A 55,615-nucleotide genomic window follows, 5' to 3' on the forward strand; every position below is an offset into this window, starting at 1 on the left:
CCTCAACCTCCGCCTGGCGCCGCAGCAGTTGCACGATGGCCTTGCCGGTCGTCGTCTTGCCGCAGCCGGATTCGCCGACGAGGGCCAGCGTGCGGCCGGGCGCGATCGAGAACGAGACGCCGCGCACCGCGTGGAACCAGGCCGCGCCACCACGATGGTGCTGCAGCGGGAAGCGCACATGCAGGTCGCGCACGTCCAGCAACGGCTGCAGTGCATCGGGTCGCGCGAGAGGCGCTGGCGCTTCCCTCACATCGACAACGTCAGCCGGCAGCGCCTCGCGCGGATCGCTGTACAGCAGGCAACGCACCGGATGCCCCGGCGCGACCTCCTCCAGCTCGGGCAGCGTCCCGGCGCAATGCACCATCGCCCGATCGCAACGCGGCGCGAAGCGGCAGCCCACAAACTCGGTCCACAGCGGCGGCACGGTGCCGGCGATTGCCGCCAGCGGCTGGCCACGTCGCGCGGTGTCCGGCAGCGCCTGCAGCAGCAGCCGCGCATAGGGATGCCTGGGCGCCGCGAAGAAATCCGCCGCGGGCGCCACCTCGACGATCTGCCCCGCGTACATCAGCGCCACCTGCTGGGCCATGCCGCTGACCACGGCCAGGTCGTGCGTGATCAGCAGCAACCCTAGCCGGCGCTCGCGCTGCAGTTCGCGCAGCAGGTCGAGGATCTGGGCCTGGATGGTCACGTCCAGCGCCGTCGTTGGCTCGTCGGCGATCAGGTAGTCGGGCTCAGCGGCCAGGGTCATCGCGATCATCACGCGCTGCTTCTGGCCGCCGCTCATGCGGAACGGATAGTCGTCGATGCGGCGCTCCGGCTCGGGAATGCCGACACGACGCAGCCATTCGATGGCCTTGGCCCGGGCGGCGCGCCCACGCAGCGGCGTGTGCGCCTCGATCGCCTCGACGATCTGCGCGCCCACCTTCATCACCGGGTTCAGGCTGGTGGAGGGCTCCTGGAAGATCATGCCGATGCGGCCGCCGCGCACGTCGCGCATCCGCGCCTCGGGCAGCGCCAGCAGGTCCGTCTCGTCGAGCCGCACGCTGCCGGACTCAATGCGGGTGCCGTCCGGCAGCAGGCGCATCAGGGCCAGCGCCGTCATGCTCTTGCCGCAGCCCGACTCGCCGACCAGCGCGAAGGTCTCGCCGCGCGAGATCGTGAGCCGCATGCCGTCGATCGCGCGCACCAGCCCCGCGTCGGCATCGATGGCCAGCCTCAGGTCTTCGATGCTCAGCATCAGGCACGCACCTTCTTCACCAAGCGAAGATGTGGCCGCTGGCTGCGCGAGCGCGGGTCGAAGGCATCGCGCACGCCGTCGGCGAACAGATTGGCCGCCAGCACCAGGGCCACCATGCTGCCGAAGGCGGCGGCGAAGCTCCACCACACGACCGGGTCGCGCGACATCTCCGCCCGCGCCAGGTTGATCATGCCGCCGAAGCTCATCAGCGTCGGGTCGACGCCCACGCCCACATAGGTCAGCACCGCCTCGTACAGGATCAGGTCCGAGAAGCTCAGCACCGCCGTGATCAGCACCAGGTGCATCACGTTGGGCACGATGTGGCGCGCCATGATGCGCGCGTCGCTCACGCCGAAGGCCGTGGCCGCCTGCACGTAGTCCAGCTCGCGCAGCTTCATCGTCTCGGCGCGCACCAGGCGGCATAGGCCCGCCCAGCCGGTCAGGCCGAGGATCAGGCACAGCAGGAACATCTTCAGGTCCGAGCGCTCGGCCGCGGTCTCGAAGGCCTCAGGATTCTTGTCGAGGAAGACCTGCACCATCAGCACGCAGGCCGCGATCAGCAGCACGTTGGGCACCGAGCTCAGCAGGGTGTAGAGGTACTGGATCGCTTCGTCCACCCAGCCCTTGAAGTAGCCGGCCAGCACGCCCAGCACCAGCGCCAGCGGCAGGGTTGCCAGCGTCGACAGCGCCCCGATGACGAAGGCGGTGCGCACGCTCTTCAGCGCCTGGTAGAGCACGTCGTTGCCGGTGCGGTCGGTGCCCAGCATGTGGTAGTGCGGCATCAGCATCAGCACCGGGCCGACCACGAGCGCCATCGCCGCCAAGGTCAGCCAGGCCGCCCGCAGCGGGTAGTGCGTGCGATCAACCAGCAGGTCGCGCGCGCCACCGCGCCAACCACCATGCGCGCGGGCCAGCCGAGCCGCAAACAGTGCGAACAGCAGCACCGCGGCAACGAGACCCAGCGCCAGCCCCTGCCCCGCCCGCCCGAGCACGTCGCCGGCCCAGTCACGCGCCGGGTCCTGCAGCTGAGCACCGCCGAACTGCAGCTTCGGATAGTCGCGCGCGCCGTCGGCCGTCGGCGCCTTGTTGTAGCCCCGCCAAGCCAGCGGCGCGGAATAGCTGCTCTCGCGCGCCGCGATCTGGCGGCTCATCGCCACGTCGAGCAGCGACTCGGTGCGGGTGTCGTAGACACCGCCGGGCAGCGCCTGGCGGAAGTGGATGCTGTCCACCATCGTCACCAGCAGGAAGGCCGCCATCACCACGCCGGCACTCACCGCCACCGGATCGCGCAGCACGCGCTCCCAGGTGGCGCGCAGGTTCGGCTGGCTGCGGATGCGCAGCACATAGGCGACAAGCGCGGCGAACATCGCCCACAGCGCGATGTCGGTCCACAAGAAGACGAGCTTCATGACAGCCTCACCCGCGGATCCGCCCAGGTGTAGGCCACGTCCATCAGCGCGTTCGACGCGATGTACAGCACCGCGCCGAGGAAGACCATCGTCCGCACGATCGCGAAATCCTGGCCCGCGATCGCATCGATGATGAAGGCTCCCAGGCCCGGGATGCCGAAGAAGCTCTCGAACACCAGCGAGCCGAGGAAGACGTAAGGCAGGTAGCTGCCGGCGCTGGTGATGATCGGAATCAGCGCGTTGCGCAGCACATGGCGGAACAGCACCACCTGCTCGCTGAGGCCCTTGGCCCGTGCGGTGCGCACGTAGTCCTTGCCGATCTCCTCCAGGAACATCGCCCGGTACAGCCGCGCCTCGGTGCCCAGCCGCGAGAGCAGCGAGAGCAGCACCGGGAGCACCAGGAACTTCGCCGCATCCAGCCCCGGCTCATAGCCGTTGATCGGCACCAGCCGCAGCACGCGCGAGAAGAAGAACTGGCCGACGATGATGTAGAACAGGCTGGAGATCGACAGCATCAGCACGCACAGCACCACGCCCCAGAAGTCGATCGCCGAGTTGCGGAAGAACACCAGCAGCAGCGAGAAGCTCACGCTGACCAGCAGCTGCAGCACGAACACCGGCACGGCCAGCTGCAGGCTCACGCCCATGCGCACCTTCACCTCATGACCGATGTTGACGGCCTGGCGTGCATCGGAACGGCCGAAGTCGCCCACCATCAGCGAGGCCGAGCGCTCCCAGAGGATCGTGTGGGTCAGCTTGCGCGCGCCGTCGGCCGAGGCGTCCCAGTAGAGCGGCTTGTCGTAGCCGCGCTCGGTCTTCCAGCGCTCGATCTGTTCCTGCGTCACCCGCTTGCCGCCGATGTTCAGGCGCGCCATGTCGTCCGGCGTGTTCACCGAGAAGAACAGGAAAAAGGTGAACAGGTTGACGCCGACCAGCACCAGCAGGCCATAGCCGAAACGGCGCAGCAGATGGCGGATCATGATGCCGAGTACCCCGGCGCGGTGGCGCGCTCGCGGGCCATGAAGCTGCGCCGCGTCTGCCATGCGATGAAGGCCGCGCCGCCCACCAGCACCAGCAGCGGCCACCAGACGGGATCGTTCCAGGCGTGCACCTTGCGCGTGCGCTCGGCCGGGTCAATCCGGTAGTAGCGCAGCACGTCGCGCACCACCACGCCCGGCTTGCCGTTGTGCAGCCAGCTCTGGAAGGCCAGGCCCGAGTAGGACCAATAGCCGAAAGCCCAGGGCGCGTCCTGCTGCACGATCTTCACCATCTGGTCGATCACCCGCTGCTTCTCCGGCCCTTCTTCCAGCGTCTGCATCTGCCGGTAGAGTCGGTCGTACTCGGGGTTCTCGTAGTTCGCCACGTTCTCGCCCTCATGCAGTGACTTGGCATTCGGGCCGTAGAGCAGGAACAGGAAGTTCTCGGCATCCGGATAGTCGGCGAACCAGCCCCACCAGAAGACCTGGTGCTTGCCCTTCAGCACCTTGTCCTGGAATTGGTTGAAGTCCGTCGCGCGGATCTCCAGCTGGACGCCCAGCTTGGCGAACTGCTTGACCATCCAGTCGTTCTCGGCCTTGAACTCGGGCGTGACGACGCGGTTGAAGTCGTAGCTGAGCACCAGCGGCTTGCCGGTCTGCGCGTCACGGCCATCGGGGTAGCCGGCCTCGACCATCAACCGCTTCGCATCCTCGATCGACCGGCGCACGATGTGGCCGTCGACCACGTGATGCGTGACCGCGTCAATGCCTTCGACCGTGCCCTCGCGCGAGCCGAACACGCCCGGCGGTACCGGCCCGTGCGCCGCATCGCCACCCTTGTTGCGGAAGATGCGGCCATAGCCTTCCTCCCAATCGATCGCGATGGAGAGCGCCTGGCGCAGCTTGCGGTTGCGCTCCTGCTGCGCCGGCGTGTCGCCGCGGCCCACCACCGGGTCCAGCCAGTTGAAGCCGAGGTACCAGTTGGTGATGTCCACCCGCATCGGGAACTGGTAGCCGCGCTCGTCGAAGCGCTTGTGCACCTCGTCGGAATCGTTCTTGTCGACGAGGAACTCGACGCCCCAGTCGGCACGATCCACCTCGGGCAGGTCGATCCAGCCCTGCTTGAACAGCTCCTTGATCGGCTCGCGCTCCTTGACGTTGTCCATCACCACCTTGTCGATGAAGGGCAGCGGCTTGCCGCAGTCCGCCAGCCGCCCGGCCGGACCGTCCTCGGGCTCGCCTTCGCAGGGGTAAAGGTCGTCCTTGCGGTAGTTCGGGTTGCGCACCATCACGTGCTGCCGGTCCTGCAAATAGACCTTCATCATGAAGGGCCCGGTGCCGACCGGCCACTGGTTCAGCGACAGGCTGTTGTCGCTCATGCCGGGCTGGGCATAGAAGGCATCGGCCTCCCACGGCAGCGGCGCGAGGAAGGTCATGGCCATCCAGTACGACCACTGCGGATATTTGCCTTTGATCCTGATGCGGAGGCGATGCGCGTCCAGCGCCTGCGCGCCTTCGAGCGGCCATTGGCGCAGATCCAGGAAGGGCTTGTCCGCCAGGGTCTCGGGCAGGCCGGCCAGCTGCTTCGCGCTCTCCTGGCGCAGCAGCTCGCCATAGGCCTGCAGGCCGATCACGTGTTCGGCGAACAGGCCGTAGATCGGCGCCTCGACGCGCGGCGAGGCGTGCCGCTTCAGCGCGTAGACGTAGTCCTCCGCGACCAGCTCGCGCGTGCCCTGCACCGGGAAGTCGAAGGGCGAGCGCTTGTCGCCCAGCTCGGCACGGCTCAGGTGGTGATAAAGGTAGTGCCCCTGCGCATCCTTCGCGAAGGCCGGGTGCGGCGCATACATCACGCCCTGGCGGATCGGGATGTCGTAGACGCTCTGGGCGATCTGCTCCACCGGCGCGTCCTCGGGCAGGCGCTTGCCGGCAGCATCGAGGTAGTAGGGCTTCACGACCTCGCTCGCGCCGCGCGGCACCAGCGTGTAGGGCCGCTTCAGGTAGTGGTAGCCGTACAGCGGCTCGTAGATCTCGTAGGTGAAGCTGCTCTCCGGCGCCGAGTAGGACGAGGTCGGATCCAGGTAGCGCGGCGAGCGCTCGGTGAAGGCCATGAACAGCGTGTTCTCCTTCTCCGAGCCGAGTGGATGCGGGCTGTTGTTGCAGGCGGCGAGCGCCAGCAACAGCAGCAGCGAGAGCAGCTGGCGCACGGTCGGTCAGTGACCGTGGTGATGATCGTGATCGTGGTGGCCGTGATGGTGACCCAGGTCCCAGCCGATGAAGGCATCGCGGCCGCTCACCAGCAGCTCCACCTTGGCGCCCACCGGCATCGTCACCATCGTGCGCACATGGCCGAAGGGCAGGCCGGTCAGGATCGGCGTCTTCGTCACCGCGCGCACGGCCTCGATCGCCTGCTTCAGGCCATAGCCGCGATCCAGCGGCGACTTCTTCCAGGCGCTGAACTCACCCAGCACCACGGCCTTCTGCGCATCGAGGATGCCGGCCTGCGCGAGCTGCAGCAGGTTGCGTTCGACCCGGTAGGGATGCTCGTTGACGTCTTCCAGGAACAGGATGCCGCCCTTGACCTTGGGCAGGTGCTTGGTGCCCAGCAGCGAGTTGACGACGCACAGGTTGCCGCCCCACAGCATGCCCTTGGCGCCCAGGCCATCGAAGCCGGCCTCGGTGCGGAAGCCCACCGCCTCCAGCGCGCCGCTCATCGCCTCGGTGAAGCAGTCCTGCGTCACGTCGTCGACACCGCCCTCCTCCTCGCTGCGGCCGAAGTCGGCCGCGGCCATCGGGCCGGCCCAGGTCACCGCGCCCTTGGCCTGGGCCAGCAGGCCCAGCTGCAGCGAGGTCAGGTCGCTGTGGCCGACCCAGCGCGTGCCGTGCTCGATGCTGTGCGCGATCAGCTTCCAGTCGAGCCGGTCCAGCAGGCGCGTCAGGCCGTAGCCGCCGCGCGTGGCCAGTGCGATGTCCGGCGCGGCCTTGGCAACGCGGTGGATCGCGGCTAGCCGGGCCTCGTCGTCGCCGGCGAAGCGCTGGTGCTTGGCCAGCGCGCCCTCGTCGACCGCGACCTCAAAGCCGAGCTTGCCGAGGCGCTTGGCCGCACGCTTCAGCGGCTGGGCCTGGGCGAGCACGCCGGCGGGGGTGTAGAGGGTCAGGGTCGTCGTCATGGCTTCGGATCTTCGTCGAGGTGGATGGCTTCGCCGGCCGGGATGGGGTCAAAGTTAGCCTGGGGGTCAGGACTTGCCGCACGGCGCGCGTCGCGCCGCTGCCGCGCCAGCTCGCGCCGCTCGGCGAAGAACTCGCGCAGCAAGGTCGCCGAGGCCTCGGCCATCAGCCCGCCCTCGACGCAGGTGTGGTGGTTCAGCGCCTTCTGCGCGAACAGGTCGATCACCGAGCCGGCCACGCCGGTCTTCGGATCGGGTGCCGCGAACACGACGCGCTTGAGCCGCGCATGCATCATCGCCATCGCGCACATCGCGCAGGGCTCCAAGGTTACGTAGAGCTCGCACTCGGGCAGCCGGTAGTTGCCCAGCAGGGTCGCTCCGTGGCGCAGCGCAACGATCTCGGCATGCGCGGTCGGGTCGTGCGTCGTGATCGGCCGGTTGTAGCCGGTGGCGATCACCTGACCGGCGCGCATCAGCACCGCGCCCACCGGCACCTCGCCGACGAGCCGGGCGTTCTGCGCCTGGTCCAGCGCGAGTCGCATCGCGTATTCGTCGGCGGGGGAAGGATCTTCTGTCATGGAGAAAATGAGCGGCTCGCCAGTGTATCTTTAGGCATGCAGGACACCTTGTTTCCCGAGGGCACGCCGCCACTGCTAACGCGCAAACCGCGCGGCATGGGCGTCCAGCCCCATCCTCCCGACGAAGAGCAGATCCGCCTCGCTGCCGCACTGCCGCCGCAGGTCCACCTGGGCGGCTCGACCTGGAGCTATCCCGGCTGGGCCGGCCACGTGTGGGACCGGCCCTACTCCGAGCAGATGCTGTCCAAGCGCGGCCTATCGGCCTACTCGCAGCAGCCGCTGCTGCGCGCCGTCAGCATCGACCGCAGCTTCTACCGGCCGCTCACCGCCGCGCAGTACCAGAACTACGCAGCCCAGGTGCCGGCGGACTTCCGCTTCACCGTGAAGGCGCCCAGCCTGGTCAGCGACGCGCTGGTGCGCGACGAGGACGGCCGCAGCCGGCGCGCCAACGAGGCCTTCCTGAACCCCGAGCTGGCGGTGCAGGAGTTCATCGCGCCTGCGCTGGAAGGCTTGGGCGCGAAGATCGGCGCGCTGGTGTTCCAGCTGAGCCCGCTGCCCGACGCGCTGCGTGATCGCATGCCCGAGGTGCTGGGCCGCCTGGAGGCCATGTTGCAGGCCCTGCCCTCGCTGCGCGACCGGGCGCCGGACGGGATCGTCGCCGTCGAGGTGCGCGACCCGGAGTTCCTGACACCCGACTTCGCCGCGCTGCTGCGCGCCGCCGGCGCCACCTACTGCCTGGGCCTGCACCCGAAGCTGCCCCCGCTGGAGGCCCAGCTGCCGATGCTGCGCGCGCTGTGGCCGGGCCCGCTGGTGTGCCGCTGGAATCTGCACCGCATGCACGGCCCCTACGGCTACGAGGACGCGGAGAAGCGCTACGGCGAGTTCGACCGTATCGTCGACCCCGATCCCGACACCCACCGGCAGCTCGCTCGCGTGATCCGCGGCACGGCCGCCGCCGGTCACAAGTGCTTCGTCACGATCAGCAACCACGCCGAGGGCTGCGCGCCGCTGACGATCCGCACGCTGGCGCGGACCCTGGTCGATCAGGGCTGAGCGTCCGACGCGCGGGAGGCGCCCTGCATCACGGCATCGTTGACCTGCTGGCCGATCGCCTGAGGGTTCGGCAGGCCGCCGGCACCCGCTTGACCCGCCTGCGATGCGGCCGACGCCGCGGGCCGGCTGGCGGCGATCTGCTGCGCCTGGTGCTTCATGTTGAACATGACGATGGCCAGCACAATGACCAGGCCCAGGATGCTCAAGGCTGCGCGCACAATGCTCTCGCTCCGCTGAAGTGATTCGTTAGCGTCAGTCTAGCGGTGCTTCTTCAGCCAGAGATACAGCCCGCTACCCAGCACAATGATCGTGATCAGGTCCAGCAGCGCCCAGGTCACCTTCATCGGCAGGCCGCCGTAGTCGCCGAAGTGCAGCGGCTGCGAGACCAGTAGCGCGCTGAGGTACCAGGGCAGCGCGGGCGCGGCGGTGAACTCTCCCGTGGCGGCATCCACCAGCACTGGCTGCAGCAGTTTGGCCGTCAGCGGCTGGTCGCCGCGCAGGAAGAAGGTGTTGTGGTGCGGGCTGGAGAAACTGGTGCCGGGGAAGGCGATGAAGGCCACGCGTCGGCCGGGCTCCCGGGCCAGCGCCACGTCCAGCGTCTTCTGCACCGGGCCGCGCGCGCTCTCGGGCACCAGCGGCGCCCCCTTGTACTGCGACAGCAAGGTGGTGAGCTGCTCGTTCTGCCAATACTGGACCATCAGCTCGGCCCAGGTGTTGATCATCCCGGTGGCGCCGACGACGAAGGCCCAGACCAGGGTCGTGATGCCCAGCAGGTTGTGCAGGTCCAGCCACTTGGTGCGCGTGGAGCGGTCGCGCCGCACCGCGCCGAAGTCCAGCTTGCGCATGAAGGGCGCGTACAGCACCACGCCGCTGACGATCGCGACCAGCAGCAGCAAGCCCATCAACCCGAGGAACAGCTTGCCCGGAAGCCCGACGAACAGATCGACATGCAGGCGCAGCATCAGGTCCATGAAACCTTCGCCGACGCGGAACTCGCCCAGCACCTGCGCCGTGCGCGCATCGACGGCGATCGACTTGAAGTCGTTCGTCGGCTCGGGTGTGGGCGTCAGCGTGATCGACCAGAGGTTCGGGTCATCCTCGGGTTGCGAGGCGAACTGGACGATGCGATCCGGGTAGCGGGCACGCGCGGCCTTCATCACCTCGTCGAGCGGGGCGTGCTGCGTCACGCCGGGCATCGCCGGAGCCTCGATCTCCTCGCCGAGCGCGTGGTCGATCTCGTGATGGAAGATCAGCGGCAGGCCGGTCAGGCACAGCAGCAGCATGAAGACGGTGCAGACCAGGCTGCTCCACTTGTGCAGCCAGGACCAGGTCTTCAGAGCTCCTTGGGACAGCACGTCAGAAGTCGGCGCTGAGGCTCAGCTTGATCGTGCGCGGCGCGCCGATCACCAGGTAGCCCTGCTCCGGGTAGCCGCCGGCGGACGCCCAGTACTTGCGGTCGGCCGCGTTCTCGATGCGCAGGCGCGCCGTCATCAGCGTGCGCTGCACTTCGAAGTTGTAGCGGGCACCGAGGTCGAAGCGCGTCCACGAGGGCACGGCCAGCGTGTTCGCGCTGTCCGCATAGACGCCGCCGGTGTAGACGACGCGGCCATCGAGCGCCAGGCCGTCGACGGAAGGCACGCTCCACTCCAGGCCCAGGTTCGCCAGCGTCTTCGCGGCACCCAAGGTGCGCTTGCCTTCGGTCAGCGCGGAGCCGGTGTCGTGTTGCGTCGTGTCCAGCAGGGTCAGGCCGCCGAGGATCTTCAGGTCGCGGGTCGCTTCGCCGAACACGTTCAGCTCCAGGCCGGTGTGGCGGTCGTAGCCCTGGGCGACGGTCGTGCTCTGCACCGGGCGCGGCTTGTTGGTCGTGAACAGCGCGGCGTCGAAGCCGATGCGGCCGGCGTCGTACTTGACACCGATCTCCTTCTGGCGCGAAACGTAGGGCGCGAGCTGGAAGGCGGCGCCGCCATTGATCGCCGGAGCCTCGATCTCCTCGCCGAGCGCGTGGTCGATCTCGTGATGGAAGATCAGCGGCAGGCCGGTCAGGCACAGCAGCAGCATGAAGACGGTGCAGACCAGGCTGCTCCACTTGTGCAGCCAGGACCAGGTCTTCAGAGCTCCTTGGGACAGCACGTCAGAAGTCGGCGCTGAGGCTCAGCTTGATCGTGCGCGGCGCGCCGATCACCAGGTAGCCCTGCTCCGGGTAGCCGCCGGCGGACGCCCAGTACTTGCGGTCGGCCGCGTTCTCGATGCGCAGGCGCGCCGTCATCAGCGTGCGCTGCACTTCGAAGTTGTAGCGGGCACCGAGGTCGAAGCGCGTCCACGAGGGCACGGCCAGCGTGTTCGCGCTGTCCGCATAGACGCCGCCGGTGTAGACGACGCGGCCATCGAGCGCCAGGCCGTCGACGGAAGGCACGCTCCACTCCAGGCCCAGGTTCGCCAGCGTCTTCGCGGCACCCAAGGTGCGCTTGCCTTCGGTCAGCGCGGAGCCGGTGTCGTGTTGCGTCGTGTCCAGCAGGGTCAGGCCGCCGAGGATCTTCAGGTCGCGGGTCGCTTCGCCGAACACGTTCAGCTCCAGGCCGGTGTGGCGGTCGTAGCCCTGGGCGACGGTCGTGCTCTGCACCGGGCGCGGCTTGTTGGTCGTGAACAGCGCGGCGTCGAAGCCGATGCGGCCGGCGTCGTACTTGACACCGATCTCCTTCTGGCGCGAAACGTAGGGCGCGAGCTGGAAGGCGGCGCCGCCATTGGTCGGTTGCACCGTGTCGCCCTGGCTCAGGCCCTCGATGTAGTTGCCGTAGAAGGACAGCTGCTTGCCGGCCTTGAAGACGGCGCCGACCACCGGGCTCGTGCGGCTTTCATCGTAGGGCGCGGCCAGTTGGTAGCCGAAGCCTTCGACATGCAGCCTCTGGTGCCGCGCGCCGAGGGTGACGAGCAGGCTGTCCTGCAGCATCGACAGCGTGTCGCCGATCGCGTAGCTGGTGAGGCGGGTCACGCCGGTCAGCGCAGGGTTGGCGAGGTCGCCGCCGTAGAAGGCGCCGGTCGGGTTCGTGGTGAAGTCATACGGCGCGCGGAACGCCGGCTGCTGGTCCAGGTAGGTCGGTGAGTACAGATTGGTCGACTGCGTGTTGTAGTAGTCCCAGACGTAGGCCGTCTTCTTGCGCAGCTGGAACGAGGAGGCGGTCGCCACCCATTCATGGCCGATGCTGCCGGTCTTGAACTTGCCGCGCAGGCCCAGCTCGCCGGTGTCCACCGCATCCTCGCGGGTGTTGTCGAAGCGCGAGGTATTGCCGTCGCCGTTCGCGGACGTCACCGTCAGGTTGGCCAGCGAGTTCGCCTCGGAGCTACGGCGCGCGCCATAGGCGACCCAGGCGGTCACCGCGTCGTTGATGTCGTATTCGCCGCGCAGGGTGCCGAAAGTGTCGCGCTCGTTCGAGTACGACCAGGGCTGGGCGAAGTTGGCGTCGCTGTCGGGCAGCTTGGGAATCGCGGTCAGGCCCTGCAGCGCCACGTTCGTGCGGGTGCGCTTGAGCTGGTTGTCCTGGTAGCCGAGGTCGGCGGATAGGCGCACGTCGCGGCTGTGCCAATCCAGCGCCACGTCGAGCAGGCCCAGCTTCGCATGCTCGTCGTGCACCGCCGTGCCGCCGTCGCTGTAGGCCGCGTTGATGCGGATGCCGGTGGACTTGTCGGGGCCGAAGCGGCGCGAGACGTCGGCGGAAACGCCGGTCTGGCCGCCGCTGGCCGTGCTGACGGTGACACGACTCAGGTCCTGGCTCGCGGCACGCTTGGGCACCAGGTTCACCGAGCCGCCGATGCCGTCGCTGCCCGGGCTCGAGCCCAGCAGGAAGGACGAGGCGCCGCGCAGCACTTCCACGCGCTCGAACAGCTCGGTCGCGATGTACTGGCGCGGCAGCAGGCTGAACAGGCCGTTGTAGGCCACGTCGTCCGAGCTCAGCAGGAAGCCGCGGATGAAGTAGGACTCCTGGAAGTTGCCGTAGCCGCGGGCCACGCGCACGCCGGCGTCGTTCTGCAGCACGTCGGCGACGCTCTTGGCCTGGCGGTCCTGGATCAGCTCGTTCGTGTACGCAGTGATCGAGAACGGCGTGTCGAGGTTGTCCTTGGTGCCGAGGATGCCGGCGCGGCCGCCGCGGGCCACCTGGCCGCCGGCGTAGGGCTTGATCAGGCCGTCCTTGGAGGCATCGGCGCTGGCGTTGACGACGACGGTCTCCAGCTTGGACGGCTCGGCCTTCGTGTCGGAGGCCTGCTGCGCGCGGGCGGCGGACAGGCTGAGGCAGCTCAGCGCGGCGGCCAGCGCCACCGGAGTGATCGACTTCTTCATGGGGTCTTATCGGGAATGAGAGGAGGAGGAACGCGTCCGCAGGCCGAACCAGGCCGTCACCGCCACGGGCAGGCCCAGCGCGAGCCACGACCAGGCATCGCCCCAGCCATCCGACACCAGGGCGCTGATGAGCCCGCTGGCGGTGAGCAGGGCAAGCGCCACGGGCCAGACCCAGAGCTTGATCAGGTTTGCGTTCGACATCCGCTCATTGTAAATAACAATTATTCTCAAATGAGCGAGCGGACCGAACCCGCCGGAAGGGAGCTGCCGCTCAGGAGAAGTCGCGCGCCTCGTCCGCCTGCGTCCAGGCGATCACGTCCTCGTCGCGCAGGCGCGCGGCGTCCTGCAGCCCGATCGCATCGGCCACGCCCTGCGGGAAGGACTCGAACAGCGCCGTGCCCTCGATGTCCAGCTCATGCGCGCGGGCGCTCCAGCGGGCCAGGTACAGCAGGCTGGACAGAGTCTTGTCCGACTCGCCATCCTGCGGGTTGCATTGATGGCGCACCGCCTCGACGATGGCCGCCGGAAACCGCCAACGCGCCGCAAAAGCCGCGCCGACGTCCGGCCAGGCGTAGCCCAGGTCGGCCATCTGCGCCGCATGGCGGCCGTCGTCGGTCGTGAAGGCCGGCTGCAGGCTGGGGCGATCGGGCATGGCCATGTTCATGATCAGGTCACCCACGCCGTGCAGAAGCCCCGCGGTGAAGGCCGTCCCCTTGTCCAGCCGCACCTCTTCGGCCAGCGACTGCGCGATCTTGGCGACGTCCAGGCTGTAGCGCCAGAAATCGACCATGTCCACGCCGGGAACCTGCCGGAAGGCGCCACCGACGGCAGCCGCCTGCACCAGCTGCCGCACGGCCGACACGCCGAGCATGGCCGTGGCCGTCTCGATCGAGCCGATGCGCTCCCCGCCGGCGCTGTAGCGCGCCGAGTTCACCAGGCGCAGGACGCGCACCGCCAGGCCCACTTCGCCGGCCACAAGCGGGACGATGCGGCGCGGATCGGGCTCGTCCTTCTGCAACTCACCCAGGATGCGGCTGACCGCCTCCGGTAGCGAGGGAATCAGCGCGTCGGTGGCAAGAAGATCCTGGAATTTCATGGGGCCTCCCGGATGGAAGGGCAATGGTAGCGCCGGCCCGATGCCGAGGTCGCGCGATTGCTCATCGTCAATATTTCCATTATTCTCGAAATATGGAAGAACCTGACGTCATTCGCGCCCTGGGCGCCCTCGCCCAACCCTTGCGGCTGCAGATCTTCCGGGCGCTGGTCGTCGTCGGCGATCCGGGCCTGACACCCGGCGCGATCCAGGAAGCACTGGCCGTTCCCGCGGCGACGCTCTCGTTCCACCTGAAGGAGCTGCTCGCCTCCGGCCTCGTGAACCAGGAGCGCGCCAGCCGCAACCTCATCTACCGCGCCAACTACGAGCGCATGAACGGCCTGCTGGGCTACCTCACCGAGAACTGCTGCCAGGGTGCTCCTTGCGCCGTGGACGGCAAGGCCGCGTCCTGCGGCTGCTGAAACTCCCCGTCATGACCATCAACGTGCTCATCCTCTGCACCCACAACTCCGCCCGCAGCGTCCTTGGCGAAGCCATGCTCAATCACTGGGCGAAGCGGCTCGGCAAGAACGTCCGCGCCTTCAGCGCGGGCAGCGCACCCAGCGGTCGCATCAACCCGCTGGCTCTTGAAGCGCTGCACGGCGCCGGCGTGGACACCACCGGCTATCGCAGCAAGAGCTGGGACGAGTTCACGGCGCCCACCGCGCCACTGCTGGACATCGTCATCACCGTCTGCGACAGCGCCGCGGCGGAGTCATGCCCCGTCTTCCTCGGCGGCGCGGGCCAACCGGTGAAGGCTCACTGGGGCTACCCCGACCCGTCCGATGCCGAAGGCGGCGATGACGGCAGGCGCCGCGCCTTCGAGCTGACGCGCCAGGCGATCGGCTACCGCATGCTGCAGTTGCTCCAACTGCCGCTCGCCTTGATGGATAGAGCGGACCTGCAGCGAGCCCTGGGCGAGATCGCCCGCAGCTGACGCGATGGACCTGCCCCGCAAGCTCTTCGCCGAAGCGCTCGGCACGGCGCTGCTGCTGGCCGTCGTCATCGGCTCCGGCATCATGGCCGAGCGCCTGTCTGGTGGCAACGCGGGTCTCGCGCTGCTGGCCAGCACGCTCGCCACGGTCGGCGGGCTGTACGTCCTCATCGAGGTCTTCGGCCCCGTCAGCGGCGCCCACTTCAATCCGGCGGTCAGCACCGTCATGGCCTGGCGCGGCGAGCTGGCCACGGCGGCACTGCTGCCCTATGTCGTGGCCCAGCTGTCCGGCGCCGTGCTCGGCGCCTGGCTCGCACACGCGATGTTCGACATGAGCCTGCTGCAGTTCTCGACCCAGGTGCGCAGTGGCACGGGCCAATGGATCGCAGAAGGCGTCGCCACCTTCGGCCTGCTGCTGGTCATCCTGCGCGCGCCCGCTGCGCGCGTGTCCGCGATGGTGGCGGCCTACATCGGCGCGGCCTACTGGTTCACGGCCTCCACGTCCTTCGCCAACCCGGCCGCCGTGGTCGGCCGCATGTTCAGCGACAGCTTCGCCGGCATCGCTCCCGCCAGCGCGCCGGGCTTCGTCATCGCGGAGTTCGTCGGCGCGGCTCTCGCGGTCGGCGTGCATCGGCTCCTGTCGCCCGCCCCGCCATCGTCATCGACTCCCGCACACCATGTCTGAACGACTCTTCCCCGACGCCACATTCCCGGCCCTCGACACGGAGCTGCTGGATGTCCCCAGCCAGGAGCAGCTGACCGCGCCCGCCGCCTCCGAGCACCCGCCACGCATCCTGCTGCTCTACGGCTCGCTGCGCGAGCGTTCGTACAGCCGTCTGCTGAGCTTCGAGGCCGCGCGACTGCTGGAGGCCATGGGCGCGGAGGTGCGGATCTTCAACCCGTCCGGCCTGCCGCTGCCGGACGATGCGCCTGACACCCATCCCAAGGTCCAGGAACTGCGCGAGCTGGCCACCTGGTCGGAAGGCATGGTGTGGTGCTCGCCGGAACGGCACGGCGCCATGACCGGCATCATGAAGGCGCAGATCGACTGGATTCCGCTGTCCACCGGCTCCGTCCGCCCCACCCAGGGCAAGACGCTGGCGGTGATGCAGGTGTCCGGCGGCTCGCAGTCCTTCAACGCCGTGAACCAGATGCGCGTGCTGGGCCGCTGGATGCGGATGCTGACCATCCCGAACCAGTCTTCGGTTGCCCAAGCTTATGCCGAGTTCACGGAGGACGGGCGGATGAAGCCCTCCGCCTTCTACGACCGGGTCGTCGACGTGATGGAGGAGCTGATGAAGTTCACGCTGTTGACGCGCGACCGAGGCCCCTACCTGCTGAACCGCTACAGCGAGCGCAAGGAGAGCGCCGCGGAGCTTGCGAAACGGGTCAAGCTGGGCGCCGCGACCGGGCTCGCGTAGAACAAGCGCCGCTCCCGCTTCAGCGCGCCACGACCGAGCCGACGATCCGGTGGCGCCGCGCGGTCGAGATGAAGTTCTTGACCGCTTCGGACGTCTCGTTCCGCCGTGAGCCGAGGCGGGTCCAGGCCATCGGCCGCTCGCCGCTGATCGGCAGGTAGACCACGCCCTGCGCGCTGATCTGCGAGAGCGCCTGGGGCACGACGGACACGCCGAAGCCGGCGCCCACCAGGTGCACGAGCGAGGGAATGTCCGGCGCCTCCTGGCCCAGCTTCGGGCTGAAGCCCGCCTGCTGGCAGGCGCTGATGATGGAGTCGTAGAAGCCCGGGCTGGTCGCACGCGGGAACAGCAGGAACGGATCCTTGGCCAGGGCCGCGAGGCCGGTGTCGCGCTGTGCGGCCAGCGGGTGGCCCTCCGGCACCACGGCCACCAGCGGCTCCTCGACGATCAGCTCGGAGGCCAGCCCGTCATCGTCGAACGGCGCCCGCAGGAAGGCGACGTCCACCCGGGCCTCGTGCAGCGCGTGGACCAGCTCCGCCGTCACGCTCTGGAACGGCGTCAGCACGACGTTCGGGTAGCGCTCGCGGAAGTCGCAAATGATCTGGGACACGACCGGATTGAAGTAGCTCGCATTGCTGAAGCCGACCCGGATGTGCCCGCTGGTGCCGCGCGCCAGGCCCTGGACGGCGGCCTTGGTGTGCTCCACCTGGTTGAGGATCAGGCGCGCCTCCTTCAGCAGGAAGACGCCGGACTCGGTCAGCTCGACACCCCGCGTCAGGCGGCGGAACAGCTTGGTGCCCAGCTCATCCTCGAGCTGCCGGATCTGCTGGCTCAGCGGCGGCTGCTGGATGCCGAGTCGGGCCGCCGCGCGGGTGAAGTGCAGTTCCTCGGCGACGGCCAGGAAGTAGCGCAGGTGTCGGAGTTCCATGGCTCATCATATTTTTTCGATACTGAAGAGGCAACCTCCATATATTGGACAAACAGTCAGTGCGCCACCAAACTGGAATCCAGACGCGAAACCACTCGCGGCAACCCATCTGGAGCACTGAACATGACGACGACCCACACGCTGGAATCCATCAAGACCGCCGGCTGGCTGAAAGAGGCCAACCTGATCGGCGGTCGCTGGGTGCAGGCCGATGACGGCAGCAGCTTCGACGTCGAGAACCCCGCCAACGAGGCCCGCATCGGCGTGATCCCCTGGGTCGGCGTTGCCGAAACCCGCCGCGCCATCGATGCCGCACAGGCGGCCTTCGTCGACTGGTCGATGACCACCGCGGCCGAGCGGGCCGAGAAGCTGCACCGCATGGCCGCGATCGTCCGCGACAACATCGACGCCCTCGCCGCGATGCTGACGCTGGAGCAAGGCAAGCCGCTGGCCGAGGCGCGCAACGAGATCAAGCTCGGCGCCGACTACATCCAGTGGTTCGCCGAAGAAGCCCGGCGCATCAACGGGGAGATCGTGCCCTCGCCCTGGAAGGATCGGCAGATCCTGGTCACGCGGGAACCGGTGGGCGTGGTCGCTGCCATCTCGCCCTGGAACTTCCCGTTCTCGATGCTGTCCCGCAAGGTCGCGCCGGCGCTGGCCGCGGGCTGCACGATCGTCATCAAGCCCTCCGAGTTCACGCCCTATTGCGGCCTGCTCTACGGCGTGCTGGCGGAACTGGCCGGCATCCCCGCGGGCGTTGTCAACGTGGTGACGGGCGACGGCGCCGTGGTGGGCGGCGAGCTGAGCCGCAACCCGCTGGTGCGCAAGCTGACCTTCACCGGCTCCACCCGCGTCGGCAAGCTGCTCTACAAGCAGTCGGCCGAGACGATGAAGAAGCTCTCGCTGGAGCTGGGCGGCAATGCGCCGACGATCATCTTCGACGACGCCGACCTGGACCTCGCGGTGCAAAACGCCATCGGCAGCAAGTTCCGCAACAGCGGCCAGACCTGCGTCTGCACCAACCGCTTCTACGTGCAGGACGGCATCTACGACGAGTTCGCCCGCCGCTTCACCGAGCGGGTGCGCCAGCTGAAGGTGGGCAACGGTTTCGACGAAGGTGTCGAGCAGGGCCCGCTGATCAACCTGGCCGCCGTGAAGAAGGTCGAATCGCACGTCGAGGACGCGCGGCGCAAGGGCGGCCAGGTGCTGCTGGGCGGCAAGCGGCATGCGCTGGGCGCCACCTTCTACGAGCCGACCGTGATCGCCGACGCCACGCCGGACATGCTGATCGCCAGCGAGGAAACCTTCGGCCCGGTCGCCGCACTGTTCCGCTTCAAGGACGAGCAGGAAGCCATCGATGCCGCGAACGCCACCGAGTTCGGCCTGGCCGCCTACTTCTACACGCGGGACCTGGCGCGCACCTTCCGCGTGGGCCGCGCGATCCAGAGCGGCATGGTGGGGGTCAACGCCGGCGTCATCACCACGGCCGAGGCGCCCTTCGGCGGCGTCAAGGACAGCGGCATCGGCCGCGAAGGCTCGACCCACGGCATCGAGGAATACCTGAGCCTGAAGTACCTGGCCGTCGGCGGCCTCTGAGGCACTGAGCTGTCTTTTCACCCGCGAGCCCGGAGCCGTCCGGGTCGAGCCGCAGCATGCCTGAAACGTTCCCGCATCTTCATCATCCAGGAGTCATCACCATGAGCACCGTCTCTTCATCGCCCAACCTGTTCTCCCCCACCACGGTCGGCGCCATCCGCGTCACCAACCGCATCGTCATGGCGCCGCTGACCCGCTCGCGCGCCGGCGCGGACGGCGTGCCTTCGCCGCTGGCCATCGACTACTACCGCCAGCGTGCCTCGGCGGGCCTGATCATTTCCGAGGCCACCAACATCTCCGCGCAGGCCCGCGGCTACGCCTTCACGCCGGGGATCTTCACCGAGGCGCAGGTCGCCGCCTGGCGCAAGATCACCGACGCCGTCCACGCCGCCGGCGGCAAGATCGTCAACCAGCTCTGGCACGTGGGCCGCGTCTCGCACGCCGACCTGCACGGCGGCGAGCCGCCAGTGGCCCCCTCCGCGATCCAGGCCGGCGAGCTGGTCTACCTCGAATCGCGCACGCAGGCGCCGCCGTCGATGCCGCGGGCGCTGCGCACCGACGAGATCCCGCTGATCCTGCAGGACTACAAGCACGCCGCGCAATGCGCGCTGGAAGCCGGCTTCGATGGCGTCGAAGTGCATTCGGCCAACGGCTACCTGCTGGAGCAGTTCGTCCGCGACAGCACCAATCTGCGCAGCGACCGCTACGGCGGCTCGCTCGAGAACCGCCTGCGCTTCCCGCTCGAAGTGGTGGAGGCGGTGGCCGAGATCTGGGGCCCGCATCGCGTCGGCGTGCGGCTGTCGCCGCTGACCCGCTCGGCCGGCGCGATCCCGCTGGACAGCGACCCGCAGGCCACTTACGGCCGCTACGCCGAGCACCTGGGCGAGCTGGGTCTGGCCTACCTGCACTGCGTGGAGGGCCAGACGCGCGGCGCCAACGAGGCCAGCGGCTTCGACTTCAAGGCGCTGCACCGCGCCTTCGGTGGCCGCTACATCGCCAACAACAGCTATGACCGCCAGATGGCCATCGATGCGGTCGCTTCCGGCCATGCCGACCTGGTCTCCTTCGGCCGGCCCTTCATCGGCAACCCGGACCTGGTGGAGCGGCTGCGCCTGGGCGCACCGCTGGCCGAGGCCGACCGGGCGCACTACTACGGCGAGGGCGCCGAAGGCTACACGGACTATCCGGCGCTCGGGTCCCTGACCCCCACTGCCTGAGCCGGCCATGCATTGCCAGGAGTCTCCTCATGCTCGCTCTTCTGCTCCGCCTGCTGGCGGCCCTTCCGATAGCGCTGTGCCTGACGGCTGAGGCGGCCCCGCCTCGACCGCTGCGCCTGGTCACGCGGCAGTTCCCGCCCTACTCCTTCGCCAGCGCGGACGGGCAGCCCGCCGGCCCGATGGTCGAACTGCTGCTGACAGCCTGCGCCGAGGCCGGGCAGGACTGCCAGGTGAGCCTGATGCCATGGCGGCGGGCGGTGGGGGCCGCCGAAGCCGGCGAGGTGGACGGCATCTTTCCGGTGGCCGATTCGCTGGAGCGCCGGGCCGGCTTCGAGCTGAGCCCGGATGTCGTCCGGGGCCGCTACGTGCTGTTCGCCCGCGCCGGCCAGAACCCGTGCCCGGGCCGCGACGTGGCCGGCCGCACGATCGCCACCTTCGGCCCCTCGCAAGCCAGCAGGACCTTGCGCGAGGTGGCCGCGGCGATGCCCAGCGCACGCATCGAGATCGAGCCGGACCAGCATGTCGTCGTGCGCAAGCTGCTTGCCGGCCGCTACGGCCCCCATGGCCTGGCCCTGCTCAACGACGTCGCCGCGCGCCATCAACTGCCCGAGGCAAATCGGAAGGATCTGCAGGCGGTCGAGTTGATCAAGGAGTTCGACTACGTCTACGGCTTCGTGCCGGGCCGGATCCCGCCCGGATTCTCCGCACGCTTCGCCGCGGCCATCAACGAGATGTGCCGCAGCGGCCGCACCGCAGCGACCTTCAAGCCCTACGGACTCACCGTTTCCGACTGCGAACCCGCCTCGATCCCGAGGCTCCCTTCCCACAGACAAGAGGCATCCCGATGAAATTACTCGATGACATCTCCGTCTCCAGCAAGCTCTGGGGACTGACCCTGGCGCTCGTCGCGGGACTGGCGACCAGCGCCTTCGTCACCCAGCGCATGCAGGCCCGCGCCGCGGACGAGGCGATGGCCCGCCTGCAGGACTACGACGGCCGCATCGTCGATTCGATCCAGTGGCGGCGCCTGGTCGAGACCAATGTCCAGCGCGTGATCGCGATGGCCGTCAGCCAGGATCCGGTGCTGGAGCGCAACTTCGAGCGCAAGAGCGCGGAGGCCATCGCGGCGATCGCCGCGATGCAGAAGCGCGTCGTCGAGAAGGCGACGTCGGAGGCCGACCGCAAGCAGCTCGACGAGATCGCACGCCAGCGCGTGACGGTGCTGGCCGCGGTCGACAAGAGCAAGCACTTCGACAACCGGGCGGGCGCCGATGCGGCCGGCCAGGCGCAGGCCTTCGTCGACAGCGAGCTCAACCCTGCGGTCGAGCACTACCTGAAATCGCTGGAGGACTTCGGGCAGCTGCAACAGGCCCAGCGCGAACAGGCGCTGGCGGAGGTGCAGGCCGCCGAGCGCCGCGCGAGCCGCACACAGCTGGCCTTGACGGTGCTGGCGGCCCTGGCCGGCCTGGCCTTCGCGGCGGCCGTGGTGCGCTCGATCGTCCGCCCGCTGCGGGAGGCCGTGGAGATGTCGACAGCCATCGCGGCGGGAGACCTGACGGTCGACGTCGCCTCGCAGCGGCGCGATGAGCTGGGCCAGATGCTGCGATCGATGCAGACGATGGTGGCGCGGCTGCGCAGCATCGTCAACGAGGTGCGGTCCGGCGTCGATGCGGTCGGCACCGCGTCCTCGCAGATCGCCATCGGCAACGTCAACCTCAGCCAGCGCACCGAGGAGCAGGCGGGCAGCCTGCAGCAGACCGCCGCCTCGATGGAACAGCTGACCTCGACCGTGCAGCAGAACGCAGACAGCGCCGCCGAGGTCTCGCGGATCGCCACCGGTGCGGCCGAGGCCGCCCTGCACGGCGGCGAGGCGATGCGAGAGGTCGTCGACACGATGAACGGCATCCAGACCGGTGCTCAGCGCATCGCCGAGATCGCCACCGTGATCGACGGCATCGCGTTCCAGACCAACATCCTCGCGCTGAACGCCGCCATCGAGGCGGCTCGCGCCGGCCCGCAGGGACGCGGCTTCGCCGTCGTGGCCGGCGAGGTGCGCGCGCTGGCCCACCGCTCGGCGGCCGCGGCCAAGGACATCAAGGGCCTGATCGACGTCAGCGTCGCCGACGCCGCCTCGGGCTCGGAACGCGTGCGTCAGGCGGCCTCGGCGATCGAGCGGATCGTGCAGCAGGTGCAGTCGGTCAACGGCCTGATCCAGGAGATCTCGACGGCCAGCCACGAGCAGGCGCGCGGCGTCTCGGAAGTCGGCGTGGCGATCTCGCAGCTCGACACGATGACGCAGCAGAACGCGGCCCTGGTCGAGGAGTCCACCGCCGCGACCGAGAGCATGGCCGAGATGAGCGTGCGCCTGGCGGGCGCGATGTCAGCCTTCCGGTTGGAAGCTACTCCAGCGCATCCGCATTCGCGGCCCTGAGCGGGTCCGAGACCTCCAGCCAGTCGAGGTCGTTCTCCAGCGTGTGGAAGGCGTCGTCGCCGATGCTGCCAGCATCGCGCATCGCCAGCAGCACCTGGCGGGCGGCCTGCAGCGCGGCGGTGTAGTGGCTGTCGTACTCCGCGCCGAAGCGGGCGAAGGGGCTGTCCGCGCCATGCAGCGGGCGGCCCAGGTGCATCTTGAGGTTCTTGCGCACCAGCTCCATCACCGGGGAACTGCCCGGCTCGCCGGCAGGCAACTGCGCGAAGGCGGCCTCCAGCATCCGCTGGCGGGCCTCTTCCTCCTCGCGCGCCACCGGGTCGCCGTCGTGCAGCTTCAGCGCGCGCAGCAGCGGCTTCAGCGTGAGGCCGTGGATCAGCAAGGTGCCCAGCACGACGAGGAAGGCCGTCAGCACGATCAGCCCGCGGCCCGGGAAGTCGGCCGGCAGCGCCAGCGCGGCAGCCAGCGTGACGATGCCGCGCATGCCGGCCCAGGAGATCACCAGCCCGCTGCCCACGGTCGGCTGCAGCATCGGCCGCGGCGGGCGGAAGCCATGGCGGTTGTCGCACAGCCTCAGCACCGCGTTGAACGTCATGTGCCAGGCGACGCGCACGGCGATGACGGTAGCCAGCACAGCGGCGGCGACGCCGAGGTACTGCTGGCGCATCTCCGGCGCCAGCTCCACCAGGATCGGGCGCAGCTGCAGGCCGATGAAGATGAAGGCGAAGATGTTCAGCGCGAACACCACCGTGGCCCACACCGCGTTGGTCGGGATGCGGACGCGCGCCGGCACGCGCGCCGGGGCCAGGCGCGCCAAGGTCATCGCGAAGCAGACGGTGGTGAGCACGCCCGACAGCCCCAGATGCTCGGACAGCTGCCAGACGCTGAAGGTGCCGATGAACTGCAGGATGATGGCCGTGGGAATGTGCTGCACCCGCTCCAGCAGGCGCTGCGCCAGCCAGCCGAGCGCCGGACCGGCGACCAGGCTGCCCAGCACGGCCAGCAGGAAGCTCGGCGCCATGGCCTGCATCAAGAAGCCGTCCGCAGCCACGGCACCGACGGCCCCGCGGTAGATCAGCAGCGCGCTGGCATCGTTCAGCAGGCTCTCGCCTTCGAGGATGCCCAGGATGCGCTGCGGCGGGCGCAACGGTCGCAGCACCGCCGTGGCGGCCACCGCATCGGGCGGGGCCACGATGGCGCCCAGTGCGATGGCGGCGGCCCAGGGCACGGTCGGCACCATCGCGTGGACCACCGCGGCCACGGCCGCCGTCGTGAGGCCCACCGCCACGATCACCAGGCTTGCCAGCGGCAGCCAGTTGTCGCGCAGGTCGCGCATCGAGGCGTCGTAGCCGGCATCGACCAGGATGGGTGCCACGAACAGCGCCAGCACCAGTTCGGGCGGCAGGCTCAGGCTGGGGGCGCCGGGGATCAGCGCCAGCAGCGCGCCGCCGATGGCGAGGAACACGGGATACGGAGCGCCAAGCCGCCGCGCGGCGGCAGCCAGCGCGACGGCGGTCAGGAAGAGGACGAGAACTTGTTCAAGAGCCTGCATCGCGCGGAGTATGGCGCGATCAGGGCAGTAACTGACTCAGGCGTAAGCCGCCGTGCCGGTCTTGAACACTGCGATGGTCTGCATCAGCGCCGCGGCTTGCTGGCGCAGGCTCTCGGTGGCGGCGGCGCTCTCCTCGACCAGCGCGGCGTTCTGCTGCGTGCCGCGGTCGATCGCCGCGACGGCCTGGTTGACCTGGCCGATACCGCTGCTCTGCTCGCCGGCCGAGGCCTGGATCTCGCCGATCAGGTCGGTCACGCGGCGCACCTGGCCGACGATGTCGTTCATCGTGCTGCCGGCCTCGCCGACCAGCGCGCTGCCGGCCTGCACCTTGGCCGTGCTGGCCTGGATCAGCTTGCGGATCTCCTTCGAGGCCTCGGCGCTGCGCTGGGCCAGGATGCGCACCTCGCCGGCCACGACCGCGAAGCCACGGCCCTGTTCGCCGGCACGGGCCGCTTCCACGGCGGCGTTCAGCGCCAGGATGTTGGTCTGGAAGGCGATGCCGTCGATCACGCCGATGATGTCGGCGATGCGCTCGCTGGACTCGGCGATCTCGCCCATCGTGCTGACGACGCGCTCGACCACCTGGCCGCCGCGGCCGGCCACCTCGGCCGCCGAGCGGGCCAGCTCGCTGGCCTGGCGGGAGTTGTCGGCGGCCTGCTGGACCGTGCCGGTCATCTGGTGCATCGAGGCGGCCGTCTGCTGCAGCGCCGAGGCCTGCTGCTCGGTGCGGCTGGACAGGTCGACGTTGCCGGTGGCGATCTCCTTGGAAGCGTTGGCGATGCCGTCGGCCGAATCGCGCACCTGGCTCACCATCGTGGACAGGCTGTCGTTCATGCCCTTGAGCGCTTCCAGCAGCTGGCCGGTTTCGTCCTGGCGGTCGACCTCGATGGTGGAGCGCAGGTCACCGGCGGCCACGGCGCGGGCCAGTTGCACGGCGCGGTTCAGCGGGCGGGTGACGGCGTTGCTCAGCAGCCAGCCCATCGCGATGGCGGCCAGCACGGCGGCGCCGCTGGCGATCATCATCACCAGGCGGTCCTGCTGGTAACCCGCGGTAGCCGCGGCGGTGCGCTGCTCGGCCTGGCGTTCCTCGTAGTCGATGAAGGCGGCGGTGGCCTTCAGCAGCGAAGCCAGCAGCGGGCGGCACTCGGCGTTCATCTTCGCGACCGCAGCTTCCTGCTGGCCGCCCAGCACCTTGCCGACGATGTCCAGCGCGACCGGGCCGTACAGGCCTTCGACGCGCTCGATCTCGGCAACCAGCTCGCGGTCGCGGTCGCCCAGGTCACCCGCCTTGGCCAGCGCCTGGCGCAGATGGGTGATCGTGTCCTGCACGTCCTGGTGGGCCTGCGTGACCACAGCCTTCTCGGCCTCGCGTTCGGGCGAGTTGCCCAGCAGCACGAGGTTGCGAGCCGCGATGGCGCGACGCTGCGCGGCGGCGCGGATGTCCATCGCCAGGTGCTCGCGCTGGCCGACGCCTTGCAGGTAGTCGGCGAAACGGTCGTTGGAGCGGCCGAGCGACTTGAGCGCCAGCAGCGAGACCAGCAGCACGACGGCGGCCAGCAGGGCGAACGCCAGCATCAGCTTGGCGCGCATGGGCAGGTTGCGGAAGTTCATGGTGCGGCCTCTGTGGTTTAGTAGGTGACGGTGACAGTGACGGTGTCGGTGTAGGCACCCGGCACGGCGTTGGCGATCGAGGGCAGGCGGCCGTAGATGCTCAGCGTCTGCGCGCTGCCGGTGCCGGTGCCGGCGGAGGTGCTGCTGCTGGCGGTGCCGTCGCCCCAGACGGTCGAGCGGCCGGTGTCGGTGTAGAGCTGGTAGCTCAGCGTGTTGCTGCCGCTCTTCATCTTGCGGGTGCTGAAGTTGGAGGCACCACCGGCGTTCGTGCCGGCGTTCAGCGCGACGGTGTAGGGCGTGGTGTTCGAGCAGGTGACCGTCAGCGTCGAGGTGGCATCCACCGGGGTCGGCGTGGCCAGCGAGTCGATGGTGTTGCCGAAGTTCAGGGTCGTGCCCGAGACGGTGCAGGAGCTGATCACGGTGGCCGTCACCTGGAAGGTGTTGCTCGCGGTCACGGCCATCGACAGGCCCGGCGTCAGCAGTGCGGCGATCAGCAGAGTGCGCTTGAAGTTCGTCATCGTCGTCTCCCCTTGGTTTCACGTTGCTGGGCGGGTGCCCGTTGCGATGACGCTAGTTTTCCGGAGAGGGGGTTTCGCCGGCAGAAGGCGAATCCGGCAGTCGCGTGCCGGGGTTACAGGCAATTGCCCTAGGCAAATTGCCTACACGGAAACCGGCGCGTGAAATCCGTCACGCCTCGGCGTGCACCGGCGCCGCGAAGCTGCGCCGCCAGGCCGTCGGGCTCACGCCGAAGCGCTGCCGGAAATGGTGTCGCAGCGACACCACCGAGCCGAAGCCCGCCATCTCGGCGACGCGCTCCACCGACTGGTCGGTGCGCTCCAGCAGGCGCTGCGACAGCGCCAGCCGCTCGGCCAGCAGCCAGGACTGCACGGTGCTTCCCGTCAGCGACTTGAATTGCCGCGTGAAGCTGCGCCGGCTCATGCAGGCCTGCGCCGCGAGGCTGTCCAGCGTGTGGGGCTGCTCGAGCCGCTTGCGTACCTCGTCGATCAGCAGGGCCAGGCGCGCGCCGCCCGCGGTATCGGGCAGCGGTTGCTCGATGAACTGCGCCTGCCCGCCTTCGCGGTGCGGTGGCACGACGAGCCGCCGCGCCAGCCGGTTGGCCGCCTGCGCGCCGAGGCGCCGTCGGATCAGATGCAGGCAGGCATCGATGCCGGCGGCCGTGCCCGCGGAGGTCAGGACCTGGCCGTCCTCCACGTACAGCACGTCGGGATCGACATCGACGGCCGGAAAGCGCGCCGCCATGGCCTGGGCGTACTCCCAGTGCGTGGTGGCGCGGCGGCCATCCAGCAGCCCGGCCTCGGCCAGCACATGGGCACCGAAGCACAGCCCCACGATCTGCGCGCCGCGTGCATGGGCTTCGCGCAGCGCTTTGAGCAGGCGCTCCGGGGGGCGCTCCTGCACGTCTCGCCAGCTCGGCACCACGATGGCATCGGCGCGCTTCAGCACCGACAGGGGCGCGAGGTCGGACAGGCTGAAGTTCGCCGTGGTCCGCAAGGGCGCCGGCTCGGAGGCGCACACCACGACCTCGAAGGGCGAAGCGCCACCCATCGCGTCGCCGAACACGATACAGGGCACGGACAGGTGGAAGGGGCTGATGCCGTCGAAGGCGACGATGGCGACCAGTGTTTTGGGAGGACGTGCAGGCACGGGAACGAATGACAAGCGAAAGGTCAAGCTTGGCCCGATCTTATCGATATCGGTTATTCAGGCCAGTCGTTCAGATGCCTGCGGAAACGAACAATCCCGGCATCGACTTGCCAGGAGCAACCATGGGCCGACCCGCACTGATCGTCATCGACATCCAGAACGACTACTTCGAGGGCGGCGCCTTTCCGCTCTGGAACGCCAGGGAGACGCTGGCCGCTGCCAGCCGAGCTGCAGGGCTGGCGCGCGACAAGGGCCTGCCCGTGGTCTTCGTCCAGCACGTGGCGCGCGGCCCCGCGCCCTTCTTCCAGCCCGACACCGTCGGCGTGCAACTGCACGACGAGATCCGTGCCATCGTGGCCGACTCGCCGGTCATCACGAAGCAGCACGCCGATGCGTTCGCCGAGACCACGCTGCACGACACGCTGCAGGCGCTCGGCGTCGATGCGCTGATCGTCTGCGGCATGATGACGCAGAACTGCGTCACGCACACCGCGATCTCCCGCCGCGCCGACGACTATCGCGACGTGACCGTGCTGACCGACGCCAGCACGACCGTCTCCGAGATCCTGCACCGCATCGCGCTGAACGGGCTCACCACGCGGGTCAGGCTTGCCAGCGTGGACGAGGCGCTGGCGAACCGCTGACCCTAGCGGCCGCCGAACTGGATGACGAAGCAGGCCCCGCCCAAGGAGCCGCGCTCGAACTGCACGCTTGCGCCGTGCAGCGCCGCGATCTCCCGCACGATCGCCAGCCCGAGGCCGCTGCCCTCGGTGGGCTCGGCCCCGCCCGCACTGCCGCGTGAGAACCGGTCGAACATCACCGGCTGGAACGACTCGGCGATGCCCGGGCCGTCATCGGCCACGCTCAGTCGTGGTGGGTTGGCATCGACCTCCAGCAGCACGCGGCCGCCCCGGGGCGTGTACTTGATCGCGTTGTCGAGCAGGTTGCCCAGCGCCTCGCCCAGCAGTTCCCGGTGGCCGCGGACGCTCACCGCACCGCCGGCGGGCTCGACCAGTTCCAGTTGCACGCCCTTCGCGTCCGCGGCGTCGAGGAAGGACTCGCCCACGTCGCGGGCGAGGTCCACCAGGTCGAGTTGGTCGAAGTCCAGGCCGGCGCCGATCTCCGGGTCCAGGCGGCTCAGGGCCAGCAGTTGCTGGATCATGCGGCCCATGCGCTCGGTGGCGGGCCCCAGCTCCTGCAGGATGCGGCGCGCGGATTCGATGTCGGTCGCCTGGCTGGCGCGATGCAGGCCCAGCTGGAGGCCGGCCAGCGGGGTGCGCAGCTGATGCGCCGCGGTGCCCGCGAACTGGCGCTCGCGCTCCAGCAGTCCGCGCACCCGGCCGAGCAGGCTGTTCAGGGCATGGGCGAAGGGCAGCAGCTCGCGCGGCACATCGTTCGTCGGCATCGGGTCCAGCGAGGCATGCGCCCTCACGCTCCAGCGCGAGGCCATGTCCTCCAGCGGCCGCAGGGTCCCGCGCAGCACGACGACGATGGCCATGGCCGCCGCCACCAGCAGGCCGCCGATGGCCGCATACCACCAGAGCAGCCGGCTGTTCGCCAGCGAGCGCTTGTTGAGCGTCTCGGCAACCATGACGTCCACGATGCCGCCGCCCGGCGCGGGCAGCGCCACCCAGGCGATGCGCACCGGCTGGCCATCGAACTCCGCGTTGAACGCCCGCCCACCCAGCCGGTACTGGCGTTCATTGCTGCCGCTCGTCGGCATGCCGGCACGGCCGCTGACCCTGCGGCCGGACTGGCTGACCGAGAAGTAGATCTTGTCCAGCACGTCGAAGTTCAGCATCGACTCCGCCTGGCTCTGCAGGTCCAGCACCGCCTGGTCGCCTTCGAAGCGGACCTGCTTGGAGAGCGCGCGTGCGGAGTCCAGCAGCCAGCGGTCATAGGTCTTCTCGACCATCGTCCCGGCGTTCAACAGCGCCAGCACGCCGCCGACCACGACGATCAGCAGCACCGGCAGCAGCAGCTTGATCTGCAGCTCGCGCTGCAACCATCGCTTCACCTCAGTCGCCATCGTCGCCACCCGTTTCGTTGTCGCCCGCAGTGCTCATGTCGAGCCGGTAGCCGAAGCCGCGCGCGGTAACGATCTCCACTCCGCGCCCGGCGAGCTTGCGCCGCAGCCGGGAAATGTAGACGTCCACCGCGGCGTCGGTGAGCTCCAGGTTCCGCTCCGCCAAAGCATCGACGAGGACGCGCCGGGGCACGAGGCGCGGTGCGCGGCGGATCAGCAGCCCCAGCACTTCGAGCTCGCGCGGGTGCAGTTCCAGGACCACGCCGTCCACGCGAACCTCACCCTGTTCCTGCAGCCACAGCAGCGGGCCGAACTGCAGCCGCGTGCCCTGCGTGGCACCGGTGCGGCGCAGCAGCGACACGATGCGCGCATCCAGCTCCTCTGGCGCGAAAGGCTTGACGAGGTAGTCGTCGGCCCCGCGGCGCAGGCCCTCCACGCGGTCCATCACCCGGTCCATGGCGGTCAGGATGATCACCGAGGTGTGCGGGTCCTTCTGGCGCCAGCCGTCCAGCCAGTCCAGCGCGTTGCCGTCCGGCAGCTGGCGGTCCAGCACGATGACGTCGGGGGCGCTGCGGGCCAGGGCCTCGGGCAGCTCGGAGAGCCTCGCGCAGGTCTGCACCCGCCAGCCACCGAGGCGTTGCCAGTGCAGTTCCAGCTCGGTCCGGATCGTCCGGTCGTCCTCGACCAGGAGGATCGACGCCTGCTCCCTCACCGGGGAATGCCCCTGGTTTTCCCTTGATAGGGGCTTGAAAGATTGGGCAGATAGCCTGCCTCCCGTTTCCCTCTGCTCATGCCTGTCCCCGTAGTTCGGCCGTCAATGTAACGAAGTGCGAATTTTTCTTGCGAGACGGGAATTCTCCAACGTCGACCCAGCGATAGGCCCTGACCCTTTTCCATCCCCATGAGTACCCTCCCCGAACGCCTGCGCATTGTTCACGTCGTCTTCTCGTCCAAGCTCGCCGGAGGCGAACAGCACTGCATCGACCTGGCGCACGCCCAGGCCGATCTGGGCCACGAGGTGCACATCGTCGGCACCCAGGGCTCGGCGATGACCCGCTTCGTGCGCCCGGAGGTCCGCTATCACGGCCTGGCCCTGCCGATTCTGCGCGGGGCGCGGCTCAGGCACATCGTCAAGCGCCTGTCGCCCGACGTCTGCCATGGGCATCTGGGCCCGGCGTGCAAGGCCGTGGCCACCGTGCCGGACGTGGCCCGCCTCGGCACGCTGCACGTCGGATTCAAGGCGCACCAGCACCAGCGCCTCGACGCACTGGTCTGCGTCAACCAGGCTCAGCAGTCGCAGCTGAGCGGGTTTGGCGGCGTTTCGCGCGTGATCCACAACTGGGCGCCCGAGCGCACGGCGGCGCCGGTGGGCCCGGGCCTTCGCGCCGAACTCGGCCTGCAAGCGGATCAACTGCTCGTCGGCACGGCCGGCCGGCTGCACGCCAGCAAGGGCATGGACCTGCTGGTGTTGGCGTTCAAGCACTTCGCACCCGCCGACGCCGTGCTGGCGATCCTGGGCGAAGGCGAGCAGCGCGAGCAGCTGGAGAAGCTGGCCGAGGGCGACCCGCGCATCCGCCTGCTCGGCTTCCGCAGCGATGTCGACGCCGCGCTGGCCGCGATGGACCTCTACGTGTCGCCCTCCCGGGAAGAGGCCTTCCCGCTGTCCGTGCTGGAGGCGATGCGGGCCGGGCTGCCCATCGTCGCGACGCGCACGCAAGGGCTCACCGAATTGCTGGCCGGCCAACCCGGCACGCTCACGCCCATCGGCGATGCCGAGGCCCTGGGCGCTGCCATAAGATCCGCGCTGGACGTCCTCCGGTCCTGCCCCAAGCAACTGCGCCAAGCCGTGACCTACGAACTGAAGCGTTTCGATCGTTCCGCCGCCGTCGCCTCGGTGATGGATTTCTACGCCGAGGCCATCGCCCGGCGCTCGTCCGCCAGCCCCGCCCCCCTCGACCTGGAACTCGCGCCGACGCATGTTTAAACGGCCGCGCACGGATTTCTGGCGCGTCGGCATCGTCCCCTCCCCGATCGAGAAACTGGACGCGGCGGCCCTGGCCGCGCTGAAGTCCCGCATCACCTGGCTGCCGGATGCCGGCCCCTGGCGCTACCTGGCCGACCCGTTTGGCCTCGTCAGGGGTCAGGTCTTGCACGTCTTCGTCGAGGCCTTCGACTACCGGACCAAGCACGGGGTCATCGAGCGTCACGAACTCGACCTCGACGGCTTCAAGTGGCGCGGCAAGAGCCTCGCCCTGTCGCGGCCCTTCCACCTCTCCTACCCGTACCTGCTCGAGCACGGCGGCGAGCTGTTCATGATCCCGGAGAGCAACCAGGCTAAGGAGGTCGCCCTGTACCGCCCCGGCGCGGACCTGGACAGCTGGACCAAGGAATGCGTGCTGATCGCCGACCAGCCGATCGCCGACGCCTCCGTGGTGTTCCACCAGGACCGCTGGTGGATGTTCTATGCCCTCGTCGGCCCCAAGCAGCGTGACCAGAAGGAACTGCACGCCGCCTGGGCGCCGTCGCTGACCGGTCCCTGGCAGCCGGTCCGCGGCAATCCGATCCATGTCGACCACGGCGGTGCCAGGCCGGCGGGCAAGCCTTTCGTCGATGGCGAGGGCTTCCTGACCCTGCCCGTGCAGGACGGCGTCGGCGGCTACGGCAGCGCGGTGCGCCTGCTGCGCTTCACGCAGCTCGACGAGGGCCGGATCGAGATCGAGAGGCGCCCGACGCGCCTGACCGGTGACCTCGTCTCCGACACCTACCGCGAGGGCCTGCACACGCTCTCGGCCTGCGGCGGGCTGACCTTGATCGACGCCAAGCGCATCGACCGCTCGCGCGAGAAGCAGCTCATCGACCTGCGGCGGCGCGTACGCCGGCTGATGGGCTGATCAGGACGGCAGCCTCAGGCCCTCGATCCGAAGACCCGGGCGGCGATGCGCTCGAAGGCAGTCCACTGCTGGGCCAGCAGACCCTCGCCATAGGAGCGCGCGCTGCCCTGTGGCGGCGGCAACTGGTCGCGAATGCCCGTAGGCTCGACGGTGCGGTTCCATGACGCGGTGCCGAGCATCATGTCCCACCACGGGAAGAGGACGCCGAAGTTGCAGCCGTAGCGCGTGCCCTCGTGGCCGTAGCCGATCGCATGATGGCGGCGATGGAAGGCCGGGCTGACGATCAGCCGCTCCAGCAGCGGACCGAAGTGCAGCCGCGCGTTCACGTGCTGGACGCTCTGAAGGAAGTTCCCGACCGCGACCAGCACCACGAACTGGGAGGGCGGAACGCCGATGAGCAGCGAGATCGCGGCAAAGAACGCGGCCTGGAGCATGTCGTCCAGCAGGTGGTTGCGGTCGTCCGTCCACAAGGACATCTGCTGCTGGCTGTGATGGACGGCGTGAAGCTCCCACCAGACGCCGAAGCGGTGCTGCCAGCGGTGGTACCAGTAGCCGCAGAAGTCCAGCACCACCAGATAGATCAGGAAGGACACCATCGGCTGGTCGGTGACACCCGGCCACAGACCATCGACGTCCAGCCCTGGCACGCCGTAGATGGCCATCAGGCTCTGCCAGTGGGTGAAGACGGGCTGAAGCGCCAGGAAGAACACGAGGTTCAGCAAGCTGAGCTTGGCGATCCAGGTGTAGATCACGTCGGACCGCAGCGCCTTGCGATCGGGCCAGGACTCGACGGGACGAAGCGCCTCCAGCGGTCGCAGCACGGCATAGCTGACGCAGATCTGGAGCGCCCCGACGATCACCCAGTACAGCGCGTCGTAGGTCTCCTCGTCGTAGCCCATCAGGCCGAAGCGGTACAGCAGCGGCTGGACGACGTCGACGTAGAGCAGCGTCTGCAGCGCCGACACGCCGGCATCGACTTGCGCAAGAACTTCCTGGAGCAACTGCATGCCGGAGATGGGCGCTGTCTCAGTCCGGATTGGGCGCGTGCACCGGCGCCGCGTTGGCAAAGAACAGGCCGTGCGGCGAGCGGCCGACGGCGATGGTGTCGACGAGCTTGCGCGTGTTCATGTCGATGATGCCGACGTGCCGGGCAAAGCGGAACGTCACCCAGAGATAGCGATGGTCGGCGCTCAACTGCATGTCGTCGGGCCCGGGCCGCAGGCCGGTGATGTCGGCCACCTTGGCCAGCGTGTCGTAGTCGAGGATGCTGATCGTGCTCTCGACGCGATTGGTGACGGCGACGTGGTGACCGTCATCGAGGTCACGAAAGTTGTGGGCACCGCGCCCCGTGGGGATGCGCTTCACGAGCGCCTGCCGATGCCAGTCGACCACGGCCACGTCGTCCTCGCCCGTCATGCCGACGAGCAGGAAGCGATCGCCGGGCGTCATCCACAGGCCGGCCGGGGTATTGCCCACCTTCAGCTTCCACTGCACCGTCTGGGTAGCCAGGTCGATCGCCGCCACTTCCCCGGTGTCCTGCAAGGTGACGAACGCGTAGCGGCTGCTGGAATCGAAGTTGATGTGGCTCGGCGTCTTGGCCAGCGCGATCCGCTTGGCCAGGACCATCTGCTGGCCGTCGTAGCGATAGACGTCGACCCGGTCCAGCCGCAGGCCTGCGGTGACGAACCACTTGCGGTCCGGCGAGAAGCCCAGCTGGTAAGGATCCTCGATGCCCTCGACACGCCGCTGCACGGCGCCGGTGTGCGGGTCGAGGAACATCAGGTCGTTGGAGATCGAGTCCGCGACGATCAGCGAGCGACCGTCGGGCGTGATCATCAGGTGATGCGGCTCCTTGCCGGTCGGCTCGGTCCCGACGACCTTGTGCGTCACCGGATCGATCAAGGTCAGTTGCGCCTCGCCGGAATCCAGCACGATGACACGATCCGCCGCGCTCGCCGGGGACTGCGCAAGCAGGAAAGCAAGAAGCCAGAACGCCGACCAGCCGATCGTCAAACGCGGGAGGGACAACTTCGGCATCGGGTGAACTCGGAACACTAAGACTGGAAACTCGACATTCTCTTGCCGTCACGCTTCTGTCTTGTTTCCCGATGATCCGGACGCGGCTATGCCGCGGTTGCACCAATGGGGAGGGACTTTATTCCCACTCGATCGTCGCAGGCGGCTTGCTCGACACGTCGTAGGTCACGCGGTTGATGCCGCGGACCTCGTTGATGATGCGGCCCGAGGTCTTCTTCAGCAGCGCGTAGGGCAGTTCGGCCCAGTCGGCGGTCATGAAGTCGCTGGTCTGCACGGCGCGCAGCGCGACGACGTAGTCGTAGGTGCGGCCGTCGCCCATCACGCCGACGCTCTTCACCGGCAGGAAGACGGTGAAGGCCTGGGAGGTCAGTTCGTACCAGGTCTTGCCGGTGGCTTCGTCGCGGTGGTTGCGCAGCTCCTCGATGAAGATCGCGTCGGCGCGGCGCAGCAGGTCGGCGTAGTCCTTCTTCACCTCGCCGAGGATGCGCACGCCCAGGCCCGGGCCGGGGAACGGGTGGCGGTAGACCATCTCAGGCGGCAGGCCCAGGGCCACACCCAGTGCGCGGACCTCGTCCTTGAACAGTTCGCGCAGCGGCTCCAGCAGCTTCAGGCCCAGTTGCTCGGGCAGGCCGCCGACGTTGTGGTGGCTCTTGATCGTCGTGGCCTTCTTGGTCTTGGTGCCGCCGCTCTCGACCACGTCGGGGTAGATGGTGCCTTGGGCGAGGAACGTCGCGCCCTTGTGGCCCTGGTTGCCGGCCTTCAGCTTCTCGGCCTCGGCCTTGAACACGTCGACGAACAGACCGCCGATGATCTTGCGCTTCTTCTCCGGATCGGTCACGCCGGCGAGCTGGCCCAAGAACAGGTCTTCAGCCTGCACGCGGATCACCTTGGCGTGCAGCTTGCCCTCGAACATCTCCATCACCATGTCGCCTTCGTTCAGGCGCAGCAGGCCGTGGTCGACGAAGACGCAGGTGAGCTGGTCGCCGATGGCGCGGTGGATCAGCGCCGCGGCCACGCTGGAATCGACGCCGCCGGACAGGCCCAGGATCACCTCTTCATCGCCGACCTGCTCGCGGATCTTCGCGACCGCTTCTTCGATGTAGTCGCCCATGATCCAGTCGCCCTTGCAGCCGGCGATCTCGCGGACGAAGCGGTGCAGCAACGCCTGGCCCTGCAGCGTGTGCGTGACCTCGGGGTGGAACTGCACGGCGTAGTAGCCCTTCTCCTCGTTCGCCATGCCGGCGATCGGGCAGCTCGGCGTGGAGGCCATCAGCTTGAAGCCCTCGGGCAAGGCCGTGACCTTGTCGCCGTGGCTCATCCAGACCTTCAGCATGCCGTGGCCTTCGGCGGTGGTGAAGTCGGCGATGTCCTTCAGCAGAGACGTGTGGCCGTGGGCACGGACCTCGGCGTAGCCGAACTCGCGGTGGTCGCTCCACTCGACCTTGCCGCCGAGCTGGACCGCCATCGTCTGCATGCCGTAGCAGATGCCCAGCACCGGCACGCCGGCGTCCCACACGGCCTGCGGCGCGCGCAGTTCGTGGTCTTCGTAGGTGGACGCGTGCGAGCCCGACAGGATGATGGCCTTGGGCGCGAAGCTCTTGACGAACTCATCCGACACATCGTTCGGATGGATCTCGCAGTAGACCGCGGCCTCGCGCACGCGGCGCGCGATCAGCTGGGTGACTTGGGAGCCGAAGTCGAGGATCAGGACTTTGTCGTGTTGCATGGCGGGCTATCGTCAGGAGGCGGAGGAAGCGGAGGAGACGGCGGCGGCCGGCGGCTCGTCATCGGGCTGGCCGGCGAAGTAGCGCGCTGCGAAGTACAGCGACAGGAGCTGCAGCAGCGCGATGAAGAAGAAGGGCGCGCCGATGCGCAGGTCGGTCTTGGGCAGGTCGGCGACGAGGTACATCAGGCCCAGGCCGATCGGCGGCGCGATGACGGCCATCAGGCTGTTCAGCGCGGCGACGGCACCCATGGTCTCGCCCTGGCTGCTGGCGCTGGCGGCCTTGGAGATCTGGCTCTGCAGCGCCGGGCCGACGGCCGAGGCCAGGCCACCGATGGCGATCAGCGCGTAGACCATCCAGGCCTGCGTGGCCATGCCGATGCCGGCATTGGTGAAGATCGAAACCGCCAGGCTGAGCGTGACGACCCGGCTGACCGAGACACGCTTCATCAGCGGCTTCAGCAGCACGCCCTGCATCAACACCGACATCGCGCCGACGGCGAGCAGCGAGAGGCCGTTCTCCAGCGGCCCCCAGCCGAGGCGATGGCCGGTGTAGAGCACCCAGCAGCTCTGCACGATCGTTTGCGCGAGGCCGCTGAACATCAGCACGTACATCAGCGGACCCACGCCGCGCAGCGCCTTCACGCGCGCCAGAACGCCAAACGGATTGGCGCGCCGCCAGTCGAAGGGCCGGCGCAGTTCGGGCGCCAGCGATTCGGGCAGCACGAAGAAGCCGTAGAGCCAGTTGGTGATGGCCAGCGTACCGGCGACGAAAAAGGGCAGGTGCAGGTTGATGTGGCCCAACAGGCCACCGAGCACCGGCCCGAGGATGAAGCCCATGCCGAAGGCGGCGCCCAGTTGGCCGTAGCGCTGCGTGCGCTGTTCGGGCGGCGTGATGTCGGCCACGTAGGCATTGGCGATGGCGATGTTGGACTGCATCGCCCCGCTGAACAGGCGCACGACGACGAGCATCCACAAGGCCGTAGCCATCGCCGTGACGAAGAAGGACAGGGCCAGGCCCGAGAAGCCGATCAGCATCACCTTGCGGCGGCCGTAGCGGTCGGACAGGCCGCCGAGGATCGGCGAGCTGAGGAAGTTGGCGATGCAGAAGGCCAGCGTCACCGCCAGCTGCGCCAGCGTGTGGGCCGATTCGCTGGTGGTGAAGGTGCCCACCAGCGGCGGCAGCACCGGGATGATCAGGCCGATCGAGATCATGTCGATCAGCACGGCGATCATGATGAAGCCCATGCCAGCGGCGCGCTTCGATGGCGGGCTCTGTACTGCTGTTGTCTCGGTGCTACTGCTCACTGCCAATTCCTCAGAAAACAAGTAACGGGGCCGAAGCCCCGTTGCATATGTCGCTGACGTTCAATCCGCCCGGTAGTTGGGCGCTTCCTTCGTGATTTGAACATCGTGGACATGGCTCTCGCGAATGCCCGCCGAGGTGATCTCGACGAACTCGGCGCGGTCCTGCATCTGGTCGATGCTGGCGCAGCCGCAATAGCCCATCGAAGCCCGCAGGCCGCCGGCCATCTGGTAGACGATCGCGACCATCGAGCCCTTGTACGGCACGCGGCCTTCGATGCCCTCGGGCACCAGCTTGTCCGCGTTCGGGTTCGTCGTCTCGTCGTTTTCCTGGAAGTAGCGGTCGGCGGAGCCGGCCTTCATCGCGCCGATCGAACCCATGCCGCGGTAGCTCTTGTAGGAGCGGCCCTGGAACAGGATGACCTCGCCCGGTGCTTCTTCCGTGCCGGCGAACATGCCACCCATCATCACGGTGCTGGCACCGGCAGCGATGGCCTTTGCGATGTCGCCCGAGTAGCGGATACCACCGTCGGCGATCAGCGGCACGCCGGTGCCCTTCAGCGCCGTGGCCACGTAGTCGATCGCGGTGACCTGCGGCACACCGACGCCGGCGACGATCCGCGTGGTGCAGATCGAGCCCGGGCCGATGCCGACCTTGACGCCATCGGCGCCGGCCTCGACCAGTGCCAGCGCGGCCGCGCCGGTGGCGATGTTGCCGCCGATCACGTCGACCTGCGGGAAGTTTTGCTTGACCCAGCGCACGCGCTCGATCACGCCGGCGCTGTGGCCGTGGGCGGTGTCGACGATCAGCGCATCGACGCCGGCCTTGACCAGCAGCTCGACCCGCTCCTCGGTGCCCTCGCCCACGCCGACGGCCGCACCGACGCGCAGCTTGCCGTGCGCGTCACGCGCCGCATTGGGGAAGTTGGTCTGCTTGGTGATGTCCTTGACGGTCATCAGGCCGCGCAGCTCGAAGTCGTCGCTCACCACCAGCACGCGCTCGAGCTTGTGCTTGTGCATCAGCGCCTTGCCCTCGGCCAAGGTGGCGCCTTCGCGCACGGTGATCAGGCGCTCGGCCGGGGTCATGATCTCGCTGACCGGGGCGTCCATGCGGGTTTCGAAGCGCAGGTCGCGGCCGGTGACGATGCCGACGACGCGCTTGCCCTTGAGCACCGGGAAGCCGGAAATGCCGTGCTGCTCCGACAGCGCCTTGACCTGGCGCACCGTCGCCTCGGGCGTGATCGTGATCGGATCGCGCAGCACGCCCGACTCGTAGCGCTTCACGCGCGCCACCTCGGCGGCCTGCTGCTGGGCGGTGAGGTTCTTGTGGACGATGCCGATGCCCCCCTCCTGCGCGATGGCGATCGCCAGACGCGCTTCCGTCACCGTATCCATGGCCGCGGAGACCAGGGGCAGGTTCAGTTCGATGTTGCGGGAAAGCCGGGTGGCAAGGCTGGTGTCGCGGGGCAACACCTGGGAGAACGCTGGCACCAACAACACGTCGTCGAAGGTGAGCGCTTTTCCAAGAAGGCGCATGAGGGAAGCTCCAGTCGCAAAGCGGCATTATACGGACTAGCCCATTACCCCTGCTTACACGAGGCGACCGGTACACTTTGCCGATGCTCAAGCCCTCGCACTTTCCGGCGCTGCTGGCCGCCTTGCTAACGCTCAGCCTCATCGGACCGGCGCAGGCCCAATGGAAGTGGCGCGACACGGCCGGCAAGATCCAGTACAGCGATCGCCCGCCGCCGCCCGGCGTGCAGGACAAGGACATCCTCCAGCGCCCGCCCGGCCAGCAGCTGAAGGTCGTCACCGTCTCGCCTCCCGGCACCGCGCCCAGCGCCCCGCCGCCCGCCCCGGTCGCCAGCGGCCCGAGCAAGGCCGAGCAGGATCAGGTGGCGCGCCAGAAGCAGCAGGAGCAGGAACAGCTCGCCAAGCAGAAGGAAACCGAGCGCAAGAACGCCCAGACCCGGCGCGAGAACTGCGCCCGCGCCCAGGAGAACATGAAGATGCTCCAGGACGGCGTGCGCATCAACCGGCTCAACGAGAAGGGCGAGCGGGTCATCATCGACGACGCCCAGCGTGCGCAGGAAACGCAGCGCACGCAGGAAACGATCAACAGCGAATGCCGCTGAACTGAGCGATCAACCCGGCAGTTGTGCCGGCGGCCGCGCCAGATCGTCAACCGACTGCCCCTGCGCCGCCAGCAGCTTCTCCAGCGCCGGCAGCAGCGGGCCCAGACGCTCGTCGATCGCATCGCGCACGGTGTCGACGAAGACCTGGGTCGAGCGCTCGATCTCGATGTTCAGCTCGGCGCCGACACCCTTGTCCGCGAAGGTCGTCATCCGCAAGGTCTCGGGGATCAGCCAGACCTCGAACCAGCAGGCCTTGCGGTCGGCCTCGGCCACGGTGAGGCTCGCGCCGTTGATCGCGATATAGCCCTTGGCGAAGATGTAGCGCATCCACTGCGGCGGCACGGCGATGCGCAGCACGTGGTTGTTCTCGGGCTGGCGGATCGAGGCCACGCTGGCCTTGAAGTCGATGTGGCCGGACAGCGGATGGCCGCCGATCTCGGCGCCGTCGCGCGCGGCTCGCTCGACGTTGAGCGGGCTGCCCTCCGTCAACGCGCCCAGCGTGGTGAGGTTCAGGCTCTGCAGCATCACGTCGAAATCCGCGTGGTCCGTGCCACGCAGCCGTGTGACGGTCAGGCAGACGCCGTCGCACGAAACGCTGGCGCCGATCTCCAGCCCTTCGCAAAAGCCCTTGGGGAAACCCAGCGTGAAGCTGCGCAGACCGGGGCGGTCGGTGATGGCGGCGACGGTGGCGACGCCCTGGACGATACCGGTGAACATCAGTGCTTTCCTTCCCAGGCTTCGGGTACGAAGCCCACCGTCAGCGAGCCATCGGCCCACTCGACGATCGGCCGCTTGATGACGCTCGGGTTCGCCGTCAGCACCGGCGTGGCGCTGGCCGCATCGACGACGCCGGCCTTCGTCGCGTCATCGAGCTTGCGCCAGGCCGTGCCGGCACGGTTGACAACCTTCTCCCAACCCAGCTGCGAGAGCCAGCGGGGCAGATGGTCGCCCGGGACGCCGGACTTCTTGTAGTCGTGGAACTCGTAGGGGATGCCCTGCTCCGCGAGCCAGGCGCGCGCACGCTTGATCGTGTCGCAGTTGGGAATGCCGTAGAGGATCGTCGTCATGGGGCCGCACGCTACCATGAAGCAATGATCGACTGGCTCGACGAGGACTCTCTCGCCTTCCCTCCGACCTCCCGCGCGCTGGGCCCGGAAACCGATGCGCCGGGCCTGTTGGCCGCCGGTGGCGACCTCTCCCCGCAGCGGCTGCGCGAGGCCTATTCGCGCGGCATCTTCCCCTGGTATGGCGCGGGCCAGCCGCCGCTGTGGTGGTCGCCCGACCCGCGCATGGTGTTGAAGACGGCGGACTTCAAGCTCGCGCGCTCGCTGCGCAAGACCGTGCAGCGCTTCGCCGCCTCGCCGGGCTGCGAGATCCGCGTCGATACCGCCACGCCCGAGGTGCTGCGTGCCTGCGCCGGCGCGCCGCGCGAGGGCCAATCGGGCACCTGGATCCTGCCGGAGATGCAGGCCGCCTACCTCGCCTGGCAGCGGCGCGACGGCGCGGTGCACAGCATCGAGACCTGGATCGACGGCGAGTTGGCCGGCGGGCTCTACGGCATCAACCTCGGGCGGATGTTCTTCGGCGAGTCGATGTTCATGCGCCGCACCGACGCCTCCAAGATCGCGCTGGCTGCCCTGGTGTGCCTGTGCCGCGCGCATGGCATCGCCTGGATCGATTGCCAGCAGAACACCCGGCACCTGGCCTCGCTCGGTGCGGCAGAAGTCGCACGCGCGGCCTTCGAAGCCCATCTGGCGGCCACGGTGACGCAGCCGGCGCCGCAGGATTGGTCCTATCATCCTTCGCTGTGGGCCCATCTGCTGCCGGATCGCTCCTGACGTGACCTACCCCAAAGACCTCCCGCTGGCCGAACTGCAGTTCTATGCGACTGCCGCTTACCCCTGCAGCTACCTGCCGCAGCGGCAGGCGCGCTCGCAGGTGGCCACGCCCAGCCATCTGATCCATGCGGATGCCTATTCGGGCCTGGTGGCCGCGGGTTTCCGGCGCAGCGGCCTGTTCACCTATCGCCCCTACTGCGACAACTGCAAGGCCTGCGTGCCGCTACGCCTCCCGGTGGACGAATTCAAGCCCTCGCGCAGCCAGCGCCGCGCGCTCAAGCGCCATGCCGACCTGCAGGCGCGCGTGATGCGCCTGGGCTTCAGCCAGGAGCACTACGAGCTCTACCTGCGCTACCAGGCCGGCCGGCATTCCGGCGGCGGCATGGACCAGGACAGCGTCGAGCAGTACACGCAGTTCCTGCTGCAGAGCCGGATCAACTCGCGGCTGGTGGAGTTCCGCGACGCCACCGGGCGGCTGAAGATGGTCTCGATCCTGGACATCCTCAGCGACGGGCTGTCGGCCGTCTACACCTTCTACGAGCCCGAGGACGACACCAGCTACGGCGTCTACAACGTGCTGTGGCAGATCGAGCAGACGCGCGAGCTGAAGCTCGCCCACCTGTACCTGGGCTACTGGATCGCGGAGAGCCCGAAGATGGCCTACAAGGCCGGCTACCGCCCGCACCAGCTGCTGCGCGACGGCCAGTGGACGACCGTGGCCGACTGATTACTCGGGTTTGTCCGGCAGCAGGCAGGCCTCGGCCACCTGCAGCTCGTTGTCCTTGGCGAAGTTCATCACGAAGTCCCAGGCCATCGGCTCCAGCTCGCGCAGCGACTCGTTGACGATCACGCACTTCACGCCGTTGATCACCCGCGGCACACACAGCGGCGAGTAGCCGATGTGGGCACCCGGCCCGCCCGGCGCACCGCCCGGCCGGAAGCAGGACATCACGCCGGCGAGCCGCTCCGACCAGTCGCTGGGGCGAAAGGTGCGGCCATCCTTGGTCACGCCCTGGATGAAGACTTCGCGGGGTTTGGGAGCAGAACTCATGGGTCGGAAGGACGCCGCGCAGGGAACGAAAGAGGCGCGACGGGCGCTATTGTGCCCTGGATGTGTTGCGGCGCAGCACGGCCCCGGATTTGCCCACACCATCGAACCTGCACCTTAGAATCGTCGCGCGCGGGTCACTCGTTCGATCCGCGCTTTTTCTTTTCCAATACTTTTCGAGAAAGCCCCGATGAACGCTGCTGTCCCCTCGTCGTCCGAGCCGCACGTGATGCAAACCTATGGCCGCCTGCCCGTCGCCCTGTCGCACGGCCAAGGCTGCTGGGTCTGGGACACGAACGGCCGACGATACCTGGACGGTCTCGCGGGCATCGCGGTGAACACGCTGGGTCATGCCCACCCGCGCCTGGTGCCGGCGCTGCAGGATCAGGTCGCCAAGCTGATCCACACCAGCAACTACTACCTGGTGCCGCTGCAGGAGAAGCTCGCCGCCAAGCTGGTGGAGATCTCCGGCCTCGCCAACGTCTTCTTCTGCAACAGCGGCCTGGAAGCGAACGAGGCCGCGCTGAAGATCGCCCGCAAGTTCGGCCATGACCGCGGCAACACCAGCCCGGAGATCATGGTGTTCGAAGGCGCTTTCCACGGCCGCTCGATCGCCACCCTGTCCGCCACTGCCAACCCGAAGATCCAGGCCGGCTTCGGCCCGCTGGTGCCCGGCTTCGTGCGCGCGCCGCTGAACGATCTGGCCGCCGTCGAGGCCGCCGTCAAGGCGCACCCGAACCTCACCGCGATCTTCCTGGAGACGATCCAGGGCGAAGGCGGCATCAACCCGGCACGCGTCGAGTTCCTGCAGGGCCTGCGCCGCATCTGCGACACGCACGACCTGCTGCTGATGCTCGACGAAGTGCAGTGCGGCATCGGCCGCACCGGCAAGTGGTTCGCGCACCAGTGGGCCGGCATCGTGCCGGACGTGATGCCGCTGGCCAAGGGCCTGGGCTCGGGCGTGCCGATCGGCGCCGTCGTCTGCGGCCCGCGCGCCGCTACCGTGATGGGCCCCGGCAACCATGGCACGACCTTCGGCGGCAACCCGCTGGCCATGCGCGCCGGCGTCGAGACGCTGACGATCATGACCGAGGACGGCCTGCTGGCGAACGCCGAGAAGATCGGCGCGCAGATCAAGGCGGGCCTGGAAGCGGGTCTGTCCGGTGTCGACGGTTTCGTCGAGGTGCGCGGCCAGGGCCTGATGCTCGGCGTGGCGCTCGATCGCCCCTGCGGCGCGCTGCTGACCCAGGCGGTCGAGGCCGGCCTGATGATCAGCGTCACCGCCGACCGCGTCGTGCGCCTGCTGCCCGCGCTGATCATGACGAGCGACGAGGCTGCCCAGCTCGTGGGCATCCTGGTGCCGCTGATCAAGCGCTTCCTGGCCCAGCCCAAGTCATGAAGCCGGGGAACTCGCTGATGCGCCACTACCTGCAGTTCAAGGACTTCCGGGCCGAGGAATACACGCACCTGTTCGAGCGCGCCGCGATCATCAAGCGACGCTTCAAGAACTACGAGAAATACCAGCCGCTGCAGGACCGCACGCTGGCCATGATCTTCGAGAAGGCCAGCACGCGCACCCGCGTCAGCTTCGAGGCCGGCATGTACCAGATGGGCGGCTCGGTGGTGCACCTCACCACCGGCGACAGCCAGCTGGGCCGGGCCGAGCCGGTCGAGGACAGCGCGCGCGTGATCTCGCGCATGGTCGACATCGTGATGATCCGCACCTTCGAGCAGACGAAGATCGAACGCTTCGCCGCCCACTCGCGCGTGCCGGTCATCAACGGCCTGACCAACGAGTACCACCCCTGCCAGATCCTGGCCGACCTGTTCACTTTCATCGAGGCGCGCGGCATGAACCAGCGCGGCATCGTCGACCCCGACTGCCTGAAGGGCCGCGTCGTCGCCTGGGTCGGTGATGGCAACAACATGGCCAACACCTGGCTGCAAGCGGCGGAGGTGCTGGGCTTCAAGGTCCACGTCAGCACGCCCAGTGGCTACGAGATCGACCCGGCCGTGGCCGGCATCAAGGATCCGTCCTGCTACAAGGTGTTCAAGGACCCGATGGACGCCTGCCGCGGTGCCGACCTGGTGACGACGGACGTGTGGACCAGCATGGGCTACGAGGCCGAGAACGAGGCGCGCCGCGCCGCCTTCGCCGACTGGTGCGTGGACACCGAGATGATGGCCGTCGCCAAGCCCGACGCCCTCTTCATGCACTGCCTGCCCGCGCACCGCGGCGAGGAAGTCGCGGCGGAGGTGATCGACGGCCCGCAGTCGGTGGTGTGGGACGAGGCAGAAAACCGCATGCACGTGCAGAAGGCCTTGATGGAATACCTGCTGCTCGGCCGCATCGGTTGACGATGAGGCAGGCTGCATCAACGCGGCGTTGGGCCGAGCGCCGGGCCGCTCCCAAGCCGGCCCACATGGCGATGTGCTTGCCGGTCGATCCGGCAAGCATCGCCGCCCCCTCGGGGGGCAGACCAGCGTACCCGCTGGGCTGGGGGCTCACATGATTGCTGTCATCACCGACATCCACTCGAACCGGCAGGCGCTCGAGGCGGTGCTGGCGGACGCCGCGGCCAAGGGTGTGCGCCGCTACGCCTTCCTGGGCGACCTGGTCGGCTATGGCGCAGACCCGGGCTGGGTGGTCGACACGGTGGCCGGTCTCGTCCGCGAGACCGGTGCCGTCGCCATCATGGGCAACCACGACGAGGCAGCGGTGCGCGGCGAGGCGCCGGCCATGCGCGAGGAAGCCCGCCAGGCGCTCGCCTGGACCCACGCGCAGCTGCAGCCCGAGCAGCGAGCCTTCCTCGCCGCGCTGCCGCTGAGCGTGCAGGAAGGCGAGACGCTCTACGTCCACGCCAATGCCTTCGCGCCGAAGGACTGGGAATACATCACCGGCCGCATCGAGGCGATGCGCAGCCTGCACGCGACGAACGCCCGCTACACCTTCTGCGGCCACATGCATGAGCCGATGCTCTACCACCTGTCCGGCACCGGCAAGGCGGGCGACTTCAAGCCGCAGCCCGGCGTGGCGATTCCGCTGCTGAGCCACCGGCAATGGCTGGTGATCCCCGGCTCCTGCGGCCAGCCGCGCGACGGCAACCCGGCCGCCGGCTACGCGCTGTTCGACCCACAGCGGCAGGAACTCAGCTTCGAGCGCGTGCCCTACGACGCCGAAACCGCCGCCGCCCGCATCCGCGCCGCCGGCCTGCCCGAACGCCTGGGCGATCGGCTGCTCACGGGCCAGTAGCGATGACCCAGGACGCCCCGCCCAGCATCCTCGAACTGCCTTCGATGGCGGCGCTGGAACCGGGCATGGTGCTGGATGGCTTCCGCCTCGACGAGCGGCTGCACCAGGGCGGCATGGCTAACCTGTGGTCCGTGACGCGGCTCGACGAAAAGCCCGCCGGCGAAGACTTCCCGCTGATCATGAAGGTGCCGCGCATCAAGGGCGGCGAAGACCCGGCCACCATCGTCGGCTTCGAGGTCGAGCAGATGCTGATGCCGGCACTGCACGGCCCGCACGTGCCGCGCTACGTGGCGCGCGGCGACTGGACGCGCCAGGCCTATGTCGTGATGGAGCGCATCGACGGCCCCACCCTGCGGCCCAAGCTGGACGAAGCACCGCTGCCGCTGGAAGAGCTGGTGGACATCGGCGCCCGCGTCGCGCTGGCGCTGCACGCGCTGCACAAGCAGCACCTGATCCACCTGGACGTGAAGCCCAGCAACATCATGTTCCGGCCCGACGGCACGGTGGTCATGGTCGACTTCGGCCTGTCGCGGCACGACCACCTGCCCGACCTGCTGGAAGAGGAGTTCTCGCTGCCGATGGGCACCGGGCCCTATATGTCGCCGGAGCAGGTGCAGTTCGTCCGCAACGATCCGCGCAGCGACCTGTTCGCGCTGGGCGTGATGCTCTACCACCTGGCCACCGGTGAGCGCCCTTTCGGCCAGCCGACCTCGGTGCGCGGCCTGCGCAAGCGCCTCTACCTGGAGCCGGTGCCGCCGCGCGCGATCAACCCCGACATCCCGCCCTGGCTGCAGGAGATCATCCTGCACTGCCTGGAGGTCAAGCCCGAGCGCCGCTACCCGAGCGCCGCGCAGCTCGCGCTGGACCTGCGCCAGCCGCTGGGCGTGCAGCTCACGCGCCGCGCCGACAAGCTCGCCCGCAGCGGCACGCTGGCCAATCTGCGGCGCTGGTTCTTCGCGCTGGGCAGCGAGCCGCCGCCGAAGGCCCAGGCCAGCGAACAGGTGGCGCGCAGCCCGATCGTGATGGCGGCCGTGGACATCGAGGAGGCCACGCCGGAACTGCTGTCCCAGTTGCGCGAGGTGGTGCGCCGCATCGTGCAGACCGAGCCCGGCGCGCGGCTGGCCTGCGTCAGCGTGATGAAGACGGCGCGGCTCGGCGTGGACGAGCTGACCGACAAGGACGGCCGCAGCCTGCACGTGAAGAAGCTGATCGGCCTGCAGCATTGGGCGCGGCCGATCAGCCGCAGCCTGAAGCTGGAGGACGGGCGCCTGACCTTCCACGTGCTGGAGGCACCGGACACCGGCGACGCGATCGTCGAATTCGCCAACAAGAACGGCGTCGACCACATCGTGATGGGCGCCCGCGCCCATTCGACCCTGCAGCGCTACCTGGGCAGCGTGTCCTCGCAGGTGCTCAACGAGTCGGGCTGCACGGTCACCGTGGTGCGCGAGAGCCTGTAGACCCTACTTGCCGAGCGCCCTCGCCTCGGCCTTCACCTCGACGGTCTGGCGCTTCTTGTCCTTGCCTTCGAAGACCAGGGTCAGCGGCACCGTGTCGCCCGCCTTGATCGGTGCCTTCAGGTCCATCATCATCACGTGGAAACCGCCGGGCTTGAGCTCCACCGTCTTGCCGGCCGGCAGCGGCAGGCCCGTGTCGAGCTCGCGCATCTTCATCACGTCGCCCTGCATGGCCATCTCGTGGATCTCGACCATGCCGGCGGCGGGCGAGCTGACGCTGACGAGCCGGCTGTCCTCCGCCGCGCGCAGCGAGAAGAAGGCGCCGGTGGACTTCTGCTGCGCCACGGTGGCGCGCACCCAGGGCTTCTCCACGACGACCTGCTGGGCCTGGGCGGCCACAGCACCGAATGCCAGCAAGCCGGCGAGCGCAAGAGCTTTGATCTTCATGGCGCCATCCTAAACTGACGGGATGTCCACCAACCCCTGCATCAGCTGCGGCGCCTGCTGCGCCAGTTTCCGCGTCGACTTTGCTCGCGATGAATTGCAATCGGAAGGCGGCTGCGTGCCAGATGGCCTGGCCGTCGAGCTGACCGGCACGCTCGCCCGCATGCGTGGCACCGACCACGCCAAGCCGCGCTGCGCCGCGCTGACCGGCACCGTCGGCGTCAAGGCCTCCTGCGGCATCTACGAATGGCGGCCGGGACCGTGCCGCGAGTTCGGGCTGCGCGCGCCGATGGGATTCGGCGACGAGGCCTGCACCCGCGCGCGGGCGCGTCACGGCCTGCCGCCGCTGAACTGATCAGCCTTTATTCAACGCGCCGGATGCGGCCCGGCTCGACCTGGTCGACGGCTTCCGGATGGGCGGCCAGGTATTCGAGCATCGCGTCCAGGTCCACGCCCAGCACGGTCCGATCGCGCCCCTGGCGCATCACGGTCAGGCCCTCGCCGCCATCGGCCATGAAGCCGTTGGCGACGACGCGGTAGTTGCGTGCATCGTCGAGCGGCTGTCCGTCGATCTTGACCTCGACCAGGCGGGCGCTGCCGTCCGCCGCGCGGGCCCAGGTGTAGCGCAGGCCGCTGGACGGCTGCAGCAGGCGCGGCGCGGCCGTGCCGCGCGGCAGCTGGCTCGTCAGCAATTCACGCAGTTGCGCACCGCTCAGGGTCAGTGCAACCAGATCGTTATGGAAGGGCTGGATCGCCGTCAACTCGCTGAGGTTGACCGGGCGGGCCGGCGTGGCCTCCAGGTCGGTGCGGATGCCACCGAGATTCATCAGCGCGACGATGGGGCCGGTCTGAGCCGTGTCGTGGGCACGCGCATAGGCGGCCTGCGAGTCGGCGATCAGGTTGCCGAGGCCGGCATCGCCGAGCGGGTCCGCGGGCGTGCGACGCAGGCCGTGGGCCACGGTCGCGATCGGGCGCAGACGCACCGGCTCGGTCAGCTTCTCGGCCTCGGCCTCCAGCGCCGCGAAGGCGGGCGCCGGCGTGTAGCGCGACTGCAGCACCGGCACGTTGACGGCCTGGGCGTCCAGCACATGCCCCTGGCCGTCGACCTTCAGCGTGGTCTGCGTGATCCAGGCGCCGAAGCTGCCGGCCTGGACCAGCAGGCGGCCGTCCACCTTGCAGGTGTAGGCCATGTGGCTGTGGCCGCTGACGATCATGGCGTACTCGGGCGAAAGGCGATGGGCGATGTCCACGCCGCGGCCGCCCAGGCCCGTGCAGGCATACGTAGGATCGTTGGCCGGGCCGCGCCATTCGGCGCCTTCGTGCATCACCGCCACCAGCACCTGCGCTCCCTTGGCGCGCAGCTCGGGCACCAGCGCATTGAGCGTCTCGGCTTCGTCGGAGAAGCGCAGTCCCTCCATATTGCGCGGCAGCGAGACGCTGGGCGTGTTCTTCGTGACGACGCCGACGAAGGCGAGCTTGAGGCCATCGACCTCACGGATCACGTAGCTCCGGAACGGGTGCTTGCCCGTCGCGGTCTCGACCAGGTTCGCGGCCAGGTAGGGGAAGTGCACGCCCGCATAACCCGGCAGCGGGCAGCCGCCGGCCGGGCAACGGCCGGCGAGCTTGTCCTGCAGCGCGGGCAGCCCGCCGTCGAGCTCGTGGTTGCCCAGGGCCGAGGCGACGATGCCGAGCTTGTCGAAGGCCACGAGGCTGGGCTCATCGGCGAGCAGGGCCGAGTTCTGCGGCGAAGCGCCGATCAGGTCGCCCGCGGCCACGACCAGCGCGCCCGGATGCTCCGCGCGCAGGCTGTCGAGCGCGGCGGCCAGGTAGGGAATGCCACCGGCCGGCGCCGGCTTGCCCAGGCTGCCGTCGGCCTCGGGCAGGCGCAGCATCGCCGGCACCGGCGCGCGGGACTGGATGAAGCCGTGGAAGTCGTTGATCGACAACAGGGTCAGGGTGCGCGGAGCCGCCGTGGGCGCGGGCGCGGTGGCGCAGCCTGCGAGCCAGACGGATGCAGCCAAGGCCAAGGCGCGAGACAGGAGCGATGCGTTCATGATCACTTCAGCGTTTCGTTGAGCACCTCAGCCAGGCGGGCCGCGGCCAGGCGGACACGCTCCTCGGCATAGGCGCGCTTGGCGTCGAGATAGGTACCGCCGATCTTGTGCTGCGGCTGACCGTCGCTATCCGCCGGATACACGCCTTGCGCGTTGACGCCCTTGCAGGATTCGACCGCCCAGTCCACCGATGTGCCCAGCGTCTGCGGCGTCAGCTTGGGAATGCCATCCTGCTGCAGCTTCGCGGCGTACTTCTCCGGTGCCAGCATCGCCGATTCGAGTTCGTAGTAGTCCCACACCGTATGGAGGTTGGTGGGGATGGGCTCGCCCGGGACGCGGCGCTTGGCGCCCTGGAAATCCGGCGGAGTGGCGGTGCGCAGGCTGATCTGATACTTGTTGCCGCCGGCATCGTCGTGGCCCTCGGCGTCCTGCCGGGAGCCGGCGTGCAGCGGCTGGTGAACGTCGCCGATGAAGTGGACGACGAACTTCAGCGCGACGCGGCGCGCTTCGGGCGTTTGCGTGGTGTCGGCGAGGATCTTGCGCTGTGCGTCGATCGCCTCGATCACGCAATCGTTGCCCGGGCAATCGACCGGCGGTCGGTACTCGCAGTGCTGGGGATCCAGGTCGATGTAGTGCCACTTGGAGGTCTTCTTGCCGAGGTCCGGATCGCTGCTGCGCAGACCGTCGGCCCAGGAAGCCACGCCCGCCAGCGTCGGATCGGGTTCGCCTTGCAGCAAGGCCGTCACCTGCTGCTGCGCGGCGGGGGTCAGCTGGGTCTGCGCCAGGTCGCCGACCAGCCAGTGGCCCAGGTGGCTCCAGGCGAAGGCGTTGGGGGCGGCGAGCATGGAAGCTGCGGCGAGGGTGGTCAGGGTAAGGCGGAGTCGCTTGCGGAGAGTTGTCTTGCTCATGTGCGGTCCTGTGAGACTGCAGTAGCGCTGCTGCGCCACAAATGGGAAAGCCCTGCCGGGGAGGCAGGGCCGTGTTTTCGAGGCTTGATGCTCAGCGCTGGCCTAGGCCGCTAAATGTGTCCTTCGGGAAGACGTCCCATTCAGCGGTCGGATCCCACGACCCGTCCGTCGGGGATGTGACCGTGCCGTTGCCGTGCTTGATACCGGCCTTGCGGCGCAGCGTGTGGTCAATCGTGACCGGCGCGGCAGACGGCCAGCCCGTGAGGGTCTTCACGGTGAGGTCGCCGATCACGCCGAAGGTGTCGATGATCGTGCCGGCCTTCATCAGCACCACGATGTCATTGCCGTTGAAGTTGGTCACCTGGCTGGGGAACACGCCATCAGTGATCACCGTGGCACCGTAGGTGCTACCCGCCGTGGTTGCGGCCTCAGTCAGGCTGCCAGCCCCGGTGCCCGAGGAGGGGTTGTAGATCACCACCGTCTTGCCAGTGGCCAGCGTTCCGGACAAGGCCTCCACGAAGTTGGTCGTCGTGGCGGCACCGTTCGTATACGTCGTCAGCGAGTAGTGGCTCAGATCCACATCGCACCCGGTCGGGTTGTAGATTTCCAGCGCCTTGTTGTTGCCGGAACCTTCGATGTACTCGCTGATGAACAGATCGGCCGTCGCGTCGCAGACAGGGCCGCTAGCGCCAATGGTGATGCTGCCGCTCTTCTCGGCCGGCGTGCTCGCCGCCGAACCTGTCAGCACCATGTCGATGGTGTACGTGCCCGCCGCCGCATAGGTGTGCGACAGGGTCGTCGCGCTGAGAGCCGGCGTCTCCGTCACGCCGTCGCCCCAGTTCACCGACAGTGCCGTGCCATCGGTGGTGGTGACACCGGTGACGCTCACCGCCGTGCCCGCCACACCGGTGGTCGGAAGCGTGGCCGCCAGCACCGGCTGGGCGATGGCGTTGATCGTGACGCTGCCCGTCGTCTCGGCCTTCGTGCTGTTCGCGCCGCTCAACACCAGATCGATGGCATAGCTGCCTGCCCCGGCATAGGTGTGCGTCAGGCTCGTAACGCTGGTGGCCGGCGTCTCCTTCGTGCCGTCACCCCAGTCCACGGACAGCGCCGTGCCGTTGGCAGCCGCGATGCCAGAGATGCTCACCGGCACGCTCACCGTGCCGGTGGTTGGCAGCGTGGCGGCAAGCGACGGTGGAGGGCTGACCGCGACGGCGCCCTTCAGCTCGGCAGCCGGACCCCAGCCGAGCACGGCCAGGTCGATGTTGCAGGTGCCCGTCTTCACACAAGCTGCGGTCGCGGCGTAGGTGTGCGTCAGGCTGGTCGGGATGGCCGCCGGCGTGTCCTGCGTGCCGTCACCCCAGTCCACCGTCAGCGCGGCGCCGTTGGCGACCGTGATGCCGGTGATGCTCACAGGCGCGCTTGCCGTGGCCGAGGTCGGCAGGGTTGCGGACACCGTCGGCGGCACGTGACCGCCGCCATCGCCGACGTCGCTGCTGCCGCCACCACACCCGGACAGCGCGGCAGCCAGGGCCATCGCCGCGCCCGTCATACAAAACTTGAACTTTTCCATCAAGGAATTCCTCAGGACGCCAGTGCATTCACTGGCAAAACAAATAAGAACCTTCAGCGCTTGCGCAGCGAGATCAGTCGAACGAAGCGCTCAAAGTGACCATCACGGCGCGCGGGGCCTGCAGGTTGTAGGTCGAGGCGCTGGCAAACAGCGGCTTGCCCGTGGTCGCGTCAACCGGGAGACCTGCGTTGCTGGACAGGAAGTTGGTCGCGCTGGCGAAGGTCACGGCCTTGTGGTCGGTCAGGTTGGTCACGTTGACCTTCAGCTTGACCTTGTGCGCCCAAGAGCTGAGATCGCCAAAGTTCCATCCGCCGTTGAGGTTCACCGTCGTGTAGCCGGGCGCCCTCTCCGTGTTGACCCAGTCCGCCCAGTACGCGCTGCGGTACTTGGCGTTCATGCCCAGCCAGAACGGACCGTTGTGGTAGTTCCCGCCGAATGCGACGGTGTTCTTCGGGATGTCCACGAAGGACTTGCCCTTGGTCGGGTAGGTGCCGTCACCCAGCGAGAAGGTGTCGTCCATGATCGTGGATTCCGTGTACGCGTAGGACGCATACACGCTCAGGTCACGATGGAGCTTGTAGCTGACTTCGGCGTTCACGCCGCGCTGGTGCAGTGCCGACACGGCCAGGTACACAGTCTGGTTGCTGGCACTGTCGAAGCCGCTGACCGACTTGTTCTTCAGGTTGGCGGCGTAGACGTCCACACTGGCACCCAGGGCGCCGCGGTAGTAGCGCCAGCCCAGGTCCACCGTGTCGGCGCTTTCGGGCTTGGTGACGGCCAGCTTGTCCAGCGCTGCCTGCAGTTGCGCCGGGGTGTAGTTGCTGAACGCGACTTCGCCCGGATTCTGCTCATAGAACGCGCGCACCGAATCGCTCTGCGTGACGACGCCGTTGACCGGCGCGCGGAAGCTGCGGCCATAGCCGGCATAGAACTGGTTGGCGCTGTCGAGCTGGTACTTCACGCCCGCCGTCGGGGTGAACTTGTTCCAGGTGTGGCTGCTTTCGCCGCCGAACTGGCCCGTGTAGGCGAGGCTCGCCGAAGCCGGGTGCGAGCCGTAGTGCTGGTAGCCGAAGCCTTCGCGGGTGACGCTGGTGTAGGCACCGCCCACCTTGACCGTCCACTTGTCGTTCGGTGTCCACTCGTTGCTGATGAAGGCGCGCTTCAGCGTGGTGGTGGTGTAGTCGAAGAAGTTGTACTGCGGGGGACCGCCGTCGGTATAGCCGACCAGATTGCTCTGGCCCCAGATGTCGAGCGGGTTGCCGTTCGCGTCCACCTTGCTGTAGGTCTGGTACTGCTGCTGGCGCGGCCGGTCGAACCAGACGCCATAGGTGAGCGTATCGGTATCGCCGAAGTCCTGGATCAGCTTCGCGATCACGCCCGGACGCCAGGTGTTGGAGCCGCTGTACGAATACGTCATCGCCTTCGCATTCGCGCCGCCGATGACGCCGTCGTTGTTCAGGTCGTAGTTGACGTAGCTGAAGCGCCCGACGTTGGCCGGCGAGGTGCTTTCGGTGAAGGTGTAGCCGGAGCCGCCGCCGCCGGTGCCGTACTGGAAGTAGGGCACCACGGACAGGTGCAGCGAGTCGCTCAGCGTGAACTCGCCGTCCAGGCTCAGCATGTAGTCCTTGAACGGATTGACGTGCAGCTTGTAGTAGCCGGTGTTGGTGCCGTTGTAGGTCGTGTCCCAGTTCGTGTTGTAGTTCGATGCCGCCTGCGCCTGCGTCACGAACTCATAGCCGCCGGTGCGGACCAGGTGGTTGTATTGCAGGGAGGCTGAAATCGAGTTCTGGCTGTTGATGGTCAGCACCGATTTGCCGTCCACCTTCCAGACCTCGGCGCCGCCCTGGCCGCGCCAAACGTCCGTGCTGTTGTGCGAATACGAGAGCCACGAGCGGAACGCGCCGGTGTCGCCGGTCTGCACGCGGACGAACTCGCGCCGGTAGTTGTTGCTGCCGCCGGAGAGGGAGGTATCGAAGCTGAACTTGTGCGAGGGGTCGATGGTGGACCAGGCGATGGTGCCGCCCGAGGCGCCGGCCACGGCCGAGTCCACGTCCGGATAGCCCTGCAGCACGGTGATGTCGTTCATGTTCTCCGTGTCGCCGTACTCGGTCGGGAAGACACGGTAGTTGCCGCTGTCATTGACCGGGGCGCCGTTCACCGTGACGCCGATCTGGTCATTGGTGAAGCCGCGGATCTGGTAGTTGGCGTCGAACAGGCCGCTCGGATCGTCGGTGATGGCGACAACGCCAGGAATGCTGTCGATCAACTGCGCGTAGGTCGCGCCGGGTGCGGATTGTTCGATGGCAGCGCGGGTGATCGTGGAGACGGCCTTGGGTGCGACCTGCACGGACATCAAGCCACCGCCGAGTTGCTCGCGACCTTCGACGGTCACTTTCTCGAGCGCTTCGAGCGTGGCCTTCGACGAGTTCGCATTCGTCGTGTTGGACGTGCTGGCGGCATTGGCACGCTGGGGCGCCTTGTCCTGCTCGGTATCAGTAGTAGCGGTCTGCGCATGCACAGCCGAGGCGGCCATGGCAGCAACGGCAAGGCTCAGCGCCGTACGCGCAAAGCGCGCGAAGTTCTGTTCGGTCATTCCCAATCGTCCTGTTGTGAGCGCGTCTTTGCGCGCGATGTACCGACCGCCGTCCCCGCGGTCATCTCGGCCTAAGGCTCGAGGTTCGTCAGCAAATGCGACGAAACGTGTAGCTTCGCAGCCTAATGTGGCACCGCCATTAAAGCTGCGGCACCCTCGTTTTCCGCTAGGCAAAGATGCAATCAACCAACAAAGACAATTAGAAATTTTTCAGAAGCAATTAGGAAACATTTGAACCAATTTCATTCGAGCTAGTTCATTTTCTGCGGCTGCTTGCGCGCCTGCGCATTGAGCCAGGCGAGCTTGGCGGCGTAGAGATCGTGATCCTTGGCCGTCGTGCTGTTCTCCATCGCCAGCGCCAACTGCTTGCTGGCCTGCTTGACGTCGCCGAGGCCGAAGTTGGCCAACGCCAGCCAGAAGTGGAACTCGTGGTAATAGGCCGAGCGCTCGATCTCCTTGGTGAAGAAGCCGCGCGCGGCTTCGTACTCGCCAGCCTTCATCGCAGCAATGCCGTAGTCGAAGTAACGGAACGGCGGATAGGGCTGAAGCTGGTCGAGCCGGGCCTGCAGCACGCGGGCCTCGTCGCTGCGGTGCTGGTCTTTCAACACCAGCACCATGTTCGACATCGCCTGCGTGTTGGCGGGCTCGGCATCCAGCACATAGCGGAAGGCCCGCTCCGCGGCCTCGGTATTGCCGTGGCGCCGGTAGATCACGCCCAGCGTGTTGTAACCCGTCAGATACTTCGGATCCTGGCGCAGGGCCTCGCGGATCCACGCATAGGCGTTGTCGAGCTGACCGTCGTGCAGGTTCTCGGCCGCACGGTTGTTCATGAACATCGCGATGATCGTTTGCTCGCCGACCTCCATTGCGCGCTGGTTGCGGATCGAGTCGGGCGGCACGAAATCGATGGTCAGGCCATCCGCCATGATGTTCGTGCCGCGCACCGCCTGCCGGTCTTCACCCAGCGTCAGGTTCACATGGCCGGACAGGAACATGAAGTCGTTACTTCGGCTCCAGCTCGGATCCACATACACGTTGCGATAGCGCACCGAAAGGCCCAATTCCTTGGCGAAGGCAGCCGTCATCAGCACCAGCGACATGCAATTGCCACTGCGTGCGGCAAAGGCCTCGGAGGCT

53 protein-coding genes (2 of these 53 running past the window's edge) are annotated in these 55,615 nt (G+C 68.3%); 20 read left to right on the forward strand and 33 right to left on the reverse strand.

All coding sequences use genetic code 11. The annotated features are described in order from the left end of the window. The 6 genes in view from SNE35_RS19980 to tadA are tightly spaced (at most 6 nt apart) and all read right to left on the reverse strand, a layout consistent with a single transcriptional unit that may run on beyond the window. Nucleotides 1-1,237 carry the 5' portion of an ABC transporter ATP-binding protein gene (locus SNE35_RS19980; RefSeq protein WP_320424759.1) on the reverse strand. Its footprint begins 596 nt before the window's first position, so the window shows 1,237 of its 1,833 coding nt (coding positions 1-1,237); the start codon lies at nt 1,235-1,237; the stop codon falls past the left edge of the window. Further along, on the reverse strand, nt 1,237-2,646 hold the full coding sequence (locus SNE35_RS19985) for an ABC transporter permease (RefSeq protein ID WP_320424760.1): 1,410 nt from the start codon (nt 2,644-2,646) through the stop codon (nt 1,237-1,239). The genes SNE35_RS19980 and SNE35_RS19985 overlap by 1 nt, the downstream gene beginning before the upstream one ends. After that, nucleotides 2,643-3,626 (reverse strand): ABC transporter permease, encoded by a 984-nt coding sequence (locus SNE35_RS19990; protein ID WP_320424761.1) that lies wholly within the window; start codon nt 3,624-3,626, stop codon nt 2,643-2,645. The genes SNE35_RS19985 and SNE35_RS19990 overlap by 4 nt, the downstream gene beginning before the upstream one ends. Continuing rightward, nucleotides 3,623-5,827 (reverse strand): ABC transporter substrate-binding protein, encoded by a 2,205-nt coding sequence (locus tag SNE35_RS19995; protein ID WP_320424762.1) that lies wholly within the window; start codon nt 5,825-5,827, stop codon nt 3,623-3,625. The genes SNE35_RS19990 and SNE35_RS19995 overlap by 4 nt, the downstream gene beginning before the upstream one ends. A 6-nt stretch (nt 5,828-5,833) precedes the next feature. After that, a complete protein-coding gene (locus SNE35_RS20000) occupies nt 5,834-6,790 on the reverse strand; it encodes an LD-carboxypeptidase (RefSeq protein ID WP_320424764.1) in 957 nt (318 codons plus the stop codon). Further along, complete coding sequence (gene tadA, locus SNE35_RS20005) at nt 6,787-7,365, reverse strand: tRNA adenosine(34) deaminase TadA (RefSeq protein ID WP_320424765.1); 579 nt, start codon at nt 7,363-7,365, stop codon at nt 6,787-6,789. The genes SNE35_RS20000 and tadA overlap by 4 nt, the downstream gene beginning before the upstream one ends. A gap of 36 nt (nt 7,366-7,401) precedes the next feature. On the opposite strand from tadA, the gene SNE35_RS20010 reads away from it, so the two are divergent. Further along, nucleotides 7,402-8,418, forward strand: a complete 1,017-nt coding sequence (locus tag SNE35_RS20010; protein ID WP_320424766.1) for a DUF72 domain-containing protein — start codon at nt 7,402-7,404, stop codon at nt 8,416-8,418. Here the strand turns inward: SNE35_RS20010 and SNE35_RS20015 are convergent. From SNE35_RS20015 to SNE35_RS20040, 6 genes are all read right to left on the reverse strand, one after another. Next, nucleotides 8,409-8,636, reverse strand: coding sequence for a hypothetical protein (locus SNE35_RS20015; protein ID WP_320424767.1), 228 nt, complete (start codon nt 8,634-8,636; stop codon nt 8,409-8,411). The two genes, SNE35_RS20010 and SNE35_RS20015, sit on opposite strands and share 10 nt — an antisense overlap. A gap of 39 nt (nt 8,637-8,675) precedes the next feature. Next, nucleotides 8,676-9,770, reverse strand: a complete 1,095-nt coding sequence (locus SNE35_RS20020; protein ID WP_320424863.1) for a PepSY-associated TM helix domain-containing protein — start codon at nt 9,768-9,770, stop codon at nt 8,676-8,678. 4 nt (nt 9,771-9,774) lie between these two features. Next, nucleotides 9,775-10,548, reverse strand: a complete 774-nt coding sequence (locus SNE35_RS20025) for a TonB-dependent receptor domain-containing protein (RefSeq protein ID WP_320424768.1) — start codon at nt 10,546-10,548, stop codon at nt 9,775-9,777. Nucleotide 10,549: 1 nt separating this feature from the next. Then, a complete protein-coding gene (locus SNE35_RS20030; protein ID WP_320424769.1) occupies nt 10,550-12,751 on the reverse strand; it encodes a TonB-dependent receptor in 2,202 nt (733 codons plus the stop codon). 6 nt (nt 12,752-12,757) lie between these two features. Then, complete coding sequence (locus SNE35_RS20035; RefSeq protein WP_320424770.1) at nt 12,758-12,952, reverse strand: hypothetical protein; 195 nt, start codon at nt 12,950-12,952, stop codon at nt 12,758-12,760. A gap of 70 nt (nt 12,953-13,022) precedes the next feature. Next, nucleotides 13,023-13,847, reverse strand: coding sequence for an HDOD domain-containing protein (locus SNE35_RS20040; protein ID WP_320424771.1), 825 nt, complete (start codon nt 13,845-13,847; stop codon nt 13,023-13,025). Nucleotides 13,848-13,939: 92 nt separating this feature from the next. Between SNE35_RS20040 and SNE35_RS20045 the strand changes: the two genes are divergently transcribed. Genes SNE35_RS20045 through arsH form a run of 4 tightly spaced genes read left to right on the forward strand, consistent with a single transcriptional unit; the run spans nt 13,940 to nt 16,199 of the window. Then, complete coding sequence (locus SNE35_RS20045) at nt 13,940-14,266, forward strand: ArsR/SmtB family transcription factor (protein ID WP_320424773.1); 327 nt, start codon at nt 13,940-13,942, stop codon at nt 14,264-14,266. Between the two features lie 11 nt (nt 14,267-14,277). Further along, on the forward strand, nt 14,278-14,781 hold the full coding sequence (locus tag SNE35_RS20050) for an arsenate reductase ArsC (RefSeq protein WP_320424774.1): 504 nt from the start codon (nt 14,278-14,280) through the stop codon (nt 14,779-14,781). A gap of 4 nt (nt 14,782-14,785) precedes the next feature. Continuing rightward, a complete protein-coding gene (locus tag SNE35_RS20055) occupies nt 14,786-15,463 on the forward strand; it encodes an MIP/aquaporin family protein (protein WP_320424775.1) in 678 nt (225 codons plus the stop codon). Then, the gene (arsH, locus tag SNE35_RS20060; protein ID WP_320424776.1) at nt 15,456-16,199 is read left to right on the forward strand and encodes an arsenical resistance protein ArsH; all 744 of its coding nucleotides are present in this window, start codon (nt 15,456-15,458) and stop codon (nt 16,197-16,199) included. The genes SNE35_RS20055 and arsH overlap by 8 nt, the downstream gene beginning before the upstream one ends. A 19-nt stretch (nt 16,200-16,218) precedes the next feature. On the opposite strand, the gene SNE35_RS20065 is transcribed toward arsH, so the two are convergent. Beyond that, complete coding sequence (locus tag SNE35_RS20065) at nt 16,219-17,124, reverse strand: LysR family transcriptional regulator (protein WP_320424777.1); 906 nt, start codon at nt 17,122-17,124, stop codon at nt 16,219-16,221. 123 nt (nt 17,125-17,247) lie between these two features. Here SNE35_RS20065 and SNE35_RS20070 point away from each other — a divergent pair, with 123 nt between their 5' ends. The 4 genes from SNE35_RS20070 to SNE35_RS20085 all read left to right on the forward strand — a co-directional run bounded on the left by SNE35_RS20070 (nt 17,248) and on the right by SNE35_RS20085 (nt 22,368). After that, nucleotides 17,248-18,720, forward strand: a complete 1,473-nt coding sequence (locus tag SNE35_RS20070) for an NAD-dependent succinate-semialdehyde dehydrogenase (RefSeq protein ID WP_320424778.1) — start codon at nt 17,248-17,250, stop codon at nt 18,718-18,720. A gap of 101 nt (nt 18,721-18,821) precedes the next feature. Continuing rightward, nucleotides 18,822-19,937 (forward strand): alkene reductase, encoded by a 1,116-nt coding sequence (locus SNE35_RS20075; protein WP_320424779.1) that lies wholly within the window; start codon nt 18,822-18,824, stop codon nt 19,935-19,937. Nucleotides 19,938-19,966: 29 nt separating this feature from the next. Then, nucleotides 19,967-20,785, forward strand: a complete 819-nt coding sequence (locus SNE35_RS20080) for a substrate-binding periplasmic protein (protein ID WP_320424780.1) — start codon at nt 19,967-19,969, stop codon at nt 20,783-20,785. Then, nucleotides 20,782-22,368, forward strand: coding sequence for a methyl-accepting chemotaxis protein (locus SNE35_RS20085; RefSeq protein WP_320424781.1), 1,587 nt, complete (start codon nt 20,782-20,784; stop codon nt 22,366-22,368). The genes SNE35_RS20080 and SNE35_RS20085 overlap by 4 nt, the downstream gene beginning before the upstream one ends. Here the strand turns inward: SNE35_RS20085 and SNE35_RS20090 are convergent. The 4 genes from SNE35_RS20090 to SNE35_RS20105 all read right to left on the reverse strand — a co-directional run bounded on the left by SNE35_RS20090 (nt 22,337) and on the right by SNE35_RS20105 (nt 27,193). Next, complete coding sequence (locus tag SNE35_RS20090) at nt 22,337-23,917, reverse strand: cation:proton antiporter (protein ID WP_320424782.1); 1,581 nt, start codon at nt 23,915-23,917, stop codon at nt 22,337-22,339. The two genes, SNE35_RS20085 and SNE35_RS20090, sit on opposite strands and share 32 nt — an antisense overlap. Nucleotides 23,918-23,953: 36 nt before the next feature. Continuing rightward, nucleotides 23,954-25,528 (reverse strand): methyl-accepting chemotaxis protein, encoded by a 1,575-nt coding sequence (locus SNE35_RS20095; RefSeq protein ID WP_320424783.1) that lies wholly within the window; start codon nt 25,526-25,528, stop codon nt 23,954-23,956. A gap of 17 nt (nt 25,529-25,545) precedes the next feature. Further along, nucleotides 25,546-26,046 carry a Csu type fimbrial protein gene (locus SNE35_RS20100; RefSeq protein ID WP_320423642.1) on the reverse strand — a complete coding sequence of 167 codons (501 nt, stop codon included), beginning with the start codon at nt 26,044-26,046 and terminating at the stop codon, nt 25,546-25,548. A 169-nt stretch (nt 26,047-26,215) separates the two neighbouring features. Continuing rightward, entirely contained in the window at nt 26,216-27,193 is a 978-nt protein-coding gene (locus SNE35_RS20105) for a helix-turn-helix domain-containing protein (RefSeq protein WP_320424784.1), read from the reverse strand. A 122-nt stretch (nt 27,194-27,315) separates the two neighbouring features. Here SNE35_RS20105 and SNE35_RS20110 point away from each other — a divergent pair, with 122 nt between their 5' ends. Continuing rightward, the gene (locus SNE35_RS20110) at nt 27,316-27,837 is read left to right on the forward strand and encodes an isochorismatase family protein (protein WP_320424785.1); all 522 of its coding nucleotides are present in this window, start codon (nt 27,316-27,318) and stop codon (nt 27,835-27,837) included. 2 nt (nt 27,838-27,839) lie between these two features. On the opposite strand, the gene SNE35_RS20115 is transcribed toward SNE35_RS20110, so the two are convergent. Next, complete coding sequence (locus tag SNE35_RS20115) at nt 27,840-29,222, reverse strand: sensor histidine kinase (RefSeq protein WP_320424787.1); 1,383 nt, start codon at nt 29,220-29,222, stop codon at nt 27,840-27,842. Continuing rightward, a complete protein-coding gene (locus SNE35_RS20120; RefSeq protein ID WP_320424788.1) occupies nt 29,212-29,931 on the reverse strand; it encodes a response regulator transcription factor in 720 nt (239 codons plus the stop codon). Before SNE35_RS20120 ends, SNE35_RS20115 begins: the two co-directional genes overlap by 11 nt. Before the next feature lie 189 nt (nt 29,932-30,120). Between SNE35_RS20120 and SNE35_RS20125 the strand changes: the two genes are divergently transcribed. Together SNE35_RS20125 and SNE35_RS20130 are read left to right on the forward strand one after the other, a co-directional pair. Continuing rightward, entirely contained in the window at nt 30,121-31,203 is a 1,083-nt protein-coding gene (locus SNE35_RS20125; protein WP_320424789.1) for a glycosyltransferase, read from the forward strand. Next, nucleotides 31,196-32,110: a glucosamine inositolphosphorylceramide transferase family protein gene (locus SNE35_RS20130; protein WP_320424790.1), complete on the forward strand. Its 915-nt coding sequence runs from the start codon at nt 31,196-31,198 to the stop codon at nt 32,108-32,110. Before SNE35_RS20125 ends, SNE35_RS20130 begins: the two co-directional genes overlap by 8 nt. A gap of 14 nt (nt 32,111-32,124) precedes the next feature. Here SNE35_RS20130 and SNE35_RS20135 read toward each other — a convergent pair whose 3' ends face one another. From SNE35_RS20135 to guaB, 5 genes are all read right to left on the reverse strand, one after another. Continuing rightward, entirely contained in the window at nt 32,125-33,117 is a 993-nt protein-coding gene (locus SNE35_RS20135; protein ID WP_431312768.1) for a sterol desaturase family protein, read from the reverse strand. 19 nt (nt 33,118-33,136) lie between these two features. After that, on the reverse strand, nt 33,137-34,147 hold the full coding sequence (locus SNE35_RS20140) for a YncE family protein (protein ID WP_320424791.1): 1,011 nt from the start codon (nt 34,145-34,147) through the stop codon (nt 33,137-33,139). Nucleotides 34,148-34,265: 118 nt separating this feature from the next. Further along, nucleotides 34,266-35,873, reverse strand: a complete 1,608-nt coding sequence (gene guaA / locus SNE35_RS20145) for a glutamine-hydrolyzing GMP synthase (RefSeq protein ID WP_320424792.1) — start codon at nt 35,871-35,873, stop codon at nt 34,266-34,268. 12 nt (nt 35,874-35,885) lie between these two features. Continuing rightward, on the reverse strand, nt 35,886-37,178 hold the full coding sequence (locus tag SNE35_RS20150; RefSeq protein WP_320424793.1) for an MFS transporter: 1,293 nt from the start codon (nt 37,176-37,178) through the stop codon (nt 35,886-35,888). A 60-nt stretch (nt 37,179-37,238) separates the two neighbouring features. Then, nucleotides 37,239-38,711 (reverse strand): IMP dehydrogenase, encoded by a 1,473-nt coding sequence (guaB, locus tag SNE35_RS20155; protein WP_320424794.1) that lies wholly within the window; start codon nt 38,709-38,711, stop codon nt 37,239-37,241. Between the two features lie 83 nt (nt 38,712-38,794). Between guaB and SNE35_RS20160 the strand changes: the two genes are divergently transcribed. Next, entirely contained in the window at nt 38,795-39,310 is a 516-nt protein-coding gene (locus tag SNE35_RS20160) for a DUF4124 domain-containing protein (protein WP_320424795.1), read from the forward strand. 9 nt (nt 39,311-39,319) lie between these two features. Here the strand turns inward: SNE35_RS20160 and SNE35_RS20165 are convergent, their stop codons facing one another. Then, the gene (locus SNE35_RS20165; RefSeq protein ID WP_320424796.1) at nt 39,320-40,027 is read right to left on the reverse strand and encodes a riboflavin synthase subunit alpha; all 708 of its coding nucleotides are present in this window, start codon (nt 40,025-40,027) and stop codon (nt 39,320-39,322) included. Next, nucleotides 40,027-40,377, reverse strand: a complete 351-nt coding sequence (locus tag SNE35_RS20170) for an ArsC family reductase (protein WP_320424797.1) — start codon at nt 40,375-40,377, stop codon at nt 40,027-40,029. The genes SNE35_RS20165 and SNE35_RS20170 overlap by 1 nt, the downstream gene beginning before the upstream one ends. Before the next feature lie 24 nt (nt 40,378-40,401). Between SNE35_RS20170 and aat the strand changes: the two genes are divergently transcribed. Together aat and SNE35_RS20180 are read left to right on the forward strand one after the other, a co-directional pair. Then, nucleotides 40,402-41,148 carry a leucyl/phenylalanyl-tRNA--protein transferase gene (gene aat, locus SNE35_RS20175; protein WP_320424798.1) on the forward strand — a complete coding sequence of 249 codons (747 nt, stop codon included), beginning with the start codon at nt 40,402-40,404 and terminating at the stop codon, nt 41,146-41,148. A gap of 1 nt (nt 41,149) precedes the next feature. Next, nucleotides 41,150-41,875 (forward strand): arginyltransferase, encoded by a 726-nt coding sequence (locus SNE35_RS20180; RefSeq protein WP_320424799.1) that lies wholly within the window; start codon nt 41,150-41,152, stop codon nt 41,873-41,875. Here SNE35_RS20180 and SNE35_RS20185 read toward each other — a convergent pair whose 3' ends face one another. Next, entirely contained in the window at nt 41,876-42,199 is a 324-nt protein-coding gene (locus SNE35_RS20185) for a DUF3579 domain-containing protein (protein ID WP_320424801.1), read from the reverse strand. It lies immediately after the preceding gene. A 187-nt stretch (nt 42,200-42,386) separates the two neighbouring features. On the opposite strand from SNE35_RS20185, the gene SNE35_RS20190 reads away from it, so the two are divergent. The 4 genes from SNE35_RS20190 to SNE35_RS20205 all read left to right on the forward strand — a co-directional run bounded on the left by SNE35_RS20190 (nt 42,387) and on the right by SNE35_RS20205 (nt 46,909). Then, the gene (locus SNE35_RS20190) at nt 42,387-43,595 is read left to right on the forward strand and encodes an aspartate aminotransferase family protein (RefSeq protein WP_320424802.1); all 1,209 of its coding nucleotides are present in this window, start codon (nt 42,387-42,389) and stop codon (nt 43,593-43,595) included. Beyond that, nucleotides 43,592-44,554, forward strand: a complete 963-nt coding sequence (gene argF, locus SNE35_RS20195) for an ornithine carbamoyltransferase (RefSeq protein ID WP_320424803.1) — start codon at nt 43,592-43,594, stop codon at nt 44,552-44,554. The genes SNE35_RS20190 and argF overlap by 4 nt, the downstream gene beginning before the upstream one ends. 151 nt (nt 44,555-44,705) lie before the next feature. Further along, the gene (locus SNE35_RS20200; RefSeq protein WP_320424804.1) at nt 44,706-45,449 is read left to right on the forward strand and encodes a metallophosphoesterase family protein; all 744 of its coding nucleotides are present in this window, start codon (nt 44,706-44,708) and stop codon (nt 45,447-45,449) included. A gap of 2 nt (nt 45,450-45,451) precedes the next feature. Continuing rightward, the gene (locus SNE35_RS20205; RefSeq protein ID WP_320424805.1) at nt 45,452-46,909 is read left to right on the forward strand and encodes a bifunctional serine/threonine-protein kinase/universal stress protein; all 1,458 of its coding nucleotides are present in this window, start codon (nt 45,452-45,454) and stop codon (nt 46,907-46,909) included. Between the two features lie 3 nt (nt 46,910-46,912). Here SNE35_RS20205 and SNE35_RS20210 read toward each other — a convergent pair whose 3' ends face one another. After that, a complete protein-coding gene (locus SNE35_RS20210; RefSeq protein ID WP_320424808.1) occupies nt 46,913-47,353 on the reverse strand; it encodes a copper chaperone PCu(A)C in 441 nt (146 codons plus the stop codon). Nucleotides 47,354-47,375: 22 nt separating this feature from the next. On the opposite strand from SNE35_RS20210, the gene SNE35_RS20215 reads away from it, so the two are divergent. Continuing rightward, on the forward strand, nt 47,376-47,705 hold the full coding sequence (locus tag SNE35_RS20215; RefSeq protein WP_320424809.1) for a YkgJ family cysteine cluster protein: 330 nt from the start codon (nt 47,376-47,378) through the stop codon (nt 47,703-47,705). Nucleotides 47,706-47,712: 7 nt separating this feature from the next. On the opposite strand, the gene SNE35_RS20220 is transcribed toward SNE35_RS20215, so the two are convergent. The 5 genes from SNE35_RS20220 to SNE35_RS20240 all read right to left on the reverse strand — a co-directional run. After that, nucleotides 47,713-49,404, reverse strand: a complete 1,692-nt coding sequence (locus tag SNE35_RS20220; protein WP_320424810.1) for a bifunctional metallophosphatase/5'-nucleotidase — start codon at nt 49,402-49,404, stop codon at nt 47,713-47,715. Nucleotides 49,405-49,406: 2 nt separating this feature from the next. After that, nucleotides 49,407-50,249: a S1/P1 nuclease gene (locus SNE35_RS20225; RefSeq protein WP_320424811.1), complete on the reverse strand. Its 843-nt coding sequence runs from the start codon at nt 50,247-50,249 to the stop codon at nt 49,407-49,409. A 154-nt stretch (nt 50,250-50,403) separates the two neighbouring features. After that, a complete protein-coding gene (locus SNE35_RS20230; protein ID WP_320424812.1) occupies nt 50,404-51,885 on the reverse strand; it encodes a lamin tail domain-containing protein in 1,482 nt (493 codons plus the stop codon). Nucleotides 51,886-51,958: 73 nt separating this feature from the next. Beyond that, nucleotides 51,959-54,478: a TonB-dependent receptor gene (locus SNE35_RS20235; protein WP_320424813.1), complete on the reverse strand. Its 2,520-nt coding sequence runs from the start codon at nt 54,476-54,478 to the stop codon at nt 51,959-51,961. A gap of 251 nt (nt 54,479-54,729) precedes the next feature. Next, nucleotides 54,730-55,615, reverse strand: partial view of a tetratricopeptide repeat protein gene (locus SNE35_RS20240; RefSeq protein ID WP_320424814.1) — the 3' portion only. It continues 305 nt past the right edge of the window; 886 of the gene's 1,191 nt are visible here — the last part of the coding sequence; its start codon lies off the right edge, out of view — the gene reads right to left on this strand; it ends in the stop codon at nt 54,730-54,732.

The organism is Roseateles agri, assembly GCF_034043675.1.
In the GTDB taxonomy this organism is placed as follows: Bacteria; Pseudomonadota; Gammaproteobacteria; order Burkholderiales; family Burkholderiaceae_C; genus KK5.

Excerpts from the sequence above, each read along its gene's own strand:
- SNE35_RS20110 (WP_320424785.1), top strand. The coding sequence starts at position 27,316 with ATGGGCCGACCCGCACTGATCGTCATCGACATCCAGAACGACTACTTC.
- SNE35_RS20205 (WP_320424805.1), top strand. The coding sequence starts at position 45,452 with ATGACCCAGGACGCCCCGCCCAGCATCCTCGAACTGCCTTCGATGGCG.
- aat (WP_320424798.1), top strand. The coding sequence starts at position 40,402 with ATGATCGACTGGCTCGACGAGGACTCTCTCGCCTTCCCTCCGACCTCC.
- SNE35_RS20035 (WP_320424770.1), bottom strand. The coding sequence starts at position 12,952 with ATGTCGAACGCAAACCTGATCAAGCTCTGGGTCTGGCCCGTGGCGCTT.
- SNE35_RS20125 (WP_320424789.1), top strand. The coding sequence starts at position 30,121 with ATGAGTACCCTCCCCGAACGCCTGCGCATTGTTCACGTCGTCTTCTCG.
- SNE35_RS20075 (WP_320424779.1), top strand. The coding sequence starts at position 18,822 with ATGAGCACCGTCTCTTCATCGCCCAACCTGTTCTCCCCCACCACGGTC.
- SNE35_RS20230 (WP_320424812.1), bottom strand. The coding sequence starts at position 51,885 with ATGGAAAAGTTCAAGTTTTGTATGACGGGCGCGGCGATGGCCCTGGCT.
- SNE35_RS20170 (WP_320424797.1), bottom strand. The coding sequence starts at position 40,377 with ATGACGACGATCCTCTACGGCATTCCCAACTGCGACACGATCAAGCGT.
- SNE35_RS20095 (WP_320424783.1), bottom strand. The coding sequence starts at position 25,528 with ATGAACTTCCGCAACCTGCCCATGCGCGCCAAGCTGATGCTGGCGTTC.
- arsH (WP_320424776.1), top strand. The coding sequence starts at position 15,456 with ATGTCTGAACGACTCTTCCCCGACGCCACATTCCCGGCCCTCGACACG.
- SNE35_RS20040 (WP_320424771.1), bottom strand. The coding sequence starts at position 13,847 with ATGAAATTCCAGGATCTTCTTGCCACCGACGCGCTGATTCCCTCGCTA.
- SNE35_RS20030 (WP_320424769.1), bottom strand. The coding sequence starts at position 12,751 with ATGAAGAAGTCGATCACTCCGGTGGCGCTGGCCGCCGCGCTGAGCTGC.
- SNE35_RS20235 (WP_320424813.1), bottom strand. The coding sequence starts at position 54,478 with ATGACCGAACAGAACTTCGCGCGCTTTGCGCGTACGGCGCTGAGCCTT.
- SNE35_RS20165 (WP_320424796.1), bottom strand. The coding sequence starts at position 40,027 with ATGTTCACCGGTATCGTCCAGGGCGTCGCCACCGTCGCCGCCATCACC.
- SNE35_RS20220 (WP_320424810.1), bottom strand. The coding sequence starts at position 49,404 with ATGAACGCATCGCTCCTGTCTCGCGCCTTGGCCTTGGCTGCATCCGTC.
- guaA (WP_320424792.1), bottom strand. The coding sequence starts at position 35,873 with ATGCAACACGACAAAGTCCTGATCCTCGACTTCGGCTCCCAAGTCACC.
- SNE35_RS20080 (WP_320424780.1), top strand. The coding sequence starts at position 19,967 with ATGCTCGCTCTTCTGCTCCGCCTGCTGGCGGCCCTTCCGATAGCGCTG.
- SNE35_RS20085 (WP_320424781.1), top strand. The coding sequence starts at position 20,782 with ATGAAATTACTCGATGACATCTCCGTCTCCAGCAAGCTCTGGGGACTG.
- SNE35_RS20115 (WP_320424787.1), bottom strand. The coding sequence starts at position 29,222 with ATGGCGACTGAGGTGAAGCGATGGTTGCAGCGCGAGCTGCAGATCAAG.
- SNE35_RS20100 (WP_320423642.1), bottom strand. The coding sequence starts at position 26,046 with ATGACGAACTTCAAGCGCACTCTGCTGATCGCCGCACTGCTGACGCCG.
- SNE35_RS20055 (WP_320424775.1), top strand. The coding sequence starts at position 14,786 with ATGGACCTGCCCCGCAAGCTCTTCGCCGAAGCGCTCGGCACGGCGCTG.
- SNE35_RS20210 (WP_320424808.1), bottom strand. The coding sequence starts at position 47,353 with ATGAAGATCAAAGCTCTTGCGCTCGCCGGCTTGCTGGCATTCGGTGCT.
- SNE35_RS20090 (WP_320424782.1), bottom strand. The coding sequence starts at position 23,917 with ATGCAGGCTCTTGAACAAGTTCTCGTCCTCTTCCTGACCGCCGTCGCG.
- argF (WP_320424803.1), top strand. The coding sequence starts at position 43,592 with ATGAAGCCGGGGAACTCGCTGATGCGCCACTACCTGCAGTTCAAGGAC.
- SNE35_RS20065 (WP_320424777.1), bottom strand. The coding sequence starts at position 17,124 with ATGGAACTCCGACACCTGCGCTACTTCCTGGCCGTCGCCGAGGAACTG.
- SNE35_RS20135 (WP_431312768.1), bottom strand. The coding sequence starts at position 33,117 with ATGCAGTTGCTCCAGGAAGTTCTTGCGCAAGTCGATGCCGGCGTGTCG.
- SNE35_RS20140 (WP_320424791.1), bottom strand. The coding sequence starts at position 34,147 with ATGCCGAAGTTGTCCCTCCCGCGTTTGACGATCGGCTGGTCGGCGTTC.
- SNE35_RS20050 (WP_320424774.1), top strand. The coding sequence starts at position 14,278 with ATGACCATCAACGTGCTCATCCTCTGCACCCACAACTCCGCCCGCAGC.
- SNE35_RS20225 (WP_320424811.1), bottom strand. The coding sequence starts at position 50,249 with ATGCTCGCCGCCCCCAACGCCTTCGCCTGGAGCCACCTGGGCCACTGG.
- SNE35_RS20200 (WP_320424804.1), top strand. The coding sequence starts at position 44,706 with ATGATTGCTGTCATCACCGACATCCACTCGAACCGGCAGGCGCTCGAG.
- SNE35_RS20010 (WP_320424766.1), top strand. The coding sequence starts at position 7,402 with ATGCAGGACACCTTGTTTCCCGAGGGCACGCCGCCACTGCTAACGCGC.
- SNE35_RS20160 (WP_320424795.1), top strand. The coding sequence starts at position 38,795 with ATGCTCAAGCCCTCGCACTTTCCGGCGCTGCTGGCCGCCTTGCTAACG.
- SNE35_RS20045 (WP_320424773.1), top strand. The coding sequence starts at position 13,940 with ATGGAAGAACCTGACGTCATTCGCGCCCTGGGCGCCCTCGCCCAACCC.
- tadA (WP_320424765.1), bottom strand. The coding sequence starts at position 7,365 with ATGACAGAAGATCCTTCCCCCGCCGACGAATACGCGATGCGACTCGCG.
- SNE35_RS20190 (WP_320424802.1), top strand. The coding sequence starts at position 42,387 with ATGAACGCTGCTGTCCCCTCGTCGTCCGAGCCGCACGTGATGCAAACC.
- SNE35_RS20185 (WP_320424801.1), bottom strand. The coding sequence starts at position 42,199 with ATGAGTTCTGCTCCCAAACCCCGCGAAGTCTTCATCCAGGGCGTGACC.
- guaB (WP_320424794.1), bottom strand. The coding sequence starts at position 38,711 with ATGCGCCTTCTTGGAAAAGCGCTCACCTTCGACGACGTGTTGTTGGTG.
- SNE35_RS20130 (WP_320424790.1), top strand. The coding sequence starts at position 31,196 with ATGTTTAAACGGCCGCGCACGGATTTCTGGCGCGTCGGCATCGTCCCC.
- SNE35_RS19990 (WP_320424761.1), bottom strand. The coding sequence starts at position 3,626 with ATGATCCGCCATCTGCTGCGCCGTTTCGGCTATGGCCTGCTGGTGCTG.
- SNE35_RS20000 (WP_320424764.1), bottom strand. The coding sequence starts at position 6,790 with ATGACGACGACCCTGACCCTCTACACCCCCGCCGGCGTGCTCGCCCAG.
- SNE35_RS20215 (WP_320424809.1), top strand. The coding sequence starts at position 47,376 with ATGTCCACCAACCCCTGCATCAGCTGCGGCGCCTGCTGCGCCAGTTTC.
- SNE35_RS20070 (WP_320424778.1), top strand. The coding sequence starts at position 17,248 with ATGACGACGACCCACACGCTGGAATCCATCAAGACCGCCGGCTGGCTG.
- SNE35_RS19985 (WP_320424760.1), bottom strand. The coding sequence starts at position 2,646 with ATGAAGCTCGTCTTCTTGTGGACCGACATCGCGCTGTGGGCGATGTTC.